At 43.3% G+C, this 54,039-nt stretch carries 66 protein-coding genes and 1 other annotated feature; of the genes, 58 read left to right on the top strand and 8 right to left on the bottom strand.

From position 1 onward, the window contains the following. The first annotated feature begins 132 nt into the window (after positions 1-132). From GC098_RS30540 to GC098_RS30500, 9 genes are all read left to right on the top strand, one after another. Entirely contained in the window at positions 133-1,038 is a 906-nt protein-coding gene (locus tag GC098_RS30540; protein ID WP_171647305.1) for an NUDIX hydrolase, read from the top strand. Between the two features lie 35 nt (positions 1,039-1,073). After that, positions 1,074-1,358 carry a DUF4386 domain-containing protein gene (locus GC098_RS41005; protein WP_171647303.1) on the top strand — a complete coding sequence of 95 codons (285 nt, stop codon included), beginning with the start codon at positions 1,074-1,076 and terminating at the stop codon, positions 1,356-1,358. A 44-nt stretch (positions 1,359-1,402) separates the two neighbouring features. Then, positions 1,403-1,648 carry a DUF4386 family protein gene (locus tag GC098_RS41805; protein ID WP_376773997.1) on the top strand — a complete coding sequence of 82 codons (246 nt, stop codon included), beginning with the start codon at positions 1,403-1,405 and terminating at the stop codon, positions 1,646-1,648. A 43-nt stretch (positions 1,649-1,691) separates the two neighbouring features. Further along, positions 1,692-2,666, top strand: coding sequence for an NAD(P)-dependent alcohol dehydrogenase (locus GC098_RS30525; protein WP_171647299.1), 975 nt, complete (start codon positions 1,692-1,694; stop codon positions 2,664-2,666). Between the two features lie 296 nt (positions 2,667-2,962). Then, a complete protein-coding gene (locus GC098_RS30520) occupies positions 2,963-4,441 on the top strand; it encodes an Lsa family ABC-F type ribosomal protection protein (RefSeq protein WP_171647296.1) in 1,479 nt (492 codons plus the stop codon). Positions 4,442-4,455: 14 nt separating this feature from the next. Then, positions 4,456-4,794, top strand: a complete 339-nt coding sequence (locus tag GC098_RS30515) for an HIT domain-containing protein (RefSeq protein WP_171647295.1) — start codon at positions 4,456-4,458, stop codon at positions 4,792-4,794. Between the two features lie 42 nt (positions 4,795-4,836). Beyond that, positions 4,837-5,652 carry a type II pantothenate kinase gene (gene coaW, locus GC098_RS30510; RefSeq protein WP_171647321.1) on the top strand — a complete coding sequence of 272 codons (816 nt, stop codon included), beginning with the start codon at positions 4,837-4,839 and terminating at the stop codon, positions 5,650-5,652. Between the two features lie 178 nt (positions 5,653-5,830). Continuing rightward, positions 5,831-6,250 (top strand): GTP pyrophosphokinase, encoded by a 420-nt coding sequence (locus GC098_RS30505; RefSeq protein WP_171647293.1) that lies wholly within the window; start codon positions 5,831-5,833, stop codon positions 6,248-6,250. Between the two features lie 369 nt (positions 6,251-6,619). After that, positions 6,620-8,122: an MDR family MFS transporter gene (locus GC098_RS30500; RefSeq protein WP_171647291.1), complete on the top strand. Its 1,503-nt coding sequence runs from the start codon at positions 6,620-6,622 to the stop codon at positions 8,120-8,122. 79 nt (positions 8,123-8,201) lie between these two features. On the opposite strand, the gene GC098_RS30495 is transcribed toward GC098_RS30500, so the two are convergent. Continuing rightward, a complete protein-coding gene (locus GC098_RS30495; protein WP_171647288.1) occupies positions 8,202-8,366 on the bottom strand; it encodes a hypothetical protein in 165 nt (54 codons plus the stop codon). Positions 8,367-8,540: 174 nt separating this feature from the next. Further along, positions 8,541-8,807, top strand: a binding site (T-box leader). Positions 8,808-8,957: 150 nt separating this feature from the next. Here GC098_RS30495 and asd point away from each other — a divergent pair. Together asd and GC098_RS41000 are read left to right on the top strand one after the other, a co-directional pair. Further along, positions 8,958-10,043 (top strand): aspartate-semialdehyde dehydrogenase, encoded by a 1,086-nt coding sequence (gene asd, locus GC098_RS30490; RefSeq protein WP_171647285.1) that lies wholly within the window; start codon positions 8,958-8,960, stop codon positions 10,041-10,043. Between the two features lie 114 nt (positions 10,044-10,157). Next, positions 10,158-10,292 (top strand): hypothetical protein, encoded by a 135-nt coding sequence (locus tag GC098_RS41000; protein ID WP_281367150.1) that lies wholly within the window; start codon positions 10,158-10,160, stop codon positions 10,290-10,292. 135 nt (positions 10,293-10,427) lie between these two features. Here the strand turns inward: GC098_RS41000 and GC098_RS30485 are convergent, their stop codons facing one another. Next, complete coding sequence (locus GC098_RS30485) at positions 10,428-10,760, bottom strand: winged helix-turn-helix transcriptional regulator (RefSeq protein WP_171647283.1); 333 nt, start codon at positions 10,758-10,760, stop codon at positions 10,428-10,430. A 118-nt stretch (positions 10,761-10,878) separates the two neighbouring features. Between GC098_RS30485 and GC098_RS30480 the strand changes: the two genes are divergently transcribed. From GC098_RS30480 to GC098_RS30425, 12 genes are all read left to right on the top strand, one after another. Then, positions 10,879-11,292 (top strand): DUF4267 domain-containing protein, encoded by a 414-nt coding sequence (locus GC098_RS30480; protein WP_171647281.1) that lies wholly within the window; start codon positions 10,879-10,881, stop codon positions 11,290-11,292. 51 nt (positions 11,293-11,343) lie between these two features. Next, positions 11,344-11,790 (top strand): DUF2269 family protein, encoded by a 447-nt coding sequence (locus GC098_RS30475; RefSeq protein ID WP_171647279.1) that lies wholly within the window; start codon positions 11,344-11,346, stop codon positions 11,788-11,790. Positions 11,791-11,910: 120 nt separating this feature from the next. After that, positions 11,911-12,363: a cupin domain-containing protein gene (locus GC098_RS30470; RefSeq protein WP_171647320.1), complete on the top strand. Its 453-nt coding sequence runs from the start codon at positions 11,911-11,913 to the stop codon at positions 12,361-12,363. A 216-nt stretch (positions 12,364-12,579) separates the two neighbouring features. Continuing rightward, complete coding sequence (locus GC098_RS30465) at positions 12,580-13,011, top strand: hypothetical protein (RefSeq protein ID WP_171647277.1); 432 nt, start codon at positions 12,580-12,582, stop codon at positions 13,009-13,011. After that, positions 13,008-13,670 carry an HAD family hydrolase gene (locus tag GC098_RS30460; RefSeq protein ID WP_171647275.1) on the top strand — a complete coding sequence of 221 codons (663 nt, stop codon included), beginning with the start codon at positions 13,008-13,010 and terminating at the stop codon, positions 13,668-13,670. The genes GC098_RS30465 and GC098_RS30460 overlap by 4 nt, the downstream gene beginning before the upstream one ends. A 242-nt stretch (positions 13,671-13,912) precedes the next feature. Next, the gene (tsaA, locus tag GC098_RS30455) at positions 13,913-14,371 is read left to right on the top strand and encodes a tRNA (N6-threonylcarbamoyladenosine(37)-N6)-methyltransferase TrmO (protein ID WP_171647273.1); all 459 of its coding nucleotides are present in this window, start codon (positions 13,913-13,915) and stop codon (positions 14,369-14,371) included. Between the two features lie 47 nt (positions 14,372-14,418). Then, positions 14,419-15,138, top strand: coding sequence for a response regulator transcription factor (locus tag GC098_RS30450; RefSeq protein WP_376773994.1), 720 nt, complete (start codon positions 14,419-14,421; stop codon positions 15,136-15,138). A 1-nt stretch (position 15,139) separates the two neighbouring features. Continuing rightward, the gene (locus GC098_RS30445) at positions 15,140-16,075 is read left to right on the top strand and encodes a sensor histidine kinase (protein ID WP_171647271.1); all 936 of its coding nucleotides are present in this window, start codon (positions 15,140-15,142) and stop codon (positions 16,073-16,075) included. A 134-nt stretch (positions 16,076-16,209) separates the two neighbouring features. After that, the gene (locus GC098_RS30440) at positions 16,210-17,142 is read left to right on the top strand and encodes an ABC transporter ATP-binding protein (RefSeq protein ID WP_171647269.1); all 933 of its coding nucleotides are present in this window, start codon (positions 16,210-16,212) and stop codon (positions 17,140-17,142) included. After that, the gene (locus GC098_RS30435; RefSeq protein WP_171647267.1) at positions 17,126-17,821 is read left to right on the top strand and encodes an ABC transporter permease; all 696 of its coding nucleotides are present in this window, start codon (positions 17,126-17,128) and stop codon (positions 17,819-17,821) included. The genes GC098_RS30440 and GC098_RS30435 overlap by 17 nt, the downstream gene beginning before the upstream one ends. Before the next feature lie 30 nt (positions 17,822-17,851). Then, complete coding sequence (locus tag GC098_RS30430; protein WP_171647266.1) at positions 17,852-19,276, top strand: alpha/beta hydrolase family protein; 1,425 nt, start codon at positions 17,852-17,854, stop codon at positions 19,274-19,276. A gap of 417 nt (positions 19,277-19,693) precedes the next feature. Then, positions 19,694-20,083 carry a VOC family protein gene (locus GC098_RS30425; protein WP_171647264.1) on the top strand — a complete coding sequence of 130 codons (390 nt, stop codon included), beginning with the start codon at positions 19,694-19,696 and terminating at the stop codon, positions 20,081-20,083. Between the two features lie 58 nt (positions 20,084-20,141). Here GC098_RS30425 and GC098_RS30420 read toward each other — a convergent pair whose 3' ends face one another. Further along, entirely contained in the window at positions 20,142-20,432 is a 291-nt protein-coding gene (locus GC098_RS30420; RefSeq protein ID WP_171647262.1) for a hypothetical protein, read from the bottom strand. Between the two features lie 199 nt (positions 20,433-20,631). Here GC098_RS30420 and yjcZ point away from each other — a divergent pair, with 199 nt between their 5' ends. The 6 genes from yjcZ (at position 20,632) to GC098_RS30395 (ending at position 23,284) form a co-directional block, all read left to right on the top strand. Then, positions 20,632-20,742 carry a sporulation protein YjcZ gene (gene yjcZ, locus GC098_RS30415; protein ID WP_171647260.1) on the top strand — a complete coding sequence of 37 codons (111 nt, stop codon included), beginning with the start codon at positions 20,632-20,634 and terminating at the stop codon, positions 20,740-20,742. 54 nt (positions 20,743-20,796) lie between these two features. Next, entirely contained in the window at positions 20,797-21,063 is a 267-nt protein-coding gene (locus tag GC098_RS30410; protein WP_171647258.1) for a hypothetical protein, read from the top strand. 37 nt (positions 21,064-21,100) lie between these two features. Continuing rightward, complete coding sequence (locus GC098_RS39640) at positions 21,101-21,205, top strand: YjcZ family sporulation protein (RefSeq protein ID WP_216625476.1); 105 nt, start codon at positions 21,101-21,103, stop codon at positions 21,203-21,205. A 430-nt stretch (positions 21,206-21,635) separates the two neighbouring features. Then, a complete protein-coding gene (locus tag GC098_RS30405) occupies positions 21,636-21,833 on the top strand; it encodes a hypothetical protein (protein WP_171647256.1) in 198 nt (65 codons plus the stop codon). Positions 21,834-22,021: 188 nt separating this feature from the next. Beyond that, positions 22,022-22,696 carry a signal peptidase I gene (gene lepB, locus GC098_RS30400; protein WP_171647254.1) on the top strand — a complete coding sequence of 225 codons (675 nt, stop codon included), beginning with the start codon at positions 22,022-22,024 and terminating at the stop codon, positions 22,694-22,696. Between the two features lie 48 nt (positions 22,697-22,744). Beyond that, entirely contained in the window at positions 22,745-23,284 is a 540-nt protein-coding gene (locus GC098_RS30395; protein WP_171647252.1) for an SMI1/KNR4 family protein, read from the top strand. A 110-nt stretch (positions 23,285-23,394) separates the two neighbouring features. On the opposite strand, the gene GC098_RS30390 is transcribed toward GC098_RS30395, so the two are convergent. Beyond that, positions 23,395-23,613 carry a hypothetical protein gene (locus GC098_RS30390; protein ID WP_171647192.1) on the bottom strand — a complete coding sequence of 73 codons (219 nt, stop codon included), beginning with the start codon at positions 23,611-23,613 and terminating at the stop codon, positions 23,395-23,397. 406 nt (positions 23,614-24,019) lie between these two features. On the opposite strand from GC098_RS30390, the gene GC098_RS30380 reads away from it, so the two are divergent. From GC098_RS30380 to GC098_RS30350, 7 genes are all read left to right on the top strand, one after another. Next, positions 24,020-25,708, top strand: coding sequence for an extracellular solute-binding protein (locus GC098_RS30380; protein WP_171647248.1), 1,689 nt, complete (start codon positions 24,020-24,022; stop codon positions 25,706-25,708). 82 nt (positions 25,709-25,790) lie between these two features. Then, complete coding sequence (locus GC098_RS30375) at positions 25,791-26,696, top strand: ABC transporter permease (RefSeq protein ID WP_171647246.1); 906 nt, start codon at positions 25,791-25,793, stop codon at positions 26,694-26,696. 31 nt (positions 26,697-26,727) lie between these two features. Further along, a complete protein-coding gene (locus GC098_RS30370; RefSeq protein ID WP_171647244.1) occupies positions 26,728-27,612 on the top strand; it encodes a carbohydrate ABC transporter permease in 885 nt (294 codons plus the stop codon). Positions 27,613-27,654: 42 nt separating this feature from the next. After that, positions 27,655-29,388 (top strand): sensor histidine kinase, encoded by a 1,734-nt coding sequence (locus tag GC098_RS30365; protein WP_171647315.1) that lies wholly within the window; start codon positions 27,655-27,657, stop codon positions 29,386-29,388. A 38-nt stretch (positions 29,389-29,426) separates the two neighbouring features. Further along, positions 29,427-31,097: a response regulator transcription factor gene (locus GC098_RS30360; protein ID WP_171647242.1), complete on the top strand. Its 1,671-nt coding sequence runs from the start codon at positions 29,427-29,429 to the stop codon at positions 31,095-31,097. 33 nt (positions 31,098-31,130) lie between these two features. After that, on the top strand, positions 31,131-31,829 hold the full coding sequence (locus GC098_RS30355) for an N-acetylmannosamine-6-phosphate 2-epimerase (protein ID WP_171647240.1): 699 nt from the start codon (positions 31,131-31,133) through the stop codon (positions 31,827-31,829). 5 nt (positions 31,830-31,834) lie between these two features. Continuing rightward, the gene (locus GC098_RS30350; protein ID WP_171647238.1) at positions 31,835-32,731 is read left to right on the top strand and encodes an ROK family protein; all 897 of its coding nucleotides are present in this window, start codon (positions 31,835-31,837) and stop codon (positions 32,729-32,731) included. 246 nt (positions 32,732-32,977) lie between these two features. Here the strand turns inward: GC098_RS30350 and GC098_RS41800 are convergent, their stop codons facing one another. Beyond that, positions 32,978-33,280, bottom strand: a complete 303-nt coding sequence (locus GC098_RS41800; RefSeq protein WP_376773996.1) for a GerAB/ArcD/ProY family transporter — start codon at positions 33,278-33,280, stop codon at positions 32,978-32,980. 22 nt (positions 33,281-33,302) lie between these two features. After that, positions 33,303-34,172 carry a LysR family transcriptional regulator gene (locus tag GC098_RS30340; protein WP_171647234.1) on the bottom strand — a complete coding sequence of 290 codons (870 nt, stop codon included), beginning with the start codon at positions 34,170-34,172 and terminating at the stop codon, positions 33,303-33,305. A 132-nt stretch (positions 34,173-34,304) separates the two neighbouring features. Here GC098_RS30340 and GC098_RS30335 point away from each other — a divergent pair, with 132 nt between their 5' ends. From GC098_RS30335 to GC098_RS30250, 17 genes are all read left to right on the top strand, one after another. Beyond that, entirely contained in the window at positions 34,305-35,468 is a 1,164-nt protein-coding gene (locus tag GC098_RS30335) for a YbfB/YjiJ family MFS transporter (protein WP_171647232.1), read from the top strand. Positions 35,469-35,822: 354 nt separating this feature from the next. Next, complete coding sequence (locus GC098_RS30325) at positions 35,823-36,203, top strand: MerR family transcriptional regulator (RefSeq protein ID WP_171647230.1); 381 nt, start codon at positions 35,823-35,825, stop codon at positions 36,201-36,203. A 3-nt stretch (positions 36,204-36,206) separates the two neighbouring features. Then, positions 36,207-37,178 carry an oxidoreductase gene (locus GC098_RS30320; RefSeq protein ID WP_171647228.1) on the top strand — a complete coding sequence of 324 codons (972 nt, stop codon included), beginning with the start codon at positions 36,207-36,209 and terminating at the stop codon, positions 37,176-37,178. Positions 37,179-37,671: 493 nt separating this feature from the next. Further along, positions 37,672-38,241, top strand: a complete 570-nt coding sequence (locus GC098_RS30315; protein ID WP_171647226.1) for a TetR/AcrR family transcriptional regulator — start codon at positions 37,672-37,674, stop codon at positions 38,239-38,241. Positions 38,242-38,309: 68 nt separating this feature from the next. After that, the gene (locus GC098_RS30310) at positions 38,310-39,053 is read left to right on the top strand and encodes an SDR family NAD(P)-dependent oxidoreductase (protein WP_171647224.1); all 744 of its coding nucleotides are present in this window, start codon (positions 38,310-38,312) and stop codon (positions 39,051-39,053) included. 59 nt (positions 39,054-39,112) lie between these two features. Then, on the top strand, positions 39,113-39,436 hold the full coding sequence (locus GC098_RS30305; RefSeq protein WP_171647222.1) for an NIPSNAP family protein: 324 nt from the start codon (positions 39,113-39,115) through the stop codon (positions 39,434-39,436). A gap of 50 nt (positions 39,437-39,486) precedes the next feature. Continuing rightward, positions 39,487-39,810 (top strand): NIPSNAP family protein, encoded by a 324-nt coding sequence (locus GC098_RS30300; RefSeq protein ID WP_171647220.1) that lies wholly within the window; start codon positions 39,487-39,489, stop codon positions 39,808-39,810. A 41-nt stretch (positions 39,811-39,851) separates the two neighbouring features. Then, the gene (locus tag GC098_RS30295) at positions 39,852-40,394 is read left to right on the top strand and encodes an NAD(P)H-dependent oxidoreductase (RefSeq protein ID WP_171647218.1); all 543 of its coding nucleotides are present in this window, start codon (positions 39,852-39,854) and stop codon (positions 40,392-40,394) included. Next, positions 40,391-41,023 carry a DsbA family oxidoreductase gene (locus tag GC098_RS30290; RefSeq protein WP_171647216.1) on the top strand — a complete coding sequence of 211 codons (633 nt, stop codon included), beginning with the start codon at positions 40,391-40,393 and terminating at the stop codon, positions 41,021-41,023. Before GC098_RS30295 ends, GC098_RS30290 begins: the two co-directional genes overlap by 4 nt. A gap of 97 nt (positions 41,024-41,120) precedes the next feature. After that, positions 41,121-41,798: an NAD(P)H:quinone oxidoreductase gene (wrbA, locus tag GC098_RS30285; protein ID WP_171647214.1), complete on the top strand. Its 678-nt coding sequence runs from the start codon at positions 41,121-41,123 to the stop codon at positions 41,796-41,798. 3 nt (positions 41,799-41,801) lie between these two features. Then, the gene (locus tag GC098_RS30280) at positions 41,802-42,539 is read left to right on the top strand and encodes an SDR family NAD(P)-dependent oxidoreductase (protein WP_171647212.1); all 738 of its coding nucleotides are present in this window, start codon (positions 41,802-41,804) and stop codon (positions 42,537-42,539) included. A 53-nt stretch (positions 42,540-42,592) separates the two neighbouring features. Then, positions 42,593-42,829 (top strand): tautomerase family protein, encoded by a 237-nt coding sequence (locus GC098_RS30275; protein WP_171647210.1) that lies wholly within the window; start codon positions 42,593-42,595, stop codon positions 42,827-42,829. A 336-nt stretch (positions 42,830-43,165) separates the two neighbouring features. Then, positions 43,166-43,747 (top strand): TetR/AcrR family transcriptional regulator, encoded by a 582-nt coding sequence (locus GC098_RS30270; protein WP_171647311.1) that lies wholly within the window; start codon positions 43,166-43,168, stop codon positions 43,745-43,747. A 32-nt stretch (positions 43,748-43,779) separates the two neighbouring features. Continuing rightward, positions 43,780-44,649 carry a transporter substrate-binding domain-containing protein gene (locus GC098_RS30265; protein ID WP_171647208.1) on the top strand — a complete coding sequence of 290 codons (870 nt, stop codon included), beginning with the start codon at positions 43,780-43,782 and terminating at the stop codon, positions 44,647-44,649. A 93-nt stretch (positions 44,650-44,742) separates the two neighbouring features. Next, a complete protein-coding gene (locus GC098_RS30260) occupies positions 44,743-45,387 on the top strand; it encodes an amino acid ABC transporter permease (RefSeq protein WP_057302250.1) in 645 nt (214 codons plus the stop codon). Positions 45,388-45,401: 14 nt separating this feature from the next. Further along, positions 45,402-46,154, top strand: coding sequence for an amino acid ABC transporter ATP-binding protein (locus tag GC098_RS30255; RefSeq protein WP_171647206.1), 753 nt, complete (start codon positions 45,402-45,404; stop codon positions 46,152-46,154). A gap of 42 nt (positions 46,155-46,196) precedes the next feature. Beyond that, positions 46,197-47,414: a M24 family metallopeptidase gene (locus tag GC098_RS30250; protein WP_171647204.1), complete on the top strand. Its 1,218-nt coding sequence runs from the start codon at positions 46,197-46,199 to the stop codon at positions 47,412-47,414. Positions 47,415-47,575: 161 nt separating this feature from the next. On the opposite strand, the gene GC098_RS30245 is transcribed toward GC098_RS30250, so the two are convergent. Next, positions 47,576-49,072: a DHA2 family efflux MFS transporter permease subunit gene (locus tag GC098_RS30245; protein WP_376773991.1), complete on the bottom strand. Its 1,497-nt coding sequence runs from the start codon at positions 49,070-49,072 to the stop codon at positions 47,576-47,578. Positions 49,073-49,416: 344 nt separating this feature from the next. Here GC098_RS30245 and GC098_RS30240 point away from each other — a divergent pair, with 344 nt between their 5' ends. From GC098_RS30240 to GC098_RS30230, 3 genes are all read left to right on the top strand, one after another. Next, a complete protein-coding gene (locus tag GC098_RS30240) occupies positions 49,417-50,001 on the top strand; it encodes a TetR/AcrR family transcriptional regulator (protein ID WP_171647202.1) in 585 nt (194 codons plus the stop codon). Between the two features lie 32 nt (positions 50,002-50,033). Next, complete coding sequence (locus GC098_RS30235; protein ID WP_171647200.1) at positions 50,034-50,636, top strand: hypothetical protein; 603 nt, start codon at positions 50,034-50,036, stop codon at positions 50,634-50,636. Between the two features lie 112 nt (positions 50,637-50,748). Then, a complete protein-coding gene (locus GC098_RS30230) occupies positions 50,749-51,069 on the top strand; it encodes a protein kinase domain-containing protein (RefSeq protein WP_312880439.1) in 321 nt (106 codons plus the stop codon). Positions 51,070-51,441: 372 nt separating this feature from the next. On the opposite strand, the gene GC098_RS30225 is transcribed toward GC098_RS30230, so the two are convergent. Then, positions 51,442-52,308, bottom strand: a complete 867-nt coding sequence (locus tag GC098_RS30225; RefSeq protein WP_171647196.1) for an EcsC family protein — start codon at positions 52,306-52,308, stop codon at positions 51,442-51,444. 304 nt (positions 52,309-52,612) lie between these two features. Between GC098_RS30225 and GC098_RS30220 the strand changes: the two genes are divergently transcribed. Together GC098_RS30220 and GC098_RS30215 are read left to right on the top strand one after the other, a co-directional pair. Then, positions 52,613-52,984: a VOC family protein gene (locus tag GC098_RS30220; RefSeq protein ID WP_312880434.1), complete on the top strand. Its 372-nt coding sequence runs from the start codon at positions 52,613-52,615 to the stop codon at positions 52,982-52,984. A 270-nt stretch (positions 52,985-53,254) separates the two neighbouring features. Next, a partial coding sequence (locus GC098_RS30215; RefSeq protein WP_171647307.1) for a cation diffusion facilitator family transporter occupies positions 53,255-54,039 on the top strand: 785 nt, incomplete at its 3' end.

The raw sequence follows: 54,039 nt of genomic DNA, 5'->3' as shown, positions 1-54,039 counted from the left end.
CTACTTGAGGATAACTCTTTTTTTAATAGGTATTGACAATGATTGGAATTAAAGTTTAAATGATATTAACGTATTGATAATAACAATTTGTTTGTAACATAATATTGAAATCAAAGAATGGGTGATCTACACATGAATAAAGAGGAAATTAGAGATAAGCAGGGACTTACTGAAGTGGAGTTTTTACAGAAGTATGATGCCAGTATTTATCAAAGACCGTCTGTTACCGTAGATATGTTAATTTTCACTGTAGTTGATGAGGAAAAAGAAAACTATAGAAAGCTGCCGGAAAAGTCACTGAAACTCCTCATGGTTAAAAGGGGGGTTCATCCTTATATAGGGCAATGGGCTTTACCCGGAGGCTTTGTAACAGAGAACGAGAGTATGGATGAAGCTGCTTTACGGGAGCTAAAAACTGAAACTAATATTGATGATGTTTATATGGAACAGCTTTATACATGGGGTGATGTAAATAGGGACCCTCGTACACGAGTTATCAGCTGTTCGTATATGGCACTTGTTGATTGCAGATCACTCGAAGTGAAGGCTGGGGATGATGCCGATGATGCCAGATGGTTCAACGTTAGGTACAGTGTGCTTGAAGAGAAGAAAACCATGCTGGAGAAGGACTTGATATTTGAAAAAGTCGTAAAAATTACTCTTTCAAACGATGAGGACATCCTGGAGGCTATTATTAAAGTTATCGAAAAATATTCTGGAAAAACAGCAAGGGTAGAAAGAGAGGTTATCGTTTCGAATGGAATTGCATTTGATCATGCGGAAATGATCCAATATGCAGTTGAGAGACTTAGGAATAAAATTGAGTACACAGATATTGCTTTCAATCTGATGCCGGAACTTTTTACCTTATCAGAGCTCCAGCAGGTCTATGAGGTTACTTTGGGAAAAGAGCTGCTTTCTGCAGCATTCAGAAGAAAGATAGCTGACATGGTCATGGAAACCAATCAATTTACTAAGGATGCAGGGCATAGGCCTGCAAAGCTGTTCAGATTCAATCCGAATTGGCGATATTTGTAAAGCGGGTAGCATTAAACGATAGTTGGAGGTAAAAAGTGAATTCAAACAAAAAAACGGCAAGAATTGTAGGAATTTTATTTCTAGCTGCAACGGCTGCCTATATACTAGGCAATGGACTTATAGAATCTATTCTAAATGATCCGGATTTTCTTAATAATGTTTATCTAAATAAAACCCAAGTGATAATAGGAATGCTTCTTGAGTTAATTAATTCCGCTGCAGTTGTTGGTATTGCAATCATGCTGTTTCCAATCTTAAAAAAGTATAATGAAACTATCGCTCTTGGTTACGTTGCTTTTAGGGTTATTGAGGCACGATAGGCACATTAGCAATAAAAGGGAAGTATTTGGCCTTTCAGGTGGCAATGATCGTTCTTAGTCTAGTTAGCCTGTTGTTTTGTTATTTATTGTATCAATCAAAACTCATTCCGCGGTTAATCTCAGTCTTTGGGCTTATTGGCTACGCATCGTTGTTAACAAGCGCCTTGCTAGAGATTTTCGGCTATAGTCCAGGAATGTTTTTATTTCTTCCAGGAGCCTTATTTGAAATCATACTACCGATATGGCTGATAGTTAAAGGATTTAACTCATTTGCAATCAACCCCAATTAATAAACAAAACCAAAACACAAATAGGTGTTAAGGAGCAATCTTCATGAAGGCGATTGTATACACAACATACGGAACTACTGATGTTCTTAAACTCAAAGAAGTAGAAAAACCTATTCCCAAGGACAATGAAGTACTGATAAAAGTATATGCTGCATCCGTAAATTCATGGGATTGGGATCTACTGAGAGGTACACCATTCTTAGTCCGCCTTGATGGGGGGATTCTAAAACCAAAATACAACATACTCGGAGCTGACATAGCGGGGCGGGTTGAAGCGGTTGGCAAAGACGTAAAGCAGTTTCTGCCGGGTGATGAAGTATTTGGGGACATTTCCGGGTGTAGTTGGGGCGGGTTTGCGGAGTATGTATGTGCTCGTGAAAATGCATTAACACTGAAATCAGCCAGTATGACATTCGAGGAAGCAGCGGCCATTCCACAAGCAGCAGTCCTCGCCTTGCAGGGACTTCGTGATAAAGGACAAATTCAGAAAGGTCAAAAGGTTTTAATTAATGGTGCAGGTGGAGGAGTGGGTACCTTTGCGGTACAGATTGCCAAATCATTCGGGGCTGAAGTGATTGGCGTAGACAGTACGAAGAAATTGGATATGCTGAAATCGATTGGTGCAGACCAGGTTATTGATTACACGCAAGAGGATTTCACACAAAATGGACAGCGTTATGACCTAATTCTTGATGTTGCGGGATATCGATCGATTTTTGATTACAAACGTGCATTAAGTGCCAATGGCACTTATGTCATGGTAGGAGGTTCCATGTCTCGAATCTTCCAAGTCATGTTCCTAGGACCATGGATTTCAAAGAGGGGGAGTAAGGAAATCGGTATCCTTATGCACAAGCCAAACCAAAATGATCAAAATTTCATGAAGGAGCTTTTTGAAGCTGGCAAAGTAGTACCTGTTATAGATAGACGTTACCCATTAAGTGAGACTGCAGAAGCTCTCCGGTATCTTGGAGAAGGGCACCCCAAAGGAAAAGTCGTCATCAGTATGGATAAATAATGAAATTTGTTGAAATTATAAAATGGGCATGCTAATATATTAGTAATTTAATGAATGGAGTTGAAAAGCATAATGTAATATTTCTTGCTAACTATATAAAATAATAAAACAATAAATGCGGTTTTTTTCGCGTGTTTTATTCTTTATATGCAAGAAAGTTACTATATCTTTTCACTCAATCAATATATCCTTATCTAACTCTCTCTAAAGTGGGTTGGATTAACTGTATTTATTTGAGCTACAAGAAAAGTAACTTTCTTGTAGCTTTTATATTTTTCATACAGGAGGATGATTTCATGTCATTAATAAATGTTACAAACCTGACGTTTGCCTATGATGGCAGTTACGATAACATATTTGAAAACGTCAATTTTCAAATAGATACCGATTGGAAATTAGGATTTACGGGAAGAAACGGTAGAGGTAAGACAACATTTCTGAACTTGTTGCTCGGTAAATATGAATATAGCGGAAATATTTCTGCTAATGTCAGTTTTGAATATTTCCCTTTCCAAGTCGAAAACAAAGGAAATAATACCCTTGATGTCATCAACGACATTTATCCAGACTATATTCACTGGAAATTAATGCGTGAACTTTCATTGCTAAAAGTTTCTGAAGATGTTTTATATCGGCCCTTTGATTCATTGTCTAACGGTGAGCAAACAAAAGTGTTACTGGCTACATTATTTATTAAGGAAAATAGTTTTCTGTTGATTGATGAACCAACCAATCATCTTGACATGACGGCAAGAAAACTTGTTAGTGATTATCTCAATACAAAAAGTGGATATATTTTGGTGTCTCACGACAGATCATTTCTCGATAACTGTGTAGACCACATACTTTCAATCAATAAGACCAATATAGAAATTCAAAAAGGTAATTTTTCCAGTTGGTGGGAAAATAAAAAGAGACAAGATAACTTTGAACTTGCAGAGAACGAAAAACTTAGAAAAGACATTAAACGATTGTCGGATTCTGCTAAACGGACGGGTAACTGGTCACACGAAGTGGAAAAGACAAAAAACGGAACAAGAAATTCCGGTTCTAAGGTAGATAAAGGATATATTGGCCATAAGGCAGCTAAAATGATGAAACGCTCTAAAGCAATTGAACAGAGGCAGCAATCTGCAATTGATGAAAAGTCTAAGCTCCTTAAAAATATCGAAAACGCTGACAGCTTAGAGATTTCACAACTAGCTTTTCATAAAAACCAACTTGCTGAACTTGATCATGTTTCGATTTCTTACGGTAAGAAGATGGTTTGTGCTGATATAAGTTTTACTATTGAGCAAGGTGAGCGAATTGCTCTTTCGGGTAAAAATGGCTCTGGAAAATCAAGTATCATCAAGCTTATTTGCGGTGAGGATATAAACTACACAGGCACCTTCAGGAAGGATAGTCAGTTGAAGATATCCTACGTGTCGCAGGACACTTCCCATCTTCAAGGTAATTTATCTGACTATGCTGCTACCAACGGGGTTGATGAAAGCCTTTTTAAATCGATTTTAAGAAAGCTGGATTTTTCCAGAGTTCAATTTGAAAAGGATATATTAGCCTTTAGCGGAGGGCAAAAGAAGAAGGTACTGATTGCTAAAAGTCTTAGTGAGAAAGTTCATTTGCATATTTGGGATGAACCGCTTAATTTTATTGATATTATTTCTCGCATGCAAATTGAAGAGTTACTGCTCGAGTACTCACCAACCATTCTTTTTGTGGAGCATGACAGGGAATTTTGCAATAATGTTGCAACAAAGATCATTGAACTCTAGGAGTGTGATGAGACATGTCTGAAGATTTTTATTGCGAAGAGGTTTTAAGTGATCGAACGCCTGTACAAAAGGTAATGGAGACCGAAAATGTACTTGCCTATCACCACACCCGTCCTTTTTACCCAGTGCACATCGTGGCTATTCCGAAGAAGCACATTTCTTCACTCATAACTTTAGACTATGGCGATAATGACCTGTTAATTGAATTAATGGATATTGTTAAAAAGGTAGCTTCCGGAGTGGTATCCGAATATGGTGCTTGTAGAGTAATAACGAACCTTGGGAATTATCAAGATTCGAAACATCTTCATTTCCATGTGGTTTACGGCCAGCCCATAAACGGAGCTGAATAAAAAGAATAGATTTTTGCTTTTCGTTGAGAGGAGTGCTCAGTAATTAAGAAAATTGGAATTGATGCTGGCGGTACCCTAATCAAAGTTGTTTGTGAGGAAAATAACTTCTTTACTTTTAGCAAATACCCAGTGGCCCAAATAGAATACGTTGCTTCAAACATTAATAAGTTTGATGGTGCCCAAATATTTCTTACCGGCGGCAAGGCATCATTATTTGAAACGTTAATGATTCAAAAACCATTACACATTATTGAATTTGAGGCAACATGTCGCGGAGTGCAGTATCTTCTTAATAAAGACGATCCAAAACTGCAAGAGTATGTATTAACTAATGTTGGTACAGGGACTTCAATTCATCACGTTGGAAATAGCCAACATGAACGTGTTGGAGGAACCGGGGTTGGTGGCGGACCATTGTTGGGTTTGTCTCAATTGTTGACTGGTTTAACGGATTATGAAGCAATCGTTAAATTAGCAGTTAAGGGAATACGAGATCGAATCGATTTGAAAGTGAGTCACATTTATGAGGGAGCAGAACCTCCTATCTCAGGCGATTTAACGGCCAGTAACTTTGGTAGGGTTTTACAATCATTTTCTTATCAAGAGTTTGCCAAAGAAGAACTTTTGGCGTCGATAGTCGGTCTTGTAGGAGAAACAGTAGCAACTACCAGCGTTCTTGCGGCTAAGAGTTGCAGTGTGTCATCCGTTGTTTATATCGGATCCTCGTTTATTCAAAATGACCTACTTAAAGAAACAGTTCAAAGTTATACTATTTTAAGAGGAGCTTTACCGGTATTTGTTGAAAATGGAGAATATTCCGGAGCCATTGGTGCTTTACTCTATGGCGTTACTCCTTAGTTTCACAGGGATGTATTGAACATTCAAGACAAGAAAACGGCAGTCGGTCTAATTGATCGGCTGCCATTTCGTCTTCTAATTGGAATGGATTTGAAGTAACCGCATAGTTAATAAGGAAATCGAGGTATGATACAATAGATGATGCAGCTGGAATTTTTATAATGAAGGAGATGTGAAAATGAGTACTTTAACGAAAGCAATACTAATAGCCGCGAAAGCTCATGATGGTCAAACAGATAAAGGTGGAAATCCATACATATTACATCCTGCAAGATTAGCAACTAAAGCCAGCAGCGAAGAAGAATCAATTGTAGCAATTTTACATGATGTTGTCGAAGATTCAGATATTACTCTATTTGATTTAAAGAATGCAGGTTTTAGCGTAGAAATTATAGAAGCTCTTGATTGCCTTACAAAAAGAGCAGATGAATCATATGAAGGCTTTATCAACAGGATCAAATTAAACCCCCTAGCGACGAAAGTGAAGCTTCTGGATCTAGAGGATAACAGTGATATTGGCCGTATTCCTAACCCAACTGATAAAGACTATGCAAGGATTGATAAGTACAAGAAGGCAATTGCAGAACTGAAATTTTAATACAACATGAGAGGGTTGCAGATGTAATGAGTGATACAGTTAATCTTACTATTGGAGGCTCCTATGTTTTTGCTCCAGACAATCCTAGAAAGACGAAGAATCGTGGTAGGAAATGCACAATTCTTTCATTCGAGTTGACTGATGATTATGAACTAGAAGTTAGGGTTGTATATCATGATACGAATAGAGAAGCACTATTAAAAGTAAGTGATTTAAAGACAATAACTGAATGAAACAAATAATCTTCCAGCCTATTGACAAATAAATAATATTTCGTTAGCATCATTGTGAATCGGACAATTGTCCGTAAAATTTGTAATTAGACAAGAGAGAGTCAGCAGAGGATGCTGAACCGGATGGAGGGAATACATGTCTTCAGGTAAAAACATTGCAGCAACAGAAGCCCCGTTTTCAATGCGAAGCATATTAGGGCCGTTGGTGGCAATTGTGGTTGGGATTTTTATGGTAATTTTGGACGGAACGGCGGTAAACGTTGCTCTTCCCAAGCTGCAGGAAGAATTTAAACTATTGAACTTGTCCTTAGTACAATGGACCGTAATTGGATATGCGCTGGCACAAGCAGCCGTCATTCCTTTAGCGGGGTGGTTATCCGACAGATTTGGCGCCAAGAAAATATTTTTGATCTCGGTAGGTCTATTCACTATTGGGTCTGGTCTATGTGCGCTGGCTAATTCGGTTGAAATGCTGATTACTTTCCGTATCATCCAAGGTCTGGGTGGCGGTGTTGTTGTTCCTATTGCTATGGCGTTCATCTATCGTCTGTCGCCGCCAGGAAAAGTAGGCGCAGTCATGGGCATGATGGGTATTCCGATCTTGCTGGGTCCGGCGCTTGGACCAGTCGTTGCAGGCTGGTTAGTTGAATATCACAGCTGGCAGTGGATATTCCTGATTAACCTACCGATCGGTGTAATCGGTATTGTTCTTGGAATCCGTACATTACCGAATATAGGGCGGCAGTCGGTTGCATCCTTGGATTTACTTGGCATGCTTTTAGGGCCAATTGCCTTTGCGGCGCTAGTGTACGGTGTATCTAATGGTGGTATTGACCCGATCACTGGGAAATCCACGTGGATGGATGCTGATACGCTAATTGGTTCAGGAATCGGTATTGTGGCGCTTATTTTATTCGTTATTGTGGAATTAAGACGTGAAAATCCGCTGCTCGAGCTGCGCGTTTTCCGCTCAGGTAATTTTACAAAAGGGATCGTCGTGCAATGGATTTCTCAGATAGCAATGTTCGGAACCATGTTCCTTGTCCCCTTATATTTACAACAGGCCCATGGCTATAGCCCTCTGAAAACTGGTCTTATCATGCTTCCGCAAGCTCTGGCATCCGGTTTATTTATGCCAATTGGCGGTAAACTGTCAGATCGTTTCGGAGCGCGTCCGCTTGTCTTGGCGGGTATGGCACTTACAACGATTTCAGCATTTTTACTGTCTAATATTTCTGGCGATTCAGGTGTAGGGACAGTGATCCTGCCGCTTGCACTGCTAGGCGCGGGAATGGGACTGTTTATGATGCCTCTCAATAATCATTTGATCCAATCCGCACCACAGAATTTGGTTGGCCGTGTAACGTCGCTCACGAACGCTGCACAGCAAGTTATGATGTCCTTCGCTATCGCCATTTTGATGACGATCTTTACAACGAAGATGAAAAATATAATGGTTGAATCAGGTAAGCAGAAGCCGGATTTAGACTTGTATGCTTCTTCCTTTGGGTACACTTTCTTAGTTCTGCTGGGTATTGCGGTTGTCGGCGGTTTGCTTGGTCTTATGCTACAAAAGCCCAAGAGGGTGGAAGGCGAGTCCACGGACAGTGCAGAAATTCCAGTTATGGTTGGTCATTAATTAAGTTGAATTAACATTAATTTTATAGAAAAACGAAAAGCCCGGTCCAAATGGAACCGGGCTTTTTCGCATATGATGATCATTGATTTTCTGATCTGCTGCTGGAAGATTGATTTTCTTTAAATGCCTCTGCTGCTTCCTCTGCGGAAAATTCCGTATCATCTTTACCTGGGACAGGCATTTTGTTTAACTCCGTAGACTGTACTTCTGCCTTTGTTGCCTGATTATTATCTTGATTGGGCATGTGACACCTCCTTTATTAAAATAACAACAAGGAATAGTTTGCCACCTTATGAAATTTTTATACCGAAATCGACACTGAAAAAGGCTATGAATTTTCCACTAAGTGTAGATGAATTCGAATTTTCAAAATTTATGTTTACCTTACAATGGTTTTTTGATAATATAATCGCAATAATCAAATGCGGTGAAGAGAAGAGTAAATAAATGAATTCTTTCACAGAGAGCTCCGGTTTGCTGAAAAGGAGTAAAGAATGTTTTATTGAAAAAAGCCTCAGAGCAGCACATCGGATCCTTTCGAAAAGGGTGATGGCGTGTCAGGAGCTCCTGTTACAGAGCTAAAGTATACGCATTACATGGTAATGCCGTACTTGAAGAGGCTGATATGGCGACATATTAGCGAATCTGGGGTGGTACCACGAGTAAATACAATCTCGTCCCTAAGACTGACTATAGTCTTGGGGGTGGGATTTTTTTTATTGGTGCTTAAGAAGATCAGCTCACGTGCAACATGCGGTACACCGAATCAGACTGTTTGAATATATATTTAGGGGTTCCCCTTAATCATGCTATTTTGAAAGGATTTGAATATCTTATGTCAGAAAAATTGAAGGTTGGTATTGTCGGAGGAACAGGAATGGTTGGTCAGCGGTTTGTTCAGTTGCTGGATCAGCATCCTTGGTTTAAAGTAACGGCCATCGCCGCTAGTAGCAGTTCAGCAGGTAAAACATATGAAGAATCTGTGCAAGGAAGATGGAAGTTGTCTGGCCCAATACCTGAAGAAGTGAAAAATATCGTCATTCTGGATGCATCGAACGTGGAGGAAGTTGCCGGTCAGGTCGATTTTATTTTTTGTGCGGTGGATATGAAAAAGAATGAAATTCAAGCGTTGGAAGAGGCATACGCCAAAACGGGCACACCCGTTATTTCCAATAACTCGGCTCACCGCTGGACGCCTGACATCCCGATGGTCATTCCAGAAGTTAATCCAGGGCATATTGAAGTGATTGCTGCACAGAGAAAGCGGCTTAGAACCTCAACCGGCTTTATTGCCGTTAAGCCTAACTGTTCAATCCAGAGCTATGTGCCAGCCCTTCATGCACTGCTAGATTACAAACCGACAAAAGTGGTTGCGTCGACGTATCAGGCGATTTCCGGAGCCGGTAAAAACTTTACCGATTGGCCCGATATGTTGGATAATGTCATCCCGTATATTGGCGGCGAGGAAGAAAAAAGCGAGCAGGAGCCACTTCGCATATGGGGCAGCATTGTAAATGATGAAATTATTAAAGCAAGTGCGCCTTTAATTACAACGCAGTGTATTCGCGTTCCAGTAACGGATGGGCATTTGGCTACCGTATTTGTATCGTTTGAGAAAAAACCTTCGAAGGAAGAAATTCTAGATCGCTGGCTGCATTTCAAAGGACGTCCGCAGGAGCTTGGTCTGCCAAGCGCACCGAAACAGTTCATTACTTATTTTGAAGAAGAGAACAGGCCACAGACTAAGCTTGATCGTGAAATTGAGCGAGGTATGGGTGTTTCGGCGGGGAGATTGCGCGAGGATTCAATATACGATTTTAAATTTGTAGGACTATCACACAATACATTACGCGGAGCAGCGGGCGGTGCAGTTCTGATCGCCGAACTGCTAAAAGCGGAAGGGTACATTCAGGCAAAGTAGTAGCATTCAAATTGATTCTATTAGATAGATTTAAACATCCAAACCTTGAATTTTTACTCATCTTCTAAGGCATACTAAGCATTGTTCGCTCAAAAAAATGTGGAGGTGTTCGTAATGCGTCAGGTAAATAAAACAAAGATCGTTGCATCAACTGCAGCCGCGGCAGCAGTCATGGGATCTGTTATTTTTGGCGTTTACAGAGCAAGAAACAGCAACATTCTTGAGCGGATAAAAAACAGATTGACCTAAGGAAGGGGGCGGGAAACCGCCTCCTTTACCACTCACTGATTTAAAACGAAGTGTCATCGGAGAGATCCGGTGGCGCTTTTTTTGTTTAATTGCTCTGACTTTCCATCAAAGTTTACGAAAAAAAGAAGAACCAGCTTAAGACGCTGGTTCTTCTTTTTTTCGCTCATTATGATTTTCTCCCCAAGCACACATCACTTCTGCTACAGGTATCAATGTTCTGCCATATTCACTAAGTGAATATTCTACTTTTGGAGGGACGGTGGGGTATACCGTTCTTTCGATCACGCCTTCTTGTTCCAAGTCTCGAAGATGTTGCGTGAGCATTTTTTGGGAGACGTTAGGTATTAGCTTTTCCAGATCGTTGTACCGCTTGGTTGATTCGATCAAATGCCATAAAATCATCGGCTTCCATTTTCCACCTAAAACATGAATGACAGTCTCGATTGGACATTCGCGCTGATGAATCATTGATAAATCACCCCCTTACTTTTAAGTAAGTGCCGTACTTTAAAGTGCGTTCTTAACAAAATATTATTACCGATATACAATAAAGTCAATCAAATAAATGGAAAAAGGAGCCAGACAAATGAGTAAATCTTATTGGGGACCAAAGTCAGTAACATTTTGGTTAGTGGGTGTTGTTACGCTGTTGATGTTGTATTTAGGAGTAAGTGGTTTTATCCAGCCAGAAGCTGCGATTCGAGGTTTTGGTATACCACTGCATGACACCGCTGATAGATATCTTGTGCATATTAAAGCAGATCGTGATCTGTTTATTGGAATCTTCCTACTAGTCTTGATGGTACTTCGTATGAGAAAAGCATTACTAGTTCTTATGTTAACTTCTATTTTAATGCCAATCGTAGATGCAATATTGGTATTAACGAATGCTGTAGATAAAACACCTTCTTGGATTCATATTATTACTGCGGTATACCTACTTGTTGTAGGTTGGATGTTGTATCGAGAAGAACAGCGAGCCAAAACAGCGAATAAATAGAACAGTATCATCATGGAAAAAAAAGGGCATTCACAAATTAGGGGGCATAACATGTATATTTACCTTTTGTTCATCCATATCATCGCGGCCGTGACGGCCATTGGCGCAATCATCTGCTATCCCTTGATCATGAGCAGCGCCCGGACAGTGGGTCAAGCCAAGTTCGCGCTTGTGCTGCTGCAGAAGACGGCGAACTTGCCGAAAATAGGTGGTATACTGCTATTCCTTACGGGTCTTGCGCTTGGCTTCCTGGAAACCGACTTGTTCCATGAACTGTGGTATTTGATCTCGATTGCTATCTTCTTAATCATTCTGGTCATTTTGGCTGGCCTGCATCCCGCTTGCATCAAACAGCAGCTTACGCTGCTGCTACAAACGCAGGGTGATGATCTGCCTGACGCGTATCGACTGATCCGCAGACGCTCTGCTTGGCTGGAAGGGATCGCGAATCTTGCCGCTTTCATCTCGATTCTGTTGATGGTGTTCAAACCTTTCTAGTAGTAATTGCAAGTTTCGGTTTCGCATTTTTGCTGGTGCTACCCACCCGTTATAAGTGTATAATATAATAGAAATTTTATAGAGAAAGAAATAGTGAGAGAGTGAGTGAGAAACTATATGATTACAAAATCCTTATCACCCTTAGTTGCAGCACTAGATTTAAAGCCTCATCGTGAAGGCGGATGGTACAAGGAGCTATGGAAAGCTTCCTTCGAAATTCCAAAAGAGGTGCTTAGTGAAGCGTACACAGGTTCCCGATATGCGGCAACTTCCATTTATTTCGTGCTTCACCCAGAAGAGTTTTCAGAGTGGCATAAGGTATTATCGGATGAACTTTGGCTCTGGCATTCAGGTAGTCCACTGTTGCTAACACTTGGAGGTACAAAGGACAAGCCTGAGGAAATACAAGAAATTATTCTCGGACCAGATGTCATCAATGGACAGTGTCCACAAGCCTTAGTTCCGGCCAACGTTTGGCAGACGGCAAAGCCGTTAGGAAACGAGCCTGTTTTTGTCTCCTGTGTTGTAGCGCCGGGGTTTCATTATGATGATTTTATGTTAATTAAGAAATAAGCTAAATAGCTGATTAGACATCAAGAGAAGGCCGCCGACAATAGTTCGGCAGCCTTTTTCTGTTAACAGGGAGTTTAACGCAATAGAGAATGGAACTAAGACCAGATATTAATTGTAAAAATACGGTATAATTGGTTCGAGGAAGCTGGAAACCGATTGTATTTATCTTATGAACACTTGTAGATGTTATGACGAATTTATAGAAAGGAGAAATTTATGAGAAAAAGATTAATGAACGTGATGGTTATATGTCTCACTTTTTTATTTGTATTCAGTTTGATTGGTTGCAATAATACTGTAAAGAAAGTTTCAACGGATTTAACCTTTGAGCAAACAATCGATGGAAAACTTAACAATATTACTAATCCAAAAGATTATACGGTATCACTTTCCTCTAATCCGTATGACTATATTAAGGGTGTAGATAGTAATAAGGATTACAAATACATTGTTTTGCAAGGAGAAAAGGCTTTAAATTATATGCTCAACAAATTTGCTAATAGTGATAATAATGGATTAGAAGAATATATTATGGCAATCGCCTGTTCTGAAATACTACAAGAGAATCCTGCTTCTAAAAAGTGGACTTCTGGTAGGGATTGGTATGATAACCATATTAGAAATATACCTAAGGGAGTGAACATGTGACTATTAAAGCAGTATTATTCGACTTTGATGGGACTCTGGCCGATACGTTGCCGCTGTCTTTTTATGCTTTTAAATTTATCTTTAAAAAGTACGATAATAGGGATGTATCTACAGAAGAACTAATCTCTATGTTTGGGCCAACAGAAGACGATATAATCTCTAATAACCTTTTAAAAAAGGAATATGTTGCAGAAGCAATCTCTGAATATTATCAAATTTATCAAAAGGACCATGCCTCTCAAGTACATATGACTGACGAAATGCTAAAGCTGTTAATGTATATAAAATCGAATAACATAAAAATGGGAGTAATCACAGGGAAAAGTAGAGAAGCATTTCAAATATCCTCAGACTCGCTGAACTTATCACATTACTTTGACATTGTGATTACTGGAGATGATGTACAGAAACCCAAACCTAATCCAGAAGGTATTTTTACAGTATTGGAGTTTCTTGGAGTTCCAAAAGATGAAGCTGTTATTATTGGAGACAGCAATGCTGATATAAAGGCGGGCAAAGCTGCAGGAGTGCGGACTTTTGGAGTACAGTGGCTATCTACCTATCAAAGCACCCATTTTGAAATTGAGCCAGATTTTGTTTTTACTAAAATTGATCAGTTTCTAAAGATACTTGAGAGCGAACTAAATTTTAAAAAATAGATGATTACTTTGGCGAGACTTAAGTAATTGTAACAAAATTGAAATCATATATTCATTAATGAATCAAGCCTATAATAAAACTCGACCCCTTTTAAATATATACTCAGACCTCAGCCCGTTGCTGTGGGTCTCTTTGTGCCATTCAACGAGTGGGCAGATTAGCGAAATAATTGTTTTACAGATATTGAACTATTAACCTTTAATAATCATAATAATATTATCCAATATATAGGAGGTAACCTATGTTCAGTGTTAAACCAGTCGCATATGTCAGAAACAGTAGAGAAGTAATAGAAGATGATTATTGGGGCAATATTGTATCCACTATTGAACTCACAAGTGAATTTAGCGAAGAAAGCGTACAGGGGATCGAGGATTTTTCCCATCTAGAAGTCATTTTCTACTTTAATCAAGTGAATGATGATAATATTCAATTCGATGCCAGACACCCACGAAACAATAAAGAGTACCCTAAGGTAGGGATTTTTGCGCAGCGAGGTAAAAACAGGCCGAACAAACTGGGGTTAACTACAGTAGAGGTCTTAAAGCGCGAGGGCAAAATTATTTACATAAAAGGTCTTGATGCAATAAACGGGACACCAGTGTTGGACTTGAAGCCTGTAATGAAGGAATTTGCCCCGAAAGGAGAGACTAAACAGCCATACTGGGTATCAGACCTTATGAAAGAATACTGGGAATAATCAACTTATAACGAATATATTAATCAGATAGCCAGGAGAAAATTGTTATGAAAGAAAGGTTGGAATTAATGACGCATCGCATTCTTCTTGTAGAGGACGATCTCTCAATCAGCAACATGGTCAAAGGTTATTTATCAAATGAGGGGTTTGGCATTGTTTGCGCTTTTAACGGGGAAGAAGCGTATCAAATTTTTTTGCGTGAGAAGTTCGATTTAATCTTGTTAGACCTGATGCTCCCGAAGCTGAATGGCATGGATTTTCTGAAAATGATTCGTGAATCAAGTAATTTGCCGATTTTAATACTGTCCGCGAAGGATGGAGAAGTGGACAAAGCTTTGGGACTTGGTTTTGGTGCTGACGATTATATTACCAAACCTTTTTCAATGATCGAGCTTGCAGCGAGAGTAAATGCCGCAATTAGACGTGCGAAACAATACTCTATCTCCGAGAAGTTAGCAGAGGATAGAGTTATCACCGTAAACGAGCTTACTATGGATTTGGAGAATTTTATAGTCAGTAAGAATGGCATAGATATTAAGGTGACCTCAAAAGAGTTCGCTATCTTGAAATTATTGTTTACTAATCCGAAGCGTACGTTTACGAAAGAACAGATTTACGGATTAATTTGGAACGAAGACTATTATGGGAACGAGAATGTCATTAACGTTCACATGAAACGATTAAGAGACAAGATCGAAGATCATTCATCAGAGCCCAAATATATTAAAACCCTTTGGGGGTTCGGGTACCGATTGGGGGAATTCTGATTTGAACTTAATAGGAATCTGTATTATTGTCCTGTTAACCATTGTCATCTATTTGCAATATAAATCAGCACGGGAAAACAGAAGCAACTTGATATATATATCCAGAAAATTGAATGCGATCATCTCCGACAATAACCCAGAGAAGCTTCTTCTGGTCACAGACGACCCAACTTTGAAAGATCTGATCATAGAGATAAACCGTCTGCTTGATTCCAATCGCAAAGTTATCGTGGATTACACGCGAACCGAAGCTTCTATGAAAATGATGTTGGCTAATATTTCGCACGATCTTAGAACCCCTCTTACGGTTGTACTTGGATATATAGAAACGTTATTGCATCGACCCCATTTAAGCGCGGATGAAAAAGATCGACTATTGGCTGAGGTGCAAGATAAAGCAAAAGAATTATTAGAGTTGATCCAGAAGTTCTTTGACTTGGCCAAATTGGAGTCGGGAGATAAGAATATTCCATTGACGCGCGTGAATATGAATGAGGTTTGTCGCAAAAGCATGCTGCTTTTTTATAACCAAATCCAATCCGAAGAGATGGAAGCGGTAATTGAAATTCCGGATGCTCGAACATTTGCCTATGGAAATGAAGAGGCTTTGGAACGGATCTTAAATAATTTAATATCGAATGCGATTCGATATGGCACTGAGGGTAAGATCGTAGGTTTGACTCTAAGGCAAGACGAACATTATATCTTTGTCGACGTTTGGGATCAAGGAAAAGGAATTACCGAAAAACATAAGGACTTGATTTTCGAAAGAATGTACACGTTAGAAGATTCCAGAAATAAATTGTACCAAGGAAGCGGTCTGGGACTTACGATTACAAAAAGGCTGGTTGAAAAGATGCGAGGCAACATTTCTCTGCGAAGCAAACCCTATGAAAAAACGATTTTCACTGTGCAATTGCAGCAAATTCATTCTTAATGAACTATCTTATATTTTCCGCCGATTGGCGGTTTTTTTTGTTCGCAAGTAAGATTTTCTTAAGATTTATATCACAAATAAGAACATTTTAGCTGAGATAATAAAGTTAATTCATAGAAAGTAGGAGAGCGGTCATGACTTATATTTTAAGAACAAAACAATTGACTAAAACGTATCGAGAAAAAGAAGTTGTCAGCAACGTGAGCATGAATGTTCAAAAAGGAGAAATATATGGATTTTTAGGTCCAAATGGTGCCGGTAAAACAACGGTTATGAAGATGATGACCAATCTTGTAAAACCGAATAGGGGAGAAGTTGAGATTTTCGGTGAAAAATGGACAAATTCGTCATACGAACCGTTAAAAAGGATGGGCATTGTAATCGAAAATCCGATTTTCTTCGAGAAACTGACGGCAAGAGAAAACCTAGAGCTTCATTGCGAATATATGGGGTTTCATAATAGGAATGCCATAAATGAAGCGTTGGAATTGGTTAACCTGAATCAAGCCGAAAGTAAACCCGTGAGAGAGTTTTCTCTCGGAATGAAGCAGAGACTGGGTATTGCTAGGGCTATAACAATAAAGCCGGAGCTGTTGATTCTAGATGAACCTATCAACGGGCTTGACCCAATCGGCATCCGCGAATTTAGAGACTTATTCAAGATGTTGAACAAAGAATTCAACATTACGCTGCTGATTTCCAGCCATATTTTGGGGGAAATCGAACAATTGGCCGATACGATCGGTGTCATTCGAGAAGGTCTTTTATTGGAGGAAACGTCTATGGAAAGCATTCGCGGTTCGCACACGGAATTTATTGAGGTGGTAACAGACGATGTCAACAGGGCAGCTTTTGTTCTCGAGCATACGATGCACATCACCAATTTCAAGGTTTTGGATTCCAAACTCGTACGAATCTATGATGCAGAGATGTCATCTAGAGAACTTATACAATATTTTATTGCAAATGGCATTGCTATTGAAACAATAAGCAAAAAGAAACAGACACTCGATGATTATTTCTATCAACTCATACATGGAGAGGTTACAAATGTTGAATTTAATTAAACTGGAAATGCGAAGATTTGGAATTGCTGCCTATGTAAAGAGCATCATCATCATCAATTTCTTAATGAGTGCCATCGTGTTGGCTCTGTATTACGCGGTACCTCTAACTGGAGAGCCTAATCCCTTAGCCAGTTATCAGGATGCTTTGTTTATTATTGATAGGTTAGTCAGGGTTGTTTTTATCCTATATGCGGCGGTTCTTATCTCTAGGCTGATTATCGGGGAATACAAGAACAAGACCATTTCATTGCTGTTCACGTACCCGATCAATCGAAAAAAGATCATACTTTCGAAACTTTTGATCGTATGTACGCTAACCTTTGCGATGATCTTGATTTCCAATGTATTTGTAACCTTCATTTTCTGGGTCGCCGATTCCATAGTCAGTTATATTCCTGGCTCGTTAGCCATGGAAGATTTAGGGCAACAGGCGATAAAAATCGTTGTTCAAGCAGTTGCCGCATCTGGGATGAGTTTAATCCCATTATACTTCGGCATGTTGAAAAAATCGGTTCCGACCACCATTCTGTCGTCCTTTATTGTGTTGCTAATTACAACGACTAGTATTTTTAGAGAAACTCTGGGTTCAATCATCTTGACATCAGCTTTATTGGCGGCAGCAGGTCCGTTGGTTTCTTATTTATCAATCCGAAATGTCGAATACACGGATGCATCCTAATAGAATTCTATTGAAATGAGGTAATGAACGATGTTAGTACGATCTTATGTATGGGGTCGAGAAATATCTCAGTTAGCACTGATTTTCGCAATGATGGTCGCAATGCTTTGTTCCTTTGCCGTTCCGGCGAATGCCGAATCCACAGGGATTACCAGCACTGAAGTTTCGTTTCTCGGCGATGGAGATGTCACGCTGCATGGAACGATAGTGGCTCCATCGTCAACTGGCAAGCACTACCCAGGCATTGTAATGGTAGGCGGAGCCGGGCCTGTCAAGCGAGATGAGTTTCAGGAGGTGGCCGAGGCGTTCGCCAAAAACGGAATTGTCACTTTGATTTATGACAAAAGATCAATCGGCTATTCGATGCTGCATCGGGATTATTCCATACTCGCGAATGATTCCATTGCAGGTATGCAGCTGTTGCGGACACAGAAAAATGTAGATCAGAACCAGGTTGGAATATTCGGACTGAGCGAGGGAGCTTGGGTAGCCCCTCTTGCTGCAATACAGGCTCCTGAAACAGCTTTTGTTATTGCGGCAGGCGCAGTAGGTGTATCGCCGGCACGTCAGCAGGCATGGGCTTATGGCGAATTTTTGCGCCATGCCGGTGTAACCGGATCGTTTCTAAAAATGATGCAGGTAAACGGCATCAGGCAGCTTGTCGATGCAGGCTTGTTTACTCAGCATGCTTACGATCCTGTACCGTCTTGGGAGCAAGTCCATCAACCCGTGTTGGCATTGTGGGGGGCTCTCGATCGCGAAGCGGTGCCAGAAGAGAGCTCGCACATTATTCAGCAGGCTCTTGAACGTGGAGGTAACACCCACTATACGATTGCTTTTATTGAAGGGGCTCGACATAACTTGAATGTTAGTTTCAATGGAGGCTTTGACAGACCCAAAGAGCTCGCTGATGGTTTCGCAGATACAGTAGGTTCCTGGGTTAATGATTTAGCCCAAAGCATTCCGATCATTAGCGTTCAAGCGGCACCGCATCAGGATCGAAAGAGCGTTGCAATAATGTCGCTCTCATGGCTTGAATCCGGTTGGCTGCAGCTAGGTGCTCTTCTTCTTTTCATAATTGCATTCAGCAGTTATCCCTTCGTTGCCCTATACCACATTGTATTTAAACGGCGCAGTGCTGTGTTGGCCCAATTACCTGCACGTTGGCTTGTTGCCGTTGGTTTGACAACTATTCTGGGGTTCGTGATTTATTTCCTTTTCACTGTGGTTACTGCCGCGAATCTTATCGGTCCTGTAGTTTTAGGCCAACCCATACCTTGGCTTGTTCTTCGACTCCTAGCTATCGCGACTATTGTACTCACAATCTTCACTTTTGCGTCATGGCGTCGGAAATTGCACCAGATCACTGGCGGAGTTCGAATACAACTTTTCTTATTGGCTTTAGCTGGTGTTGTGTTCATTCCTTGGGCGTTTTACTGGAGACTTCTAATATAGATTCGCCCTCATCAGGAAGATTACAAGCAGGGTGAGAATATTTTTGTTTTGTTAAATAGTTCATAACCGCTAGTTGTATTCGAGTTATTAAACACATTCAAAAGCAGGCAGTCGAAGAAAAAGACATCACTAAATAAGACGCGGCTCAGTCTCTTTTTAAAAATCTGCAGCGCATAGGATATTGGTAATCCGTAGATTAGGAGTCTTCTATCCTTTCGGGTGCAGGTGATCTAACTTATTCACACTGGCGACAACTGATGAGGAGGGACGGGCAGTTTAATTTAATATTGATACGTAGAACTGTACAACAACTAACGGCAAGTTGTCGTGTTTTTACAATATAGTTTTTCGCGATTATGTTAAACTTGGAGGATAGCATAGGGCAAGTCCCATTTCGTAAAGAGAGGTAGTGGAAAAGTGAAACTATCGCAAGTTCGACTGTTGGTAAAAAACTTCGATAAAAGTGTGGCATTTTACAGAGACGTGATGGAGATTCCATTGGGATTTTCCGAAGAGAAGATGCAGTTCGCATCGTTTAAGACTGGCGAAACAAAAATAGAAATTTTTTCCAATGAAAATATGGCGGAAGTGATCGGTGAACACAATCTTCTATCCGAGGAAGAATCAAAATCGAAATTCTTACTCAATTTTGAAGTGGATCAAGTCGATGAGTTTTGCGCCCGTTTGAAAGATAAAGGGGTGGTACTCCTTAACGAGCCTCATGATAGGCTGGCCTGGAATGCCAGGGTTGCCCATTTGCGCGATCCTGATGGCAATGTGATCGAACTATACAAACACCCGCTTTAACGGCCCTGGCTTGGGTTTGGTTCATTTAACAAAAGTATCACACTCATGGAGATGTTGTTCATCTAATGAGGAACAATAGTTGAGGGGCTTGCTTCGCGGCAGCTCCTCTTTTGTTTATTAAAGTAACGGGCAGGGCGCGTCTAGCCAAGCTAGGTACAACTAACTGATGCAAGTTCAGTCGGGGTAAGGACCAAGCCGCTACGTTGCTAGCAGGCAGACGTTTGCGAAATCCAACGGCTGAAGCCCTGTGAAAAGTCACGAAACCCGCACGAAGTTTTTTTTCGTAAACAGTAGAAGACCGACCTATCTCTTTCAATCGCTCCCGCAGCTGCCAGATCCGAAGGATCATGATGCTTTGGATAAACTATTGCCTTGGCCACAAACATTACCCGTGAGCTGTCACGTATTTAAAAATAGAGTACTTGAGTCCTCATCGTCTTACAAATGAAAACTTCAAAACAGGCTTTTTCTGTCTGACATTTGTCCATGCAATTCAAATGCCATTGAAATACAATAAACCATCTGATAGCAGAAGGGAGCGAGATGGAATGGGTTATGCTGCAGGAGGTTGTTATAGCGGTGGTTTGGGTACAAGTACGGCTATTGTCTTGGTTCTCTTCATTCTTTTGGTTATTATCACCAGCACATTTGTGTGGTAATTCGTAACAGACCTCAAGCTTTTTAAGAAAATGCACCAAATGGAGGTTGTAGGAATGTCGATCAACAATAATAAGCTAAAATCCCTCATGGGCAAACATGTGTACGTAATGACTCGCCAAGGGCAAGTTTTAGAGGGAACTTTGGATAAGAGCACGCGTGACAAAATCTATCTTCGTTCAAATGCCAAATCAGTAAGCACTAGCGCATTTACACCGTTCAGCCCATTCTTTAACCCAGTCACTCCACTTGTCCTTTTTGATTTGTTAGCCATTGAGGAGTCCCCATTTTTCTTCCGTAGGTCTCCGTTTTTCTTTTGGTAGTACCGAGACTGAGTCACTTGAAAGGAGTGATTGATATATGGGATATGCAGCAACAGGAGCAGGATATGGCGGCAGTAGTTCAGCAGCAGTATTGGTTCTCTTTATTTTGTTGGTTATTATTACTATGACTTTTGCAATATGATATGCAGCAATAGGTAATATATTAAATTTAGATCCACAGCTCGTTGCTGTGGATCTATTTCTGTGCTCGAACGTATCTTTGATAAGCTTTGGGAAACTTTTCAGTGGGGCATTAAGCTAAAATAGTAACTCGCTTTAAAACTGGTTGAACTAACGGAAAACAAGAGTTCAATAAACAAGGAAGGCAGCCGATGCAGTTTGGACTTATTCAACTTCAGTAAAGGGTAGGAATTGGGGGGCACGCAACGACATCAATAATTCTTGGATCAATGCCATAAAACATCCAAAACGCTCCATTCCACCTATAACCTGAAACTTCACCGTACTCTACACGAGTTGGATAAAACCAGAAATTGTCACCATTTAGAAGCCAGACATATGTGTATTCATATAAACAGTCAACCACATAGGATACCTCAGGTTTTGGAGGGATGAATGCAGGTGGAGGAGACTGCGGTTGTCTCATGTACACCTGCGGTTGTGGGATAGAAAACATTGAATTCCACTTCCTTTTAAAAAGTTTAAATTTAATCGTATTTCATGCTATGTGGGTTAATAACTATTTGACTGTACAGGTGCCTAAGACGATGAAGAAGTCAGTCGATCAACAAACAACAAGTCTGATCTAAATAATCCGCCATATGGCTTACCGATCGATATAAGAGATTCTGGTTTTATTGGTGATGAACTCGGCTCTGGAATTATCGCTTGGTCGCAATAAAAGAGAAAACGAATCAAAAAAATGGTATTATATGGGTGGTTGATTAAAATTAAAATGAAGTACATAGCTTATCTTCTGAGGAGGGCTAGTGAGTTAATGGTTATGAGAGTGTTTAATGTGACTATGGCGTGTTGCTTACTGCTAATTTCATTAACGGCATGTAATGAAGAACGCATTGTGGATTCAAAAACCACTCCTATTTTGCCCGAGGTAGAGGTTAAGCAAGGAATGGAAACGATAACCTACCAACTGGATGGTATGGACGAAACTTTTAATACGAAATTAGGTGGCAAATTAGTATTAAGTGAATTGAATGAACCTCCGAAACGAGGAGATGTCGTGTATTATAAGACGCCACCTCTTAACGTGGAACACGTCTTCCAAAATGTAAATCCGGGTTGGAAACCACCGATCTACGATATTGCTCGCATTGTCGCTCTTCCGGAAGAGTCAATTATGATCAGAGACGGGCAGGTTTACATCGACGAGAAAAAATTAGACACTTTTTATGGGAAAGCGCTCATGTGGGGTCAGGGCGAAGAATCCTACTTCAATAATTTGAATAAACCTGGCTCTGGTGTCTGCGACTCCGACTGTCAAAAGAGTATGACGAAATATTTCCACATGGACATGCCAGAAATAAAAATACCGGCGGGTCATGTATTCCTGCTAGGAGATACATGGGCTAGGAGCGTGGATAGTCAAACCTACGGTCCAATTGCAATTGATCAAATTGAGAGAGTCATTATTGGTCGGGAAAGAAAACCTTGATGATCTGAGGCTAGTAATTACCAAAATCTTGGTGAAGCAGGTGTATAGATGAATCAGATGGTTTATAAGACATTAGAAAGCTTAAAAGCACGTATAGAAAAATCTCCGACAATGTATTTTCAGCGAGGTTCAGGGCATTTAATGCCCTGCTCTTTTTCTTTTTACAAACCAACTTCAGAAGAAAATATTCTAACCTTCTTTGAGGAAACAGGCTTCCATATACCTGAAAGTTACAAAGATTTTCTAATGCTGAATGATGGTGCTATCCTCTTCAATGATATTTCTGAGTACGCTAATGGTGCTTGGGCTATATTCGGTTTAGAGGATATCTTGGATTATATTGAACAGAAAGAAGCCTCTGACAATTTATATGTTATTGCAAAGTATGATTCCACTCTGATCTATATCGATTCCTCACGAGTGAAAGCAGGAAGAGAAGATTATATATTTGTTGGATCAGCTTATGTGCCTGATGCGGAAGACATTGTTTTGAACTTTGAGCTCTGGTTTGAACGTTTGGTTGTGTCACAAGGGTCGTTTTTTTGGGATTGGAACACATTGAACTCACTTAATTACAATTGCGAATGAAGGTGCTGATCATTAGGAGCCTGCCGCTGATTTATATGGGCAGGCTCCTTCGATTTGCGAAACATACTGCCTAGTAAAGAAAACGCAATCCGTTCACCATCGGCAGGTCGCTAGACAGGGTGGAGATTCCGACGAAACCGCTCGTACCTTCGTAACTGGTCTCGGTCACCGTCGCCAGACCATTGAACTGCTGTGATGGACCCTGCTTCAGTAACAACGCGGATCGGTGCAGGATGGTGGATATTAATCGGAGACGGCCAGGATTTGTTGGACGCCGCCTTGTGAACGTTCAGTCCGTATCGTGTTGAAGTAGCCTTTACGTTCGACAAATTCGGTTGTGCTGTATGCAATGGCGGCGCTGGTAGATGGTATTGGGAGACTCTAGGTTGTTTGCAGCGATTAAAGCAACGAGAGGCACTTCCCACCTCTTAGCGATCGCTGACACCGAATCGCCGGGTTTTACTGTATTGAACGTCTACACGAAGAAGACCTCCTCTTAACCACCTTTTGATACCCAGTGTATTCAGAGGAACAATGATGCAGAAGAACTTGCGGATGTTGTACATAATGGATTCAATCCACGATGGGATTTTTATTCGCCGTCAAGAGGTGTATATCAAAGTAAACACTGGTATATGGAAGGATTGCGTTTCGTTTCTTATACTTAAACTATCAAAGGAAGTTGAAACGCGTACAACATCCTGAGTAACATGTTAGTCAAATGGGAGGGGTCATATGAATATGAAACTGAGAGGGAAGGACGTTCTCGCAACCGCTTTGATTACCAGTCTTATCGCCGCAACCGCGTGCAGCAGCAAAACGGAGAATAGCCCGCAACCGTCCGCGTCCGCGACAGCATCTGCAACAGCAGCACAAACGCCGGAATCGAAAAAAGTGCTTGAAGTATCCACGATCAGAGAAGGCGATCCGTATTTGAAATTCGATGCTGGCGAAACATTCGACAACAATTCCGTATATGCTGCTTACGAGAAAGACGTTGGCGTCAAGATTACGAACCAATGGGTTGCCGCAGATAACAACCAGTTCAAGGAAAAGCTCAAGATCGCAATTGCCTCGAACGATATTCCTGATTTTATGCTCGTTGATGCTACTCAGCTCCAGCAGCTAATTGAAGCGGATATGATTATGGATATTACTAGCGTTTACGATAAGTTCGCTACTCCGGAAACCAAAAAATTCATGCAAGCGGACGGCGGTACCCAAATGAAATCGGCCACTTTTGGCGGAAAGCTGATGGCCATTCCGAGCACGTCTAATCCGTACTACGCCCAGTTTCTATACGTACGTACCGACTGGCTCAAGAAGCTGAATTTGCCGGAGCCGAAAACGATGCAGGATCTGATGACCATCGCGGAGGCGTTTAAGACGAAGGATCCTGGAGGAACTGGAAGAGCTTACGGGATTGCATTCAACAAGGATATGAAAGAAGACGGGGCAACCGGCTTCATTGGTTTCATGAATGGCTACCATGCCTATATGGACTCGAATGCGGATTCCAATCATTGGATTGATGACGGTACCGGCAAACTTGTCAAGGGTTACGTACAGCCGCAAATGAAAGAAGCGCTCAAGGCGCTGCAAGACATGTTTAAAAAAGGTCTGATCGATCCGGAATTTGCCGTGAAAGACACGCAAAAGGAATCGGAACTCATTTTCGGTAACAACATAGGACTTGTATATGGCGCCGAATGGGTGCCGGCGCACCTTGCGACCGGTGCGATCAAAGACGGCAAACAAGTGCAGGAGTGGGGCGTATATCCGATTCCATCCGTGGATAACAAGCCGGCCAAAGCACAAATCGGGATAGGCGGCGACAGATATTACGTCGTGTCAAAGAAAGCGAAAAATCCGGAAGCCGTCATGAGGCTGCTTAATCAATGGATCATCGCCGACAACAATCAAACGGAAGATAACAAAGTATATGAGTTTGGCAAAGACCGCGTTGAAAAGAAGAACAACTACTGGTTGCTTAATCCGCTCAGGGTTGGCAGCTTATCGAACAATAACGGCGAAGTGCTGCCGAAGGCGATCGCAGCCAAAGACGCGAGTATGGCGAAGACGAAAGATCAGAAATCTCGATACGAACGGGCTATGAAATATGTAAACGGCGATACGAGCATGTGGTGGGAATATTGGATTTCAGGTCCGAAGGGTTCCTACTCCCTTATTCCGGATATGAAAAAGAACAATCAGTTCGAACAAACGAAGTTTTTCGGGGCACCGACGCCAACGATGGTGGAGAAGAATGCGATCCTCGAGAAGAAGCGCGACGAAGTATTTTTCAAAATTATTATGAACCAGGTATCGGTTGATGAGTTCGATAAATTTGTCGCCGATTGGAAGAAGCTTGGCGGAGACCAAATCACCAAAGAAGTGAATGACTGGTACGCGAAGAACAAATAGTTCTTCTCAGGGAGAGGGATCAGGTACGATCCCTCTTTCTATTCAACCTTGACGAGGTAATTTAAGCAGGTGGTGGTACAGGATGAAATCGATCTCGCGCATGTGGAAACGTGAATGGCCGCTTCATTTGATGCTGATCCCGGGACTGATTTTTGTCATCGTTTTCAGTTACATTCCAATGGCGGGCATTATCATGGCGTTCCAAAAATATATTCCGACCAAAGGTCTGTTCGGCTCTCCATTCGTCGGATTGAAAAACTTCAATTATATGTTCGTTTATCCCGACATCGGCCGAATTTTTTTCAATACCGTCTATATTTCTGTCATGAAAATCGTGGCGGGTTTATTCGTACCGATTACGATTGCTATCCTGCTCAACGAGATGAGCAGGCAATGGATTAAACGAACGTTCCAAACGCTCGTTTACTTGCCTCACTTCATGTCCTGGGTGCTGTTGAGTGGCATATTGATCGATGTGCTCTCCCCAACAACCGGAGTGCTCAATCAAGTGTTCGGTTTGTTCGGCATCAATCCTATTTACTTCCTGGGTAACAATCACTGGTTTCCTTATGTGATGGTCGTGTCGGATGTGTGGAAGGAGTTTGGGTACGGTACGATCGTTTACTTAGCGGCATTAACTAGCATTAACCCGTCGCTTTACGAAGCTGCGGAAATTGACGGCGCAGGACGTTGGAAGCAGACGCTGAACATTACGATTCCAGGCATGATGCCGATTATTGTGCTGATGTTTACGCTAAACATCGGCAACGTCCTCAATGCCGGTTTCGATCAAATATTCAACTTGTACAGTCCGCAAGTATACGAAAGCGCCGACATTATCGATACGTTCGTCTATCGGATGGGCGTCGAGCAGTCCCAGTTCGGATTCGCCACGGCGGTCGGCTTGTTGAAATCGATCGTTTCGTTTATTTTCATCTCGGTTTCGTATTTCCTCGCATACCGTTTCGCGAATTATCGCATTTTTTGAGTAGAGTTATAAGGAAGAGAGGGGACTCAACATGGGTTACAAAATGTCACTCGGCCGTCAGCTTTTCTTGAGCGCTAACGTCATATTTTTGGCGGCGATCTCATTTGCCTGCCTGATGCCCATTATTCATATATTGGCCTTATCGTTTAGCTCCGGGACAGCGGCATCCGCCGGCAAGGTCATGCTGTGGCCTGTCGACTTTACAACAGCAGCGTACAATAATGTATTCGGTAAGCCTGAATATTTGCGCGCTTTCCGGGTTTCCTTCGAACGGCTCATTCTCGGAACGTCCATCAGTATGTTTCTGACGATTCTGACTGCATATCCGTTATCGAAAGAAACGAGGCAGTTTCGGCTAAGGACATTTTACGTATGGGTGTTCGTATTCACGATTTTATTCAGCGGTGGCCTCATCCCATGGTATTTGACGGTGAAATCGCTCGGATTGATCGATACGATATGGGCGCTCGTGCTGCCAGGCGCGCTGCAGGTGTTCAACATTATTTTGCTGCTTAACTTTTACAGGAACCTGCCCAAAGAACTGGAAGAATCAGCACGGATCGATGGTGCTGGACATTTTGCGACACTATGGAAAATTTATGTTCCCTTAGCTCTTCCTGCTCTCGCGACGACCGGACTGTTTACGATGGTATGGCACTGGAACAGTTGGTTCGACGGCATGATTCTGATGAACCATCCTGATAAATATCCGCTGCAAACGTTTCTGCAAACCATAATTATTAAACTCGATTTCCGCTTCCTCAAGACACAGGACGCAGAGTTGATCAGCAAGTTGTCCGACCGGACTAGCAAGGCGGCGCAAATATTCGTAGCGGCTTTTCCCATATTGATCGTTTACCCGTTCCTTCAACGTTTCTTCATTAAAGGAATTGTGATGGGGAGTGTCAAAGAATAAACATTCAGGATTCTCTACCAAAACTTAGCAGGTGAACGAATGATGAAACGCTTTTTCCGACTAAGGGATTCTTCCATATTTAAAAAAATGTTGGCCGCCTTCATGGTGGTGCTTCTACCGCTTATGGCCATTACATGGCTGATCAACGAGAAAGGTGCGGAAAGCATCCGAAAGGAAATATCTCAGTCGACTCTTAATACGACGGGGTATTACCTGGACTCGCTTGAAAAAGAGGCGGACCGGATCGTGCGATATTTGCCCAAATACGTGACGGATGACGACTTGATCGAATTAGCTGCTACCGGCAATGAATTGTCTCACTACGAACGGGCGGAGAAAATATTGGACATTCAGAAGCGGCTTGTGTTAATGAAGGACTCAAGCCCATTTATTCAGGAAGCGAAAGCGTACGTTCCGTCTATCGACCGAACGCTGATGAGCATCAAATTCGACACGTCGATCGACAGGCAGGAATATGCGGCGATGCAACCGAAAAACAGGCCATACGAGGAACCGTTCATTTATTGGAACGATCGGCTGTTCATCTCTATGCAGTACCCGGCAAATACGCGGCGTGAGCCGCTGTTCGTCGTCGGGGTGGAATTGTCCACTCGTAAAATCAAGGAATCGCTGGCTCAAATCGGCAGTTCGCTCGATGGCCGAAGCATCCTGCTTAACGTGGACCGTGGCTGGCATATCCAGAGCGTCGACGATCCGGACCTGTTGGGGACAGTCGAAGCTTTTATCAAGGATAAACAGGCAGAAGGTAAGAAGGAAGGCTACGAAACGGTCCGATACGGGGGAAAGAGCTATTTGTCGGTTTTTAAGTACTCTCCACTCTGGAACTCTTATTCGATAAGCTTGATTCCCGAAGCGAACGTTCTTGGTCCGATTCAAACCTATCGCGTATGGTTTTGGTGGGCTTGCGCGCTCGCACTGGTTGTCGGCTTATTTTTCTCATACTTTCTGTTCAGGCTTATTTATAAACCACTCATGCGGCTTGTCCATTCGTTCCGCCACGTCCAGGAAAACCGACTGATGCCGATCACCATCGACCGTGGACATGACGAATTTGGGTATCTGTACCAGGCCTTTAATGATACGATTCGGTCGCTGCGAACGTTGATCGAAGAAAACTACGAGCAGCAAATCCGCAACCAGCGGTCGGAACTGAAGCGGCTGCAATCGCAAATCAATCCGCATTTTTTATACAACTGCTTCTTTGTCCTATGCCGGTTGATCAAATCCGAGCGCCAGAAGGAGAAAGCGTACCAGTTTTGCTTGTACATCGGCGAATATTTTCATTTCATTACGAGGGACGGCGAGGACGAAATCCCGCTAGCACTGGAAGTGAAGCATTCCCGCACGTATGTAGACATGCAGACGGTCTGCTACGGGGATCGCATCCAAGTGAGGTTTGACAGCGATGTACCGGAGCTCTCCATTCCACGCCTAGTGCTCCAGCCGATTATCGAGAACGCTTACAAGTATGCGCTGGGCAACAAGCGGACCGATGGCGAACTTTGGGTACACAGCGAGAAGAACGAAGACGGGTACTCTTTCTATGTCGAGGATAACGGGAGCGCCGTAACGGATGAAGAGATCGACCGGCTGAACTCCCGTTTGCAGCTCTCTGAAGGCCGTCTCGAAGAGACGACAGGCCTTGTCAACGTTCATCGCAGAATCCAGCTTCGCTACGGTGCCGAATATGGCATCACGATGGCGCGTTCTGGGCTTGGCGGCTTGAAAGTGAGGATTCATTTCGGCAGCAGTTAAGCAGCTGATCTTCCAGAAATGCTTGAGGAGGGGAATGTATGTACCGATTGCTTATCGTCGACGATCTTCCGATCATCGTTGATGGCCTGATTGAGCTTTTTGAACAATCGGATTTGGATCTCGAAATCCTGAAGGCTTATTCCGGCGAGGAGGCGTTGGAGGTACTTCAGAACAACCGGGTCGATATCGTCATTTCCGATATTAGAATGCCCGGTCTTGAAGGGATCGAGCTGCTGCAGGAAATTAAAGCACAGTGGCCGGCTTGTAAAGTCATTTTTTTAACCGGCTATAACGATTTCCATTATGTGCAGAACGCTGTCAAATACGGCAGCTTCGAATATATATTGAAGATCGAAAGCGATGAGAAAATCATCCGTTCGGTTGAACGGGCGATCGAAAAGTTCGAAGAGGAATACGATCAGCTGCGAATGTTTGAAAGAGCGAATAACCGGATGCGGTTGGCGCTGCCATCGCTGCAGAAAGATTACATTTCTGGACTTCTTCAGGGCAAATCTGTAACTAAAAGCCAATTAGAGAATCACTTCAAAGATATCGATATGCCGCTGCGGGCGGACATGCCGATTATTTTGCTGCTTGGACGGGTCGATGATTGGAAGGACATGATAACGGCTCCGGATAAAGCGCTGCTTATTTACGCCGTGCAAAATGTTACCGAGGAGTTTTTGTCGCCATACGTGCGAAGTTATTCCTATGTGTACGACCAGTCCAAAATCGTATGGTTCATCCAACCATTAGGCGTGAACGATGCGCCAACGCAAAAGGTTTCATCCGACTTGCTGTGGAAACAAACATCCACATATGTAAGCGGCATGCTCGAGAAGATTCAGCATACGTGCAAGAAGCTGCTGCAGCTGCCAGTCTCTTTTATTCTAAGCAGTGAGCATACGGCATGGAGTGGTGTTTTCGAAAGGTTTCATAGTTTGAAATATGGTTTCGTATACGGAATGGGATTGTCCAACGAGGTTATTTTGAGCGATTCCGACATCAGACGGGCGGAGGAAGGCACGGCAGCAGATAGGCAGAACGATTTTTTCCATTATACCCGCGTGCAGCTTCTCACCAAATCCCTGGAGAACTGCCACCGTGAAGAATTTTACAAACTTTATCTGGAATTGACGGAGATTTGGGGCGAGGAAAACTGCCCGTACGAGCGGAAAAAGGAGCTTTATCACTCCATGGCCGCCGTATTTCTGGCATACATCAATAAAAGCTCAGAGTTGCGCGCATATTTAAACGAGGTTCATGATTTGGCTCCGCTGTTCCAGTACGGCGATAAGAACTCCTGGCTTTTCTTAAGGCAATATTTTATGCAAACGGCGGATTGCCTGTTCGACTGGAACGCAGTCCAAGGCGCGATGCTTCCCGCTGAAGTTGTGCAAAAAGCGCATCGATACATCGAAGCACACATTTCCACGGATATTTCTCTTAATGCAATCGCGGACCACGTCGGATTGAATCCATCGTATTTTTCCAGACTGTATAAGCAAATGACCGGTATCGGGTTATCTGAATACATCATCGATTATCGGAATTTGAAAGCGAAGGAGCTGCTCATTGGCAGCGCCATGAAAGTGAACGAAATCGCCGCCGAACTCGGCTACAACTCTGCACTGGCCTTCATCCGTTTCTTCAAGAAGCAGAATGAAACGACGCCTCAAGAATTCAGAATGCAGCGGTTGAAAATATAGGAACATTCGATTGTAAGTTAGGAGTTAAATGGGATGAGAAAATTAATTACTGAAAGAGGGATCGTTGTCTCATGTCAGGCCTATATGGGTGAGCCCTTGTATGGTCCGCATTATATGGCGGAAATGGCCAAAGGGGCTGAATTAGGCGGAGCCATCGGGATTCGCGCGAATGGAATTGCCGATATATTTGTCATGAAACAGTCTATTCAAGTGCCAATTATCGGGCTGCATAAAAGGAACATTGAAGACAACGACGTGTATATTACGCCGACTCTTAAGGACGCTTTGGCTGTATATGCGGCTGGGGCTGATATCGTTGCCATTGATGGAACAAATCGGATGCGCCCTGACGGAAGAACGTTAGCGCAAACGGTTCAGGAGCTCAAGAGGATCAACATCCCGATTATGGCCGATATTTCGAATGAAGAGGAAGGTCTATTCGCAGCTGAATTAGGGGTGGATTATATTTCGACAACACTTTCGGGCTATACGCCATATAGCACGCAATCCAGCAACCCCGATATCGAATTGGTCGCTCGACTGGCAAGCGTCGTTCGTGTTCCAGTTGTTGCAGAAGGAAAGTATTTTACAGCCGAGGAAGTCAACCGCGCTTTGGAAGCCGGAGCACAATTCGTTGTTATCGGAAGTGCGATCACGCGCCCCCAGCATATTACCGAGAGATTTGTTCAAGCGATATCCAGCCAAATAAAATCGGACAATGAAAGGTTGTAAGGCAGATGAATGCGATTGGTATCGATATCGGAGGTACTTCGATAAAAGGAATCGTCATCAACGACCAAGGTCAAATATTGAAGAAAGCCAAGATTCCGACTACCGCTGAACTAGGAAGAGAGCATATTCTAAGCAACATGGGATCTGTCATTGCGGATCTTCTGGCTTCGCAGAATGATGTGCTCGGCATCGGAATCGGCACGGCCGGAAGAGTCAATACGGAAACCGGGGACATCGTATATGCGACAAATAATTTGCCGGGCTGGCAGGGTGTGAATATGAAACCGTTGCTTGAGTCTGAATATGGCCGGTCTGTTTTCATTGATAACGATGCGAATACGGCATTGATTGGTGAAGCGTGGCTTGGTGCTGGCAAACCATACCGGGATTTGACGATGTTAACGCTAGGCACCGGGGTTGGAGGCGCCAATATGGTGCGCGGTGAACTTATCCGTGGAGCGCTATGGAACGGCGGCGAATGGGGGCATGTTGTTCTGGTCCCGCGAGGGCGGCTTTGTAATTGCGGTCAATACGGATGTATGGAACAGTATGTGTCCGGTACTGCTTTTGTAGCAGCTGCGCGAGAGGTCACCGAATTTCCATATATGACGGGCGTGGAGGTACTGCAAGATTTTATAAAAGGGCAACCGCAACTCGTAGGCATGGTCGATCGTTTTTTGGACGATTTGGTGATCGTCATCAATAACATTCATCATAGCCTAAATCCGCAAGCGATTATAATCGGCGGCGGACTTGTCGATTCTCGGGAGTACTGGTGGGGATTGCTCACGACCAAAGTGAAGCAGTTACAGCTTGGCATCGAGGTAAAATCGGCGGAACTTGGCAATCTGGCGGGGGCGATTGGAGCAGCCAAACGGGTGTTTTTATCGATGGAAGGATAAAGTAAACAAGTGTATATAAAAGTAAGAAGTTATGGGGAATGCATTTAAAGCCTATCCGGTGAAAAAAGTATAGGGCTGGGCGTATTAGTTACTGCATAGTTGAATAAAGGCAGCGTCAGTTTAGGACTTTAATTTCACGTCCGAGTCTGCCGCTGCCTTTTTATTTGAGATCTGTCAAATACTTATTATTCAAGATTTGACCGCTAAATGCGATGAACGAAACTTTGGTTGGTTACTTAGGTTGATTCAAATAAGGAAGAAGCCACCCCAAAATAATAAAATAGTGCCAACGTTAAACTGACAATGATAAAAGGAGTTCTCATGAGGAAAGCGGTATTTTCCTGGCCATTTGCCAATGATTTGTGAACTGTACTGTATAATCGTCAGACCCGGGTGACGATTCGACAATTTTGACATCACCCAAATGTTTAATGACCCGATCAAGACCGCAGGAAAAATCGTTATCCATGCATCTTGCTTAACTACATGTATACAGGTGCAAGCAATGTACTTAAGTAGATTAAAAAACTGAGTATGAAGCCAAATCATAGATAAGCTCAATTCCAGTACCTTAGCTAAAATGGGCTCGCATCTCTGATAAGAAGGCTGACAATGCGGGCGTGATTAAAGCGTCTTTGCGTCTGATGAACACAGTTGTGACAATGGTATGCTTGCCGGGGATCGCATGGCAGCGGATTCGGCCTTGCTGTTCCGACTCGGCTATGATAGAACGCGGCAGAAGAGAAATGCCAAGGCCAGCGCCGACACAGCCGATTATCGTTTCAATCGATCCGAATTCCATCAGCTTAACGGGCACTATGCCTTCTTCATGGAGCAGCTGATTTAATTTTACCCGGTAGGAGCAGCCGCTGTGGAATACGAGAAGCGTAGACAGCTGCACATCATGGATGGAATTAACGTACGGATGGGAGATCGAGGTGACAAGTACCAGCTCCTCATCAATGACGTTTTCCTGAACCAAATCGGGATGCTCCACGGGACCGGCCACGAATGCCCCGTTCAGCTCATAATGAAGAACGGCATGAATGTGCTTCTCGGTAGGACCGGTGATTAAAGAGAAGTCGACTGTTGGATAGTCGGTATGATATTTGATAAGCAGTTTAGGCAGACGAACGGCGGCTGTTGTTTCCAAAGACCCTATATGAAGCGGTCCTGCGGGAACGGAGGAGTCTCCGACGGCCAGTCTGGCTTCCTGAATGACATGCAATATTTTCTCCGCATAGGAAACTAGGATTTGACCGGAAGGGGTAAGCGTAATGCCCCGATTATGGCGGTAAAAAAGCTGTGTCTGCAAATCGGCCTCCAGCTGTTGAATCTTATGGGTAACGTTGGATTGGGCAAAGTTTAATTTATTAGCCGCTTTAGAAATGCTACCTTCGTGCGCCGTGGTAAAAAACACTTTGAGCAACTGAATATCCATATAGCCTCCTGTATATTTAGGTTTAGATATCTGATATTGAGATACTCATCATCATTATTCTGTATTATACATGATAACAGGAATCATTGTATGATGAATGAACAGGCCAAGGTAAAGACAGGAGGAAAGCGTATGGGGAGAAGGAAGTTGATCGTTTTACTTGGAGGCATAGCGGCACTGATGGTTGCTATGGGAATCGGAAGGTTCGCCTTTACTCCTATCCTCCCGATGATGATGGATCACCATCTGTTCTCTGCCGCGGGTGCAGGCTATCTGGCTTCGAGTAATTATTTGGGGTATTTGATCGGCGCGTTAGTCCTGACGCTGGTCCAATTTAAAAGCCGATCCATGCTGCTGTTCGCCGGGTTAATCGTTAGTATTGCGACCACATGGGGAATGGGTGAATTCCATAACCTCGAGGCCTGGCTCGTGCTCCGGTTTTTGTCGGGCTTAGCCAGCGCGGTCGTGTTAGTTATCGCATCCAGCATCGTACTGGATCGTTTAACGGCACTCCAAGCCGGAATATTCTACGGAGGTGTGGGAGCGGGCATCCTGCTGACCGGACTTTCGGTTCCGCTGCTTGCCCGAAACGGCGATTGGATCGAAGTATGGAAGGGACTGGGCATGATCAGTCTGATCTTAGGTCTGGCAGCCTGGTCTTCGTTACGGGACAGGCATACCGATACGAAGACGTTAAGCTCTCCTCATGACCATCACCCTTCGACCGTTCGACGGGTCTTGATATGTTTAATGATTGCCTATGGCTTGGAAGGCTTGGGCTACATTGTTACCGGGACCTATCTTGTAGCTTTCGCCAAAACGGTTTCGAGCATCCCAAATATTGCATCACTCAGTTGGATGCTGGTTGGTATTGCCGCGGCGCCTTCGTGTGTCGGTTGGTCTATACTTGCCTCCCGATGGGGAAAAAAGTGGTCATTGACCGTCTCCATGCTGCTGCAATCCATAGGCATTGCGATTCCGGCTCTTATTCCTTCTTCAACCGCCGTATTCGCTGGCGCCCTTCTGTTCGGCATAACCTTTATGGGGATAACGACGCTGTCCATCTCGTTTGCCAAGGATTTATATCCGCAGAACAACCGAAAGATTATAGGATTGCTGACCACCTTCTTTGGCTTGGGACAAATGATCGGACCGCTCATTGCAGGTCTTCTGATCTCAGGAAATGGCAACTACCTCACTGCTTTAATCGGAGCGGCTTTCATAGTCTTCTTGGGGGCGCTTAGCTTGCCGCTGGGTATCGGCCGTTCCGACAGGAGGCAGTTCAAACAACTGTAGTCATTACCGATGAGGTGAACACGGATAATTGGGGAATCGGCAGCGAGACAGTAACGAAGCGCCGTGAAGAAGGCAAATAAGGTTGGTTTCTCGAAAGCAATGGCTATAAAGGTTATGAGTATAGTAGTAAATAGAGTTCGTTAGTGAATGTTCATTTTTGTGAACATTCACTTTTCACATTTAGGGGATTGAGTCGAATCGTGTGGATCTACCTACAATAACTCAAAACAGACCATTATATGATGGTGAGGCTGAAGAAAATCGCTTGACATGGAGTAAACTCCATACCTTACGATACAAATGAAATCGAACAAGCTTAGTCGCATAATCAATAAGCTGGGAGGAGGGAGAGGGATGGAGTCTACATTTTCAATCGCAGAAATTTCCAAAAGAACCGGTCTCAGTTATGATACGATACGTTATTATGAGAAAATCGGGCTGCTGCCGCCAGTGAAGCGTAAGGAAAACGGGCAGAAGGAATACGACAAGCTCCATCTCGACCGTTTCGTGTTCATTACCCATCTAAAACGAACCAATATGCCGCTGAAGGAAATTGAACGGTATATGACCCTGGCATCCGCTCGAAATTACGAGAGTTGCTACAGCGTACTTAATGAGCACAAACTCAAAATTGAGTCGCAGATGGCGGAAATGCACACTACATTGGAAATGATGAATTACAAGCTAGACCACTTTAAGGACCTGATGAAGCGTTCAGGTTTAGGAGGAGAATGAACTATGCATACAGATAACACATATAAGATTACACCTCAAGCACCGATCCCATCGGGTTTCGGGCCGCAAACAACAGCGCGGGAAGTGCTAGCCGGACGTGACCTAAGCGGCAAGATCGCCATCGTGACCGGCGGGTACTCCGGCGTCGGACTTGAGACAACCCGCGCTCTGGCGGAAGCAGGTGCGACGGTAATTGTACCCGCGCGTACGATGGAGAAAGCCCGCGCTTTGATTGCTGATATCCCGAGAGTGGTGCTGGAGGAGCTGGATCTTATTGACCCCGATTCCATCGATGCATTCGCGCAGCGGTTTCTGAACACTGGCCGGCAGTTGGATATGCTCATTAATAATGCAGGCATCATGGCTCCTCCGCTGGTGCGCGATGCACGCGGCTATGAATCCCAGTTCGCGACCAATCACTTGGGACACTTCCAGTTGACGGCTCGGCTCTGGCCGTCTTTGAAACAAGCAGGAGATGCGCGAGTTGTCTCCGTCTCCTCAACCGGTATCCGCTTCGGAGGCGTTGATTTTGAAGATCCAAACTTCGAACGTCAGGAGTATAACAAATGGAAGGCCTATGGACAGTCTAAATCTGCCAATGCGCTATTTGCTGTCGAGATGGACCGCTTAGGCAATGCGTACGGCGTGCACGCCTTTTCAGTCCATCCTGGCAGAATCATGACTGATTTGGTTCGTTATATGTCATATGAAGAGAAGAACGCAGCAGGTGGGGAATTCAAGACCACTGAGCAGGGAGCTGCAACTAGCGTATGGTGTGCGACGAGTCCTCAGCTTGAGGGCAAAGGCGGCGTTTATTGCATGGATGCCGATATTGCCGAGGTCATTACGGCCGAAGCACTGCAGGGGCTTGGTCAAGTGATGTCCGGTGTACTTCCTTGGGCGATCGATCCTGGCTTTGCGGAGCGGCTTTGGTTGGTCAGCGAGGAGATGACTGGCGTGAAGTTCAGGACCTGAGCGTGACACTACATTAACAATTACATTTAACATTGAAATGATCAACTTGAAAACAACTGAACCTAAGTTTGTAGGATCAGTTGCTTTTTTGTTCAAAATGGAAACAATCTCTTTTCCGTCTAGAGGCCGTGTATGTTTTTTCGAAGCTTAGCTTTCTTGGCAAACCTATACGGCTGGTGCCGTGGTAAGAAACACTTTGAACAACTAAATATCCATATAGACTTCCAGTATATTTAGGTTTAGATATCTGAAAATGAGATACTCAATATCATTAATCTGTATTATACATGATTACAGAAATCAGTGTATGATGATTGAGCAAGACAAGTTGATCGTTTTGCTCGGAGGCATAGCGGCACTGACTGTTGTTGTGGAATGGGAATGTTCGCCTTTACTCCTATCCTCCCGATGATGATGGATCTCCATCTGTTCTCTGCCTAGGGTGCGAGGAGAGGGGGTTGACATGCTATCTACTAAAAGGTAGAATGACGCCATGACAAAAACGAAGAATACAGCAGAGGCTATTTTGGATACTGCTCAGTCGATTGTTCAGGACGTCGGGTTTAACGGATTCAGCTATACACACATTGCAGAAAAAGTAGGGATACGCACCGCTAGTATTCATTACCATTTCCCGAACAAGGAGGATTTAGGAGAAGCGCTGATTGCACGGTATCACAGACATTTTATTTCAGCAATTGCTCAAATCGATACCGAGACACGGAACAATTTGGAAAAGCTACGAAAATTCACATTGCTATACGGTGGCCCTGTTCAAGATTATTGTACTTGTCTGGGCGTCATGTTTTCAACTGACCTGGCAACTTTATCAGGTAAGACACGAGAAGGGCTAGCTCAGCTTTTCACCGCCAATTTAGAATGGTTGGAACGAGTGTTGGATCAGGGGCGGCGTGAAGGGCATCTAAACTTTGAAGTTACCGCGGATGTGCAAGCCCATCAATTTCTTGCTTCGCTCCAAGGTGCGCAATTACTTGCAAGAACTTTTCGGGATTTGAGTAGATTTGATAGGATTGCCGATGGATTAATATCCGCTTTAACTTAAAAAAGAAGGCGGATTTTTTTACAAATAAAATTCTACCTTTTAGTAGGTAGACAAAGGAGAATGGGGAAATGAGTTTTCAAGGTAAAGTAGCAGTGATTACAGGTGGAAGCAGCGGTATTGGAAAAGCAGCGGCAATTGAACTGGTGAAACGAGGAGCCAATGTAATCATCAATGGCCGCCGCGAACAAGCGCTAGTAGAGGCTGCAAAAGAGGTCGATCCGACAGGTGCGCATGTCGCATATGTTGCCGGCGACATTTCAGATCCCCAAATAGCTGAACGCTTAATCGGCGAAACACTTTCGCGCTTTGGACGTATCGATACACTGGTGAACAATGCCGGCATTTTTATAGCAAAACCATTCACGGACTTCACTGAAGCGGATTTTGAATCAATACTGTCCATCAATGTGGCAGGGTTCTTCCATGTTACTCAGCGTGCGGTGACAGAGATGTTGAAGGCGGGTTCCGGCCACATCGTCAACATCACGGCAAGCGGAGTCGTAGAGCAGCCACTTAAAGCCGTGCCATCTGTACTTGCTGCACTGACCAAAGGAGGCTTGAACGCGGCAACGAAATCGCTGGCGATTGAGTATGCGGACAAGGGCATTCGCGTGAACGCAGTCGCGCCGGGGATCACTAAGACGCCGATGCATTCGGTTGAGACACATGATTATTTGGCTCAATTGCACCCAGTGGGCCGAATGGGTGAGGTTCAGGATATTGTTGACGCAATTGTCTATCTGGAATCCGCACAATTCGTGACCGGAGAGATTCTTCATGTCGATGGCGGTCAAAACGCCGGACAGTGGTAAGCTGTAAATAATTTTTGAACGCGGACAAATACAGAATTTAGAAATGGAGGATGGCGTTCATGCTGTACGAACTGCGGATTTATCAAGTGGTACCTGGCCGTATGCAAGCTATATTGGATCGGTTTCGGGATGATACGATAAGAATTTTTGCTAAACATGATATGAAGGTAACGAATTTTTGGGTAGACGCGGATGAATCGAAGGATAGGCTGTATTACGTGCTTGAGCATCCAGACGCGGCTTCGCGTGAACGGAACTTCCAGTCCTTTCTGGAAGATCAAGAATGGCTGGAGCTTAAGGGGAGAACCGAGCAAAACGGTCCCTTACATGAGAAAATCGATATTGTCTATATGAAAAAAGCGCCTTTTTTCCAAATCGAGTAAAAGGCTGTGGGCTTGTCGTCGCACTACAAATGGAGGAGGGAAGGGAAGAGATGTTGTATGAGCTGCGAATTTATCATATGAATCCAGGCAAGATGAAGGTTATCCAAGATAGGTTCAGAGATCATGTTATTCAATTATTTATGAATCATGGTATGAAGGTGACGCAATTTTGGGAGGATTTAGATGAATCAAATAACCGTCTTTATTATGTTGTAGAGCATCCTAATATGGAAATGCGAAACCTTAACTATGATCGTTTCCGCAACGATCCTGAATGGATTGAAGTTAAACGAATTTCAGAACTAGAAGGGCCATTAATTAACAAACAAGAAAGTATATTCATGAAGAACGTAGCATTTTTCGAGAACAAATGAAAATATACAGATAAAAACAACTATGAAAAGGAGCAATTAAAATGAAAACATTAGTAATCGTTACTCACCCGAACATAGAAGCATCCCACTGGAATAAATCATGGATGGAGGAATTGCAAAAGCATGGCGATATCACGATTCATGAATTATATAAGGCGTACCCAGACGAAAATATTGATGTTTCTAGAGAGCAGCAGTTGATTGAGGCGCATGACCGAATTATTTTTCAATATCCGCTTTATTGGTACAGCACACCGCCATTACTCAAAAATTGGTTTGATTCCGTATTGCTATACGGCTGGGCCTATGGACCAGATGGCAATAAAACAGCAGGTAAAGAAATCGGTGTTGCGATCTCGACCTATGGTACTGAAGAGTCGTATCAAGCAACCGGGTTCAATCGCTTTACCCTGCAAGAAATATTGCGACCGATAGAAGCGCTTGCTCATTTTATCAGTGCCACTTATCTGCCTCACTTTTCACTAAATGACACTTCTAACGTTACGGATGAACGATTAGCACAGAGCAGCATCGATTACATTAATCATATTAAAATGGTAAAGCCAGTTGTGGTTGAAAAATGAAAAAATTGACCATTGACGTTTACATGGATACGATTTGCCCCTGGTGTCGCATGGGAACAACCAGTCTGCGGACCGCATTGAAACAATTGCCAGAAGGCACTAAGGCAACCGTTCGTTGGCATGCTTTTCAGCTTAACCCCGGTATTCGTCCTGAAGGAGAAGATTATCGGCAGGTTATGATTGGCAGATTAGGCGGGACTGCACAATTTGAAGCAAGAATGAGGCAGTATAATGAAACCGGTGCTCATTTCGGTCTTACATTTAATATGGATATTGTGAAATATACACCCAATACTACCTTATCCCATCAGTTAATAGCTATTACGCCTGAGAACATGCAAGAGCAATTGATTGAGAAGATATATACGGCTTATTTTGAAAATGGCATCGATATCGGTAATGTGGATGAACTTGTTGAAATAGCAAGAGCAAACGGGATCACTGACGATGCTGCTGAACTCAAAATGCGGCTTATTAAAGGCGATGGGATTGAAAAGGTTGGATTAGGACAGCGCAACGCGCAAAAGTTGGGGATTAGAGGGGTTCCTTACTTTGTAATTAATGAGAAGGTCAGCATATCTGGACTACAATCTCCTAATGAATTTATTAAAGTTTTTGAAAATAATTAAGTTGCCTTACGATTAACAGCAGAATCAAAGCGTTATTATACAGACCTGTATGTATAAAAATATAAGCCGACAATATAAAAAGTTTGGAGCGATAACAATGAGTATATTTCAAAAACTATTTAAAAAGGAGACAACACAAATGTCATCATCAAAAGTGAATTTAGCAGTCATCTATTACAGTTCCAATGGAACTAACTTTCAATTGGCTCAATGGGCAGCGGAAGGAGGTCTTCAAGCTGGAGCAGATGTAAAAATTCTAAAAGTGCCTGAAACTGCGCCACAATCCGTTATTGATGGTAGTCCATCTTGGAAAGCTCATCTTGAGGCAACCAAACATATTCCTACCGTGTCTTTGGCAGATTTGGAATGGGCAGATGCGATCATCTTTAGTATGCCCACCCGATTCGGTAATCTTCCCGCTCAAATGAAACAGTTCATCGATACGACTGGTGGTCTTTGGGCCCAAGGCAAAACGGTGAATAAAGTCGTGAGTGCCATGACTTCCGCTCAAAATCCGAATGCTGGACAGGAACAAACGATACTTCAGCTGTACACTTCAATGTACCACTGGGGTGCGATCGTGGCAGCTCCCGGATTTACTGATCCATCGGTTTTTGTTGCTGGGGGGAACCCATACGGGACAAGTGTGACCGTGGATCAAAATGGAGCGATGAAGGAAGACGTGCGCGCTGCTGCTGAACATCAAGCAAAACGCACTGTATCAGTTGCTAGATCGGTGAAAAACGGTTTAGAACAAGACAAGGAAGTGAAATAACTCATGGATATTCAGGGGAAAGTAGTAGTAATAACCGGCGGCAGCAGCGGTCTAGGGAAAGCTATGGCGATTGAGATGGTGAAACGAGGAGCGAATGTAGTTATCAATGGACGCCGCGAACAAGTTTTGTCTGATGCTGCAAAGGAAATCGATCCTACAGGAAAACAAGTGCGGTTTATTGCCGGTGATATTTCAGATCCTAAGATTGCGCAGCGTTTAATCGACGAAGGTTCGGCTCACTATGGACGCATCGATACGCTAGTTAATAATGCGGGAATCTTCATGGCTAAGCCATTTACGGAGTATTCAGAAGAAGACTTTGCAACGTATTTATCCACGAATGTCGTTGGCTTCTTCCACGTTACACAACGCGCGGTAGTTGAGATGCTGAAACAAGGAACGGGACACATTGTTAACATTACAACGAGTCTGGTTGACCAACCGTCAGCTGGCGTTCCTTCCGTACTCGCCTCACTGACGAAAGGCGGTCTGAGCTCGGCGACGAAATCATTAGCGATCGAGTATGCTTCTAGGGGTATCCGCGTGAATGCAGTTTCTCCGGGGGTCATAAAAACACCGATGCATCCTGTAGAATCCCACGATGCCCTGGCTAAGCTTCATCCTATGGGACGCATGGGCGAGTCACATGAGATTGTCGAAGCAGTCTTATATCTGGAGTCAGCCAACTTCGTAACTGGGGAGATCCTTCATGTCGATGGTGGACAGAATGCTGGTCACTAAGTAAAACGTAGCAGCAGATTCAAACATATCCAATTCAAAAGGGGAGAATATCCATGCCAATCGTTACGATCCAAGTAACCCGCGAGGGTACCGCACCAGATCGTCAGTCAGTTACTGCGGAAGAAAAGGCTGCGCTCATTAAAGGAGCTAGCGAGCTTTTGCTCAACGTTCTGAACAAGCCGTTAGAAGCTACCTTCGTAGTTATTGAGGAGGTCGACACCGAGAATTGGGGTTGGGGTGGACTACCTGCTTTGGAGTATCGTAAGCAGCTAGCCGCTAAGAAGAAGTAATCACTTTCATTATAGGTTTCTAAAATTAACGGTTTGATGTGATCCATTAGCTACAATTGGAGATCTTTTATTTATGAGAAAAAGTTCTTGTCATTCGGTGATGACAAGAACTTTTTCTCATTGCCGATTTTGACAAGAATGTTATCTCATTCCCGAACGCATCATACAAATTTTCAAAAAAGTTGAATGAGTATATATTTATGACTTGACTACAGGAGTTTCTTATACTATAGTAAACCAATCGGAATTAACTTGACTGACTCGTCAGTCAGTGGAAAGGGGTTCTTGAAACTGGCATCATTATTGAATGACGAACAGCAGCGAGAGCAGGTTCTGATGAACACTGCATTAGAGCTATTTGCACGCAAAGGATATCACAATACGAAGATTTCTGACGTTGTCAAAGCAGCAGGCGTTTCTCAGGGAACGTTTTACTGGTACTTTAAAAGCAAAGAGCAGCTCGCGGTCCGTTTGATCGAGAACGGTAAAGAGCAGCTAACACAAGTGATTGAACAAGGCTATCGCAAGCATGCAGGCTCTGTAGAAGATATGGTTAGCTCGTCTGCAAAATTGCTGACGGATTTGTTCGAGTTCGCCAATTATAACCGGAATTTGATGGCATTTTTACTTATCAAAGGTCAGGGCGCAGATCCATTGGTCAGGGAAGCTGTTTCGGAAACGTGGATCGCATTCGAGGAAGCCTTCAAGAACAATGTAAACCGAGCCATCGAGTTGGAGATGCTTCCGCATTTCTCAGACGTAACTCTTCGTGTAAACATACTCGTCTCTTTAATTACAGGAGTCCTTACCAAATGGTTGTTCGGACCTATGCACGATGTTGATTATACATCCGCATACACGCCCTCGGAAATAGCAGAGGAAACGGCACGGTTCGAATTCCGGGGATTGTTAGGTTAACAAGTAAAAAATCATATAGGGGTGTATTGAAAATGACATTCAAGGTTAAACAAGTATTCAAAGCGGCATCGTTACTTTCTATCGTTGGTTTAGCGTTAGTCGGGTGCGGAAAAACAACACAACAGCCGGCGGCAAGTCCCACAACCGATACTAAAAACACACCCGCCGTGTCTCCAGCTTCTGCAAACCTGCTTGAGCAAATCAAGAAAAACGGCAAAATCAAAGTGGGCTTGATGGGTACCTATGCTCCCTACAATTTTTTGAATGACAAGAAAGAAGTAGACGGCTACGATGCCGACATCGCTAAGAATGTTGCGAAGAAGCTTGGTGTACAAGCCGATTTCATTACCGGTGAATTTTCTGGCTTAATTGAAGGTTTGCAAAAAGAGAAATACGATGTATTGATAAGCCAGGTGACCATTACGGAAGACCGTAAGAAAACAATGGATTTCTCCAATCCTTATATTAAGAACTCGGTGAATGTCGTTGTAAAGGGTGATAACAACACAATCAAAGCGGTTGAGGATTTCAAAGGCAAGAAGATCGGAATCGGTCTCGGTACGAACGATGAGAAATATTTGCGTGATGTGGCTATGCCAAAGGTCGGAAATTTTGAAATTGCCACGTACAACGATGTCATTTCATCCTTGATGGACCTGAACGTTGGAAGAATTGACGCGACCATCAACAATATCTTTGCACTGAAACCTCTCATGGATAAAAACAAGCTTAATATTAAAGCGGTAGGAGCGCCGATCAAAGAAGATTTCGCAGGTGTAGCTACCCGCAAAAACAATCCAGAGCTGGTGGAAGCCATCAACAAAGCCTTAAGCGATATGAAAACGGACGGAACGCTGAAGGAAATTCACCAAAAATGGTTTGGTGTCGATCCGAATTTTTAAGTAATTAGAATATTTCGGGGCCTCCACAAAGTAATAGGACTAAGCTTCGAAGCAACACGTCACTTTGTGGGGTGAATTTAGGAGGCCGCAAGAATGGAACTCGTTTTAGATAACTTAGGCTTTCTTTTCAAAGGCGCATACTATACCTTGCTTATCACAATCGTCTCGATGTTCTTTGGATTTTTTATCGCTCTGTTCGTAGCCATCGCCCGGTTAAAAGGTAATCGGCTGATCAGCAATTTGGCCAGAGGGTATGTTTCCATCATCCGCGGAACCCCGATCATTGTGCAGATCTTCATTATTTATTATGGCTTACCTGATTACGGTATTACACTGGGGCCGCTCACAGCGGCCTATATTTCACTAAGTATTAATATCGGCGCCTATTTATCTGAAACATTTCGGGGCGCGATCCTGTCTGTGCCTAAGGGTCAGACGGAAGCGGCTTTATCCCTGAACATGTCTCCATGGCAAACGATGCGCAAGATTATTCTTCCGCAGGCAGCCCGAGTGGCAATTCCACCTATGGGCAATACATTTATAGGCATGCTGAAAGAGACTTCGCTCGTTTCCATTGTGACAGTAACTGAGCTGCTGCGCTCAGCCCAACTGCTTATCGCGCAATATTATATTGCCATGCCTTTTTACATTTCGATCGCTCTCATGTACTGGCTAATGAGCATGTTCTTCTCTAATATTCTTAACCGCATCGAGAAAAAATTATCAAAAGCTTATTAAGGGTGTGAGTGGGCTTGATAGAAGTAAACCATCTTAGTAAACGATTCGATGCTTTGACTGTGCTGCAGGATATTAACCTCCGCATTCATTCACAAGAAATTGTGGTCCTCTTAGGTCCTAGTGGTTCAGGGAAAAGTACACTTCTTCGATGCCTGAACGGCCTTGAAGAGCCTAACGCGGGATCAATTCGTGTGGACAACATCCTGTGGGATGACTCGATGAATGCTCCAACGAAGAAAAAAGCCATCCGGGAACTTCGTAACTTAACCGGTATGGTTTTTCAATCTTTTAATCTATTTCCGCACTTGACCGTCCTGGAAAATGTGATCACGGCTCCAGTGACCGTGAAAAACATGCCTAAGGAGCAGGCGATTGAAATAGCCGAATCACTACTCCATAAAGTGGGCTTGGCCGAGAAGAAGCATGAATATCCTTCCAGGCTCTCCGGCGGTCAGCAGCAGCGGGTTGCGATCGCCCGTGCTCTTGCAATGCAGCCTCAAATCATGTTGTTCGACGAGCCGACCTCGGCACTTGACCCGGAATTGACCGGTGAAGTTTTGTCGGTTATGAGGCAGCTGGCTGACGAGGGAATGACGATGATTGTGGTCACGCATGAAATGAAATTTGCGCAAGAAGTGGCGAATCGAGTTATCTTTATGAGCGAAGGCGTCATTCAGGAGGAAGGTGCCCCGGAACAATTTTTTGTCAAGCCGCAAACCGAGCGGGCGCGCAAATTTTTGCGACAGATGGCCCAGGAGCCTGTTTAACATACGGAGATAGGAAAGCCTAATCCGAAGGAGTTGAGACCCATGGTCCATATTGATCAGGATCATTTACAAACCATTTCAGAGCGAGCCAGATTGATCATGGAGAACGAACAGATCGACGCTCTAGTTTCCTCTAGCTGTGAAAACTTTTATTACCTTTCCGGTTACCAAAGCGCATTCATGTATACGCTGCGTATGAGTGAAGTTGGACTCGTCGTCCTGTTTCGTGACCCTACCCGTAAGACGATCTTGATCATGAATGATTTTGAAGCGGCCGGTGTCGCGAACCATCTTTCAGGATACGAGGTCCGAACGTATCCCACCTGGGTGGATGTTGATGACCCGCTGGGTTTGATCGGCGACAAATTCCAAGGAAAGCGGCCAGTCTCCCCCCAAGCGGAGGAAATGTTCGGAGTGCTCAGTCAGGTGCTCGCAGAGAATGGAGCTTCCGATGGAAAAATCGCTGTCGAGCTAAGCTCGATGCGATACCCGTCTGTCATGGCATTACGGCAAGCCTGCCCCGGAATAGCCGAGCTGGTAGAAGCTAGCCCAATCTTTATCAAGCTGCGTGCGATAAAAACCCCTTGGGAGATCGACCAGCTGCGCAAGGCTTGCACTTATGCAGAGGCAGGCATCGTTTCCGCGGTACGTGAAATTGAGGTAGGCACCTCCGCCGCGGAGATCGTTGAAGCTTTCCGCAAGGCCTTGATGAGACATCCGGATGGTTCGACCGCACGTTTTCATATGGTTTCCGTAGGAGCCAATTTTGCTCCTGCGCATGTATTTGACACACGTCCAAGTGAGCTGGGGGATCTGATTAAATTTGACGTAGGTGTCGATGTGGCCGGATATGGCTCCGACATCGCACGCACTTTCGTGCTGGGTCCCCCTTCGGATATGGCGAAGCGAATTTACGGCGCATTAAGGGTGGGACACGACCGTCTTCTGCAGATCATCGAGCCAGGGATGCCGATGAAGAATGCCTTTGAGGAGGTCATGAAACTGATTCGCTCCTCGGGGCTTACGAATTACAATCGCGGCCATCTCGGCCACAGCGCGGGTCTAAGCCTCGCCGCAGAAGAAGCGCCTTTCATTAGTCCATCCGAGGCAGCTGTGTTTCGTCCAGGCATGGTGATTTGCTTGGAGACGCCATACTATGGCCACGGCTTAGGCTCGATCATGATCGAGGATATGGTCCTTGTCACAGATAATGGCTGTGAGCGGCTTAACCAGCTAACTACGGATCTTATTTCGATTTAAAATATAAGCAGCTTTCTGGTCAAAGCGTAAAATAAACAGCGGCAGTCGAGGACGTGAAACAAAGTCCTAGACCGCCGCTGTTTATTATTGAACTCCCACGGTACGATGCAATGTTCTAAACGTCCGTTAAGACTTTCTCCGTCAAGGCTATGTTCAAATTCTCAGGCTTCTTTAACTATTGCTTTTACCGAAGTCACTTTGGACTTTTCCTCTGAGATTGCTGCAACATGTTTGATGAAGAAGGAAAGTAGTAACCCGATGATGCCGATCCCAACTATAACGAGATATGCGTCATTAATACCCTGGATCGAAGCTTCCATCATCATATGTTTTTGCGTTGCGCCATTTGCCCCGCCTGCAGCCATAATTTCCTGAAAATGAGTCTTGGTCCGGTTCGTCATCACAGTGACGAGCAAAGATGTACCCACAGCGCCGGCCACTTGTTTGATGGTATTGGAAATGGCTGTTCCATGCGCATTAAGTCTGGCCGGTAATTGATTTAAACCTGCTGTGGTAATAGGCATAAGGAGCATGGCCATACCAAAGCGGCGTCCCGTAGACATGAGGACCAAATAGGTATAGCTGGTCGAGTCCGTCAAGTTAATAAAGCCAATGGTGGTGGCGATCGTAATGGCCATTCCGATAATGGAAAGCCATTTCGCACCGAACCGATCGAACAGTTTTCCGGTAATCGGCATCATGAAGCCCATCAGGAGCGAGCCGGGGAGCATCAGCAAGCCGGACTCCAAGGCGGTAAAGCCGCGGGCATTCTGAAGGTATAGAGGAAGCAGCATCATATCCGCATACATCACGATGGTAACCGCAATATTGATGATGGTAGTTAAAGAGAACATGTTATATTTAAAAGCCCGAAGATCGAGAAGCGGATTTTGGGAAACGATCTGCCGCCAAGTAAATAGCACGAGGGCGAGGATGCCTGCAGTAAAAGATAAGAGCACCTCCGCGCTCGACCACCCCGCACTGCCGGCTCGGCTGAAGCCGTACAGCAGTGCGCCGAATCCAACGGTGGAAAGGGCGACACTGATAAGGTCAAACTTGGCGTAGACCCGCTCCGACACATTTTTTAGGTAAACAAAGCCGCAGATGATAACAATGATAGCAAACGGAATCATGCCATAAAACATTGTCTCCCAAGGATAATTTTCAAGAATATATCCGGCAAGAGTAGGTCCGATCGCAGGGGCGAAAATAATGGCGAACCCGACCAAGCCCATGGCGGCTCCTCTCTTATTGGGAGGGAAAAGCGTTAAAATAACATTCATGAGCAGCGGCATAATAATCCCGGCGCCGGCTGCCTGAACCAGACGCCCGGTCAGCAAGACGGGAAAGTCGGTTGCCATGGCAGATATGATCGTTCCGGCAAGAAAAATCCACATCGAAGATTGAAAAAGCTCACGTGTGGTAAACCGCTGCATCAAAAACGCCGTGATCGGAATCAAAACACCGTTAACCAACATATAGCCTGTTGTCAGCCACTGGGCCGTTGCAGCCGAAATGTCAAAATCAACCATTAATTCCGGTACGGCAACGCTCATGACCGTTTGATTCAACGTCGCAAGAAAGGCACCCAAAATCATAATGAACAAGATCGGTGCCTTTTTTATCGAACTGCTGTTTGTTTCTAAACCTTTACTCAACTTGCTTCATCCTTTCATGTCTATAAATAAATTTACAGTATGTTATATAATATACAAACTGTAAATTAAATTATATCCAGAAATAGTGTGTTTACAAGCGACATACTTTGATGAAGTGTAAATTAGTATACATGGAATTCTTTTTTGTAGTTTAACTTGAAAAAATACGACGTAAAGACCGGAAATTGTAGCTTACTTTGTTTACATGCCTTATACGCCCCATACTTGTACTAACATGCTTGATCCTTTTAAGTCTGTCGTGGACTAAATTTACAGTATGTAATATAATTTACACAGTATAAATTAGTTTTGGCTTACTAAATAAAAAGAAAAGAAAGGGATATATGGATAATAGAACGTCCCGCACCGATCCCCGCATACTCCGCACGCGTCAATTGCTTAAAGACGCCTTTGTGGAATTGCTTCAGGAAATGGATATCGAGAAAATTTCGGTAAATCGCATCGCAGAGCGCGCCACCATCAACCGTGTTACCTTTTATCTTCATTATCGGGACATTCCGGATATGATGGAGAAGATGGCGGATGATATGATCGAGGACATTAATGGAATTTTGAAATGCGCGCCTGGGAATCAGAATTCTACAGAAGAAGAGGATTGGCCGGTACTTATGAACTTGCTCGAACATATTGCCGAACATGCTAAATTTTATAAAATCATTCTTGCGTCGAAACGTACCCCGATCTTTACGGATCGATTGTTAAACCTGCTGACGGAAATGATAACCGCAAGAGTAGAGAGAATGGGGGACGAATCCTTCCTTTCAAAAGAAGGTATTCAAAAGGATATTGCCATTTGGTACGGATCTTCGGCCTTGATCGGTACGATCGTTTCTTGGCTTCGTAAGGACATGCCGTATACGCCCCTTTATCTTGCCAAGCAATTCACTTTGCTGCGTTCTTATAAATAATACAGTGAAAGACCTGTATAAGGAGGACAATGATGAAACGGATGCCATTTGAACGTCCAACCGAACATTATGATGAACGAATTTTTAATATTGATGAGCAAATTTGTGCATTGATAAAAAAACGGAAGGAAATTTCGGTCAATAATCCAGGTTTTCCACCCTTTGAGTATATCTCTAAATGGGCAAGTTCTTTTGAACTCTACGAGGATTTCTTGAAAGCAGTATTTGGATCTTTGAGAAGTGAAGAACATTTTAAACCAATGGTTGAACCATCTGGATTCAGAAAGCATATTCCAGTATTAAAATCAATTGAAAAAGGTGCGATTTTTTATTCGGTAACCTCAATACGACAATATAACAATGCAAGTGTAATAACTTTTAGTATAGATTGGGACATGACAACTGACCTTCCATCAAATCCACATAAACACAGTCATTTTGAGCTGTATCTAGGAGAAAAATACGACTGCCGAATGACTAATGGTGGAAGTACATCAGGACATTCGTCTTATAACTACGTAGTATCTCCGCCGCTATCTGACGATATTTCAGGAATTGAATTAATGTTCAAGGAATATAGTGCTCCCTTTAAGAACAGACCGACAGGTATAGAAATAGTTTTTCGGGTGGAATGAAGCAGGCTAAATAAAGCTTGCTCATTCTCATGTTTGAGCAGATATTGAATAGCTAATCCGGACCCTCCTATGGTATTTTTTAAGATAGCAGGAAGGAGGGTTCTTAAGCCTTATACGCAGTTTACTGGATATTGTGCCCTTCATCCACGAGAAAGGCATCGTCCATTTGGATATTCGAATTCCTAATGTCCTCTTATATGGGGAACGTATGACCCTGATTGATTTTGGTTTAGCCGCCCGCTTAGGCGAGCCATCTCTGTTAGAAATTGGACCGGGTGAAGAGCTAATACGGAGAAGAACCGTAGCAATCACTTCAGATCTGTATGCAATCGGTCACTTTTTACTATTTATGCTCTATTCGACATTTGAATCGAACGATGGTCAGGAGGACTCCACAATTGGATGGGAGGAGGAACTGTCGGTAACAAGGTAGACGAAGCAAGTGATAATTATTGCAAATCGATCCGCCGTACGTTAACGCGCAGTCATGTATCGAGGATCTAGACGCGATATTAAAGGATTAATAACAAAAAAGCCACTTTCGCGGCTTTGGATTAGCTGGAACTTCGATGACTATTTTTATAGTAACGATGTCCTTGAGAGTTGTGTCCATACCCCGCATGGTCACTAGAGGAGTATCGGCGATTCTTATAGGTTTTATTATTAGAGCTACTATGTTGATAATGTCTGCGTCGTTTGGAATGGAAAAAAGATCCTAATAGTTTGCGAAACAAATATTTGAGCAACGTTCATTCCTCCTTTGGCTTTTTCTTTTTAGTACGAAAAGGTATTCCAATGGTTTCAGCTAGCCATCCTTTTGGGCGTGCAAACGCTCAAGAATACGTCGCTTGCGATACAGCATTTTCGCAGCTTCGCCAACGTCCTTCAGCGTTCCGCGATTGATCCAAGCGCCAAAGAGGATTCCGGCAATAGGAATGAGTTGGAACAGCTTTTTCCAACCCCAATTATCACGATAAGTGGCAAATACCTCGCGCCATCCCTGAAGCTGAGAGATTATTTGTACATCCTTCTTATTTGTGGAGGCGTAGTCCGCCAGCTCTTCGAGAATGGCCTTTTTACCGACAATGTCGGAGGACGAGAATTGCAGGCATTTGATCGTGAATATCCGCTCCTGCTTGTCTTTGGGATCATAACCATAGCAGATCGCAATTTCTTGAATGGTTTTCAAAGACAGGCCAAGAATGGCCGGAATATCGATGGCGAGTGTCAGAATCCCGCCAATGCCAGTTGTTGCTCCTTGAATAGTAGCCAGATTTAATCGATTTTGGACAATTTCATTAGCCGTTTGATCCATCACAAGAAGAGGTAATGTTCCTACCTTTTCTATCGTAAGCCCCTCTGTAAGATCTGTTAGGTCTCCCTCGACCCTATTGCGAAGATGCACATCTTCAATGTCTCGCAATGTTCCTTTTTCAGAAATAAGATAGCGGCCTCCTGCCTGCAAATAATTCCCAAGCTCGTCCAATGCTTCACCTATTTTTTTATTCAAAAACTTCGGCGTTAATCGGTCCAACACTTGGAAAGGAAATCTTCCGATTTTTTCCCAAAACCAAAGATCTTTTTGTTCAACTTCCCATGATTCTATCTCATGAAGTGCTTGAAGCAGCTCATTTCTTGTTTCCGGAAGGTGATCTTGCTCAGGGTTTTTCATGCATTCACAACTCCTTTCATCATCGTATACGTTTATAATCGCTTTTGGATGCAAGGGTGTTGATTATTTTTAAATGATACTTCATCCATATTCCATATTATGGTAACATTGAATTCACATGACCTGTGACGATACTAAACTGGAAAAAAGAGTACCAACCTACTCCAATGCTCAGTGGTGGGGTGTGATATCAAATTTGTGTATCCATAACGCATACCATATTGGGCAGATGATGTTATTGAAAAAGCAAGTACAGAAATATCGATCGTAAATGGGAAAGGGGATAAACGTGGGAGGAAATAGTGTGGTTTCGGTTAACTTGAAAGGACAGTCCATTGTTTTGCTTGTTGCTAATCTACAGGATTCAATTAATTATTACAAAGGATTAGGCTTCACCGAAGAAAATATTGGTGGTCATATTCATATGAACCATGGAGCCGTGACATTTATTCTACACGAAGCAAAACAGGTAAGCGATGTCCGACCAAATTCGTCCGTTGAAGGTGGACTATATTTTGATGCCTTTTGTTATACGAGCCCAGCGGGATTGAAACATTTATATGAGGTATTTCTATCAAAAGGTGTGGAAATCGTTAATGGACCTCATTGGTCAGAAGGATGGAGTGAAATGACTATCCGTGATATTAATGGTTACTGCATCGCATTCGGTGCATAAAGACAATAAGGACTTCAACTAACGAAAAAACTTTAACTTAATAATAACCGAGAAAAAGGCTGCCGGTGGTATCGGCAGCCTTTTTCTCACCTAACACAATTTGTTGATTTTGAATATGACAATATATTTCCCCTTACGCAAATTAGTTGAAGTGTTCCTATTATTAATGACGTGGACAACACTGTTTCTCTAGACCCACACATATTGTGTCGTGTATGATGCCTTAAGATAAGAAAGAAAGATTGGGGGGACATAAAGATGGGGGAACATATGGACTCTTATAACAAAATTAAAGAAGGGGAGAAAGGGGCATGGGTAAGTATTATTGCCTATGTATGTCTCTCAGCTATCAAACTATTTATTGGTTTTGCATCAGGTTCGGAAGCGTTGCTGGCTGACGGGCTTAATAATACTACAGATATTATTGCTTCATTTGCTGTTCTTATTGGTTTGAAAATTTCTCGAAAACCACCTGATGAAAACCATCGATATGGGCATTTCCGTGCTGAAACGGTCGCTGCATTAATTGCGTCTTTCATCATGATCGCTGTCGGTTTTCAAGTTTTATACCAAGCTGTTCAGAAATTTTTTGAGCCGTCCATCGGAACTCCGGATATGATTGCCGCATGGACAGCATTGTTCTGTGCGATTGTAATGATGATTGTCTATAAGTATAATATCAGCCTTGCAAAAAGAATTAACAGTAACGCCATGACGGCAGCGGCACAGGATAACCGTTCGGATGCTATTGTCAGTTTCGGTGCATTTGTCGGAATCATTGGTTCTCAGTTCAGCTTGCCTTGGTTGGATCCATTAACAGCAACCATTGTGGGTTTAATTATATGTAAAACAGCATGGGATATTTTTAAGGATGCTTCCCATGCTTTAACAGATGGCTTCGACGAAAAAGAGCTAGAGGAAATAAAAAAAACGATTGAAGATACCTCAGGTGTTGGGGCAATAAAAGATATCAAAGCCCGAGTTCATGGAAATAATATTTTAGTTGATGTTACGATTAACGTAAATGGCAACTTGAACGTAGTGGAAAGTCACGA

Origin of the sequence: Paenibacillus phytorum (genome assembly GCF_013141715.1) — a bacterium.
In the GTDB taxonomy this organism is placed as follows: domain Bacteria; phylum Bacillota; class Bacilli; order Paenibacillales; family NBRC-103111; genus Paenibacillus_E; species Paenibacillus_E phytorum.
Note: the sequence above shows the minus strand (reverse complement) of the source record. Positions and strands in the feature narration are given on the sequence as shown.

Coding starts and splice junctions, on each gene's coding strand:
- GC098_RS30410 (WP_171647258.1), top strand. CDS start 20,797: ATGTCGATCAACAATAATAAGCTAAAATCCCTCATGGGCAAACATGTG.
- GC098_RS30260 (WP_057302250.1), top strand. CDS start 44,743: ATGGAACTCGTTTTAGATAACTTAGGCTTTCTTTTCAAAGGCGCATAC.
- GC098_RS30380 (WP_171647248.1), top strand. CDS start 24,020: ATGAATATGAAACTGAGAGGGAAGGACGTTCTCGCAACCGCTTTGATT.
- GC098_RS30420 (WP_171647262.1), bottom strand. CDS start 20,432: ATGATCCTTCGGATCTGGCAGCTGCGGGAGCGATTGAAAGAGATAGGT.
- GC098_RS30315 (WP_171647226.1), top strand. CDS start 37,672: ATGACAAAAACGAAGAATACAGCAGAGGCTATTTTGGATACTGCTCAG.
- GC098_RS30405 (WP_171647256.1), top strand. CDS start 21,636: ATGAATGCAGGTGGAGGAGACTGCGGTTGTCTCATGTACACCTGCGGT.
- GC098_RS30440 (WP_171647269.1), top strand. CDS start 16,210: ATGACTTATATTTTAAGAACAAAACAATTGACTAAAACGTATCGAGAA.
- GC098_RS30250 (WP_171647204.1), top strand. CDS start 46,197: ATGGTCCATATTGATCAGGATCATTTACAAACCATTTCAGAGCGAGCC.
- tsaA (WP_171647273.1), top strand. CDS start 13,913: ATGTTCAGTGTTAAACCAGTCGCATATGTCAGAAACAGTAGAGAAGTA.
- GC098_RS30310 (WP_171647224.1), top strand. CDS start 38,310: ATGAGTTTTCAAGGTAAAGTAGCAGTGATTACAGGTGGAAGCAGCGGT.
- GC098_RS30475 (WP_171647279.1), top strand. CDS start 11,344: ATGTATATTTACCTTTTGTTCATCCATATCATCGCGGCCGTGACGGCC.
- GC098_RS41805 (WP_376773997.1), top strand. CDS start 1,403: ATGATCGTTCTTAGTCTAGTTAGCCTGTTGTTTTGTTATTTATTGTAT.
- GC098_RS30350 (WP_171647238.1), top strand. CDS start 31,835: ATGAATGCGATTGGTATCGATATCGGAGGTACTTCGATAAAAGGAATC.
- GC098_RS30280 (WP_171647212.1), top strand. CDS start 41,802: ATGGATATTCAGGGGAAAGTAGTAGTAATAACCGGCGGCAGCAGCGGT.
- GC098_RS30300 (WP_171647220.1), top strand. CDS start 39,487: ATGTTGTATGAGCTGCGAATTTATCATATGAATCCAGGCAAGATGAAG.
- GC098_RS30500 (WP_171647291.1), top strand. CDS start 6,620: ATGTCTTCAGGTAAAAACATTGCAGCAACAGAAGCCCCGTTTTCAATG.
- GC098_RS30370 (WP_171647244.1), top strand. CDS start 26,728: ATGGGTTACAAAATGTCACTCGGCCGTCAGCTTTTCTTGAGCGCTAAC.
- GC098_RS30335 (WP_171647232.1), top strand. CDS start 34,305: ATGGGGAGAAGGAAGTTGATCGTTTTACTTGGAGGCATAGCGGCACTG.
- GC098_RS30265 (WP_171647208.1), top strand. CDS start 43,780: ATGACATTCAAGGTTAAACAAGTATTCAAAGCGGCATCGTTACTTTCT.
- GC098_RS30525 (WP_171647299.1), top strand. CDS start 1,692: ATGAAGGCGATTGTATACACAACATACGGAACTACTGATGTTCTTAAA.
- GC098_RS30365 (WP_171647315.1), top strand. CDS start 27,655: ATGAAACGCTTTTTCCGACTAAGGGATTCTTCCATATTTAAAAAAATG.
- GC098_RS30225 (WP_171647196.1), bottom strand. CDS start 52,308: ATGAAAAACCCTGAGCAAGATCACCTTCCGGAAACAAGAAATGAGCTG.
- lepB (WP_171647254.1), top strand. CDS start 22,022: ATGGTTATGAGAGTGTTTAATGTGACTATGGCGTGTTGCTTACTGCTA.
- GC098_RS41800 (WP_376773996.1), bottom strand. CDS start 33,280: ATGATTTGGCTTCATACTCAGTTTTTTAATCTACTTAAGTACATTGCT.
- GC098_RS30290 (WP_171647216.1), top strand. CDS start 40,391: ATGAAAAAATTGACCATTGACGTTTACATGGATACGATTTGCCCCTGG.
- GC098_RS30275 (WP_171647210.1), top strand. CDS start 42,593: ATGCCAATCGTTACGATCCAAGTAACCCGCGAGGGTACCGCACCAGAT.
- asd (WP_171647285.1), top strand. CDS start 8,958: ATGTCAGAAAAATTGAAGGTTGGTATTGTCGGAGGAACAGGAATGGTT.
- GC098_RS30235 (WP_171647200.1), top strand. CDS start 50,034: ATGAAACGGATGCCATTTGAACGTCCAACCGAACATTATGATGAACGA.
- wrbA (WP_171647214.1), top strand. CDS start 41,121: ATGAGTATATTTCAAAAACTATTTAAAAAGGAGACAACACAAATGTCA.
- GC098_RS30320 (WP_171647228.1), top strand. CDS start 36,207: ATGCATACAGATAACACATATAAGATTACACCTCAAGCACCGATCCCA.
- GC098_RS30495 (WP_171647288.1), bottom strand. CDS start 8,366: ATGCCCAATCAAGATAATAATCAGGCAACAAAGGCAGAAGTACAGTCT.
- GC098_RS30270 (WP_171647311.1), top strand. CDS start 43,166: ATGAACACTGCATTAGAGCTATTTGCACGCAAAGGATATCACAATACG.
- GC098_RS30465 (WP_171647277.1), top strand. CDS start 12,580: ATGAGAAAAAGATTAATGAACGTGATGGTTATATGTCTCACTTTTTTA.
- GC098_RS30540 (WP_171647305.1), top strand. CDS start 133: ATGAATAAAGAGGAAATTAGAGATAAGCAGGGACTTACTGAAGTGGAG.
- GC098_RS30325 (WP_171647230.1), top strand. CDS start 35,823: ATGGAGTCTACATTTTCAATCGCAGAAATTTCCAAAAGAACCGGTCTC.
- GC098_RS30395 (WP_171647252.1), top strand. CDS start 22,745: ATGAATCAGATGGTTTATAAGACATTAGAAAGCTTAAAAGCACGTATA.
- GC098_RS30355 (WP_171647240.1), top strand. CDS start 31,131: ATGAGAAAATTAATTACTGAAAGAGGGATCGTTGTCTCATGTCAGGCC.
- GC098_RS30485 (WP_171647283.1), bottom strand. CDS start 10,760: ATGATTCATCAGCGCGAATGTCCAATCGAGACTGTCATTCATGTTTTA.
- GC098_RS30480 (WP_171647281.1), top strand. CDS start 10,879: ATGAGTAAATCTTATTGGGGACCAAAGTCAGTAACATTTTGGTTAGTG.
- GC098_RS30430 (WP_171647266.1), top strand. CDS start 17,852: ATGTTAGTACGATCTTATGTATGGGGTCGAGAAATATCTCAGTTAGCA.
- GC098_RS30520 (WP_171647296.1), top strand. CDS start 2,963: ATGTCATTAATAAATGTTACAAACCTGACGTTTGCCTATGATGGCAGT.
- GC098_RS30505 (WP_171647293.1), top strand. CDS start 5,831: ATGAGTACTTTAACGAAAGCAATACTAATAGCCGCGAAAGCTCATGAT.
- GC098_RS30305 (WP_171647222.1), top strand. CDS start 39,113: ATGCTGTACGAACTGCGGATTTATCAAGTGGTACCTGGCCGTATGCAA.
- GC098_RS30450 (WP_376773994.1), top strand. CDS start 14,419: ATGAAAGAAAGGTTGGAATTAATGACGCATCGCATTCTTCTTGTAGAG.
- yjcZ (WP_171647260.1), top strand. CDS start 20,632: ATGGGTTATGCTGCAGGAGGTTGTTATAGCGGTGGTTTGGGTACAAGT.
- GC098_RS30340 (WP_171647234.1), bottom strand. CDS start 34,172: ATGGATATTCAGTTGCTCAAAGTGTTTTTTACCACGGCGCACGAAGGT.
- GC098_RS30360 (WP_171647242.1), top strand. CDS start 29,427: ATGTACCGATTGCTTATCGTCGACGATCTTCCGATCATCGTTGATGGC.
- GC098_RS30295 (WP_171647218.1), top strand. CDS start 39,852: ATGAAAACATTAGTAATCGTTACTCACCCGAACATAGAAGCATCCCAC.
- GC098_RS39640 (WP_216625476.1), top strand. CDS start 21,101: ATGGGATATGCAGCAACAGGAGCAGGATATGGCGGCAGTAGTTCAGCA.
- GC098_RS30240 (WP_171647202.1), top strand. CDS start 49,417: ATGGATAATAGAACGTCCCGCACCGATCCCCGCATACTCCGCACGCGT.
- GC098_RS41000 (WP_281367150.1), top strand. CDS start 10,158: ATGCGTCAGGTAAATAAAACAAAGATCGTTGCATCAACTGCAGCCGCG.
- GC098_RS30375 (WP_171647246.1), top strand. CDS start 25,791: ATGAAATCGATCTCGCGCATGTGGAAACGTGAATGGCCGCTTCATTTG.
- GC098_RS30435 (WP_171647267.1), top strand. CDS start 17,126: ATGTTGAATTTAATTAAACTGGAAATGCGAAGATTTGGAATTGCTGCC.
- GC098_RS30515 (WP_171647295.1), top strand. CDS start 4,456: ATGTCTGAAGATTTTTATTGCGAAGAGGTTTTAAGTGATCGAACGCCT.